This is a genomic window from Nocardioides sp., assembly GCF_044226765.1.
Taxonomy (GTDB): domain Bacteria; phylum Actinomycetota; class Actinomycetes; order Propionibacteriales; family Nocardioidaceae; genus Nocardioides.
Genome location: NZ_JBGAGJ010000002.1, coordinates 115344 through 169172 on the forward strand (window position 1 = coordinate 115344; position 53829 = coordinate 169172).

The following is a 53829-nucleotide window of genomic DNA, read 5'->3' on the forward strand; positions in this document are numbered from 1 at the left end:
GTGGCGGCGACGGGCTCGGCCCGATGACGACCACGACCCTGCTGGCGAACGCTCAGGTGATCACGGGTCTCGACGACGACCCGGTCCCCTCCGGCTCGGTGCTCGTGCAGGACGGGCTGGTGCGCGCCGTCGGGCCCGGGGTCGAGGCGCCGGGCGACGCGGTGGTCATCGACTGCACCGGCAAGACCGTCCTTCCCGGGCTGGTCGACTGCCACGAGCACCTCCTGGGTCGGAGCCGGTACGCCGAGGGGACCGGTGACGTCGACGAGCCGGACGCGACCTGGGCCGTGGTGGTCGCGCACCACGCCCGGCGCTGCCTGGACCAGGGCATCACCACGGTGCGGGTGCCGGGCTCGCGTCACGCCATCGACCTCGCCGTACGCCGTGCGGTGGACGAGGGCTTCCTGGTCGCACCCCGGATGATCTGCGCCGGGGAGGCGATCACGATGACCGGCGGCCACGGGACGGGCGCGGGTGTCGAGGCCGACGGTCCGGCCGAGTGCTCGAAGGCGGCTCGTGCCCAGCTGGCGAAGGGCGCGGACTTCATCAAGGTGATGGCGAGCGGCGGGGTGGGGACCGTCCGGGTCGGCGAGGACCCGACCCATCCCGAGCTGGACGTCGAGGAGATGGCGGCCGTCGTCGCGGTGGCGCGCGCCGCCCGGAAGTACGTGACGGCCCATGCCGACGGGGTGGAAGGCATCGAGAACGCGCTTCGTGCCGGGGTCACCTGCATCGAGCACGGGATCTACCTGACCGCCGAGCAGGCCGCCGACATGGCGGACCGCGACGTCCGCCTGGTCCCCACCCTCTCCACGATGGTCAACATCGCTCGCCGCGGACCGGAGTGGGGGCTCCCGCCCGAGTGGTCGCGCATCGCCGAGGGCATCCTCGAGGTCCACCGCGACTCCTTCCAGCACGCTCTCGACGCGGGGGTCGTGTTCGGCACCGGCACGGACGGCTACGGCGACATGGTCGACGAGATCATCGAGTTCACGACGTACGGCCTCTCGCCGATGCGCGCGTTGCAGGCGGCCACCCGGGACGCCGCCCGGATCGCCATGCCGGGCGCGGACTTCGGGGTCCTGGCGGTCGATCGTCCGGCCGACATCCTCGTGGTGAACGGCGACCCGCTCGCGGACCTGGCACATCTGCGGGAGGTGGCGCTGGTCATGACCGCTGGGCGCCTGGTGCGGGTGGGATGAGTTGCCAGCCGGCCCGCCGCCGTGCAGGAGGCCGGAACATCGCCTGGCCGGGGTTCGTCGGCTTGTTCTCGTTCGACGCCCCTAGGCCTGGCGTCGGTGTCGCTGTCACGATGCGGTGGTGGACGACGTGGCCGAGGAGGTGCGCCGGGGCCGACCGTTCCGTGCCGCGGGCGTCGGGAGCTTCGTGCGCGAAGGCGGCGCGGGCGATCCCGTCGTCCTGATGCACGGGTTGCCGTCGTCGTCCTTCCTCTACCGCAAGGTGATCGACCATCTGGCCGCGCACGGTCTGCGTGGTGTGGCCTTCGACCTGCCGGGCCTCGGGCTGGCCGAGCGGCCCGGGGACTTCGACTACACCTTCGCCGGGCTCGGCCGATGGGCGGCCGCGGCGCTCGATCAGCTCGGGCTGGACCGCTTCCACCTCGTCGTCCACGACGCGGGCGGGCCGGTGGGCTTCGAGATGGTGACGGGGCAGGCCGACCGGGTCCGCTCGCTGACGCTGCTCAACACGGTCGTCGCGATGGACAGTGTCGTTCCCGATGGAGGTCTACGCGCGCTACGCCTCGCGACGAGGCTGGCCGGCGCTGCCACCACCCGCACCGTTCCGCCGCGCTTTCCGCGCCATCGCCCTTGGTGACCCGTCGGCGATGAGCGATGCCGAGGTCGACGCCTACCGGGACCTCGTGCTCCGCGAGGACGCGGGGGCCGCGTACCTGCGGATCATGCAGAACCTGCGTCGCGGGGAGGCCGACTACGCCGCGGTCATCGACTCGCGGCGTACGCCGTACCCGGTGCAGGTGATCTGGGGGGCGCGAGACCCCGCGCTGCGCATGAACCGCTTCGGCTGGCGTGCCCGCGAGGCGACCGGGGTCGCGGTGGTGCAGACCGTGCCAGGCAAGCACTTCCCGCAGGAGGACTTCGCTCCCGAACTGGCCGGAGTCATCGCCGCCTTCGCAGCCGGGGCCGGCCGGTGACGGCTCAGGAGTAGCTGCCACCGGTCGAGGCGATGTACTGCTTCAGGTCGGAGAGGCAGGCACCGCCGAGGAACGCCTGGACGTTGCTGCAGTTGACCCCTTGGGGAGCGGCGCCGCCGATGCTCGCGGCGGTCGCGACGTACTTCTGGCCGGTGACGGTGGACCAGGTCGTGTCCTTCTGGTGGTCGTCGAAGTAGCACGGGACACCGGCACGGTCGGGCGTGGGCGTGAACCCGCCCTGGTACGACGGGGAGGTCCCCTTCATCCGCAGGAACAGGTTCGCCGTCGCCTCCGGCCCTGCCTCGCCGCCCTGCATGAGCACCCAGCCCTGCTGGCGGGCCAGGTCGAAGACCTGCTGACGCTGCTGGGCCGTGAGCGAGCGGGGCCAGATGACGATCGTCGAGCCGCCGTCGGCGTCGACCTGGAACTCGTCGTTGGCGATGCTGGCCGTGGCCGGCCGTCCGGGGGCGTAGGTCGAGACCGAGGCGCCGTACTGCGTCAGCGAGACGTAGGTCGCCTGCTCCTGGACGAACGTGCTGTCTGGTCCGAGGTTCTTCGTGTCGAACCAGTGCGGGACCTTCGGGATACGGATCAGACCGATGCGGTCGGGACTGATGGCTGCGCCGAGGTAGCCGGCGCAGCTGTCAGGCGGCGGAACGGAGGACACGTCGGCGCCCGGCAGGAGCGGCGGTCGGGTGAACTCGATGCGGTCGGGGTCGTACGGCGGGGCGTACTCCATGCCGGTCCCTTTCGATCCGGTGCTCCCCGGTCCCGGACCGAAGCGGGATCCGTCGGCGAGGGTGAGCACGCGGCCTGGCTTGGCCTGCGGGGTCGGCATCTCGCTGGGCGGCGCGGAGACGCCGGGCGGCGCGACCGTCAGCCGGGAGCAGTCGACGCCCTCGCCGGTGGTCAGGTCGACGGCGCGGACCACGGGGAAGGCCGTATCGGTCGGTCCAGCGGCCCCGCCCAGGTTGTAGCCGGGGAAGGCGTTGTAGACGCGGTTGGCGATGACGAAGGTCTTGCCGTTGCCGTCAGTGGGGCTGGGCATGATGTTGTCGGCCGGGACGTCGGCGAGGTCGCCCGGGAGACTCGAGGTGTCGGTGCCATTCGGCACGACCAGGAGCCGGAACGCCCGGTCGGGCGCCAGCACCTTGGTCCCGGCGGTGAAGGTGTTGACGCTGCCCTGCTCGGGGGTGATCGCGTTGCCCTCGATGGACGCGAAGGGCTTCGCGGCGTCGCCCAGGCCGGTGTAGACCATCCACTCCGTCCAGGCCGCGTAGGGCAGGTCACCGGTGACCTCGAACCCGATCGCCCGGTCGGTGACCAGCGGCAGGACGTAGGAGTAGGCCGCGTGCGGGTCGGGCTGGAGCGGGAACCGGAACGTCGTCAGCCACTCGTACACGTAGTCGCACGTCGAGCTGTCTGAGGTCGCCGTCGGGGATGTTCCGGCGGTCGGGCTCGTGGATGTGACCGACGTCGTCGGGGCGGCACCCGGTGCGTCGGTCTGGCTGTCGCACGCGCCCGTGACGAGGGCGATGCTCAGCGCTGCGGCTGCAACGAGGGGACGGCGGACGTGCAATGCCTGCTCCTGGGTCCGGGGGTGGCCGCAAGGTACCGCTGAGCGGGAGGGTCCGCCCGCGAAACCAGCGGCCCGGCCACCGACCTCGGGACTGGTCCTGACCACCGATCGGCCGGCTCCAGGGGGCGCCTGTGTCGCGACCACACCGCGCCACCTGGTGAAGACAACCTCTCGGCAGCAGGCGCTCCCAGCCGCCGCATGAGGTGCCCTGGCTCGCCTCACCGGGCAGTTCCGGAGTCGGATCAGCGTCGGAAGCCGCCCTCGGAGTTGAGCACCTGACCGGCCATCCATTCGCCGTCGTCGCTGACGAGCCAGGCGATCAAGCGTGCCGGATCGTCGGGTTCGCCGATCCGCTGTTGCGGGAACCGTTCGAGGACGGGCGCCGGCGCCTCATCGAGGTAGCCGGTGTTGACCGACCCGGGGTTGATCGTGTTCAGCAAGACGCCCTGATCGAGAAGGCGGTCGGCGACCGACCAGGTGGCTCCGGCCAGGGCGGCCTTGGAGACGGCGTAGGCAAGGTTGTCGGTCATAGGTCCAAGCGTCTGGCCGGAGGTCATCCAGATCACCCGGCCGCCCTTGCGTCCGTCGTGCTGGGCGGCGAAGGCTTTGGTGAGAAGCAGGGTTGCCCGTGTGTTCACAGCCCAGTGGCGGTCCAAGGAGGCAGCCGTCAGATCAGCGAGGCCGACAGCGTCCCCGCCGTGAGCGTGGTTGCAGACCAGGATGTCCAGGTGCCCCACCACGTCACTCACTCGAGGAATGAGTGCTTCGGCGGTCGCTGCATCGTTGAGGTCCTGTGATGACTGCGGTTCTCCCGGCCAACGGCAGCGACATGGGCCAGACCGTACCGGCGCACCCGGACATGTCCGCTGATCGGATGCGTCCGGCGAGGAGTCGCTTCCAGCTTCCGGGGTCAGATGGGACACACCCAGTAAGAGCGCGGCTCACACCTGTGCTTGCGAGGACAGGCGGCTATGACGCAGGCCCGGCGTGGGCGTTCAGCCAGGCAGCGATCTCTGAGACGTCGATCTCGCCGGCGGCGGCAGCGAGCATCAGCGTCTCAGCCGCGTCGACGGTGTAGGCCAGGTCCCGACCGTTGATCAAGAAGAAGACGCGGGTGGCGGACCAGGCCAGCCGCTTGTTGCCGTCCACGAGGGAGTGGTTGCGGACCAGGGAGTGGAGCAGCGCGGCTGCCTTCTCCGCGAAGCTCGGGTAGGCGTCGTCTCCGAAGACCGACATCATCGGCCGTGCGGCCGCGGCGGCGAGGAGGCCCAGATCGCGGACCGCGACGCGGTCCATGACACCGGCGGCGATCTCGAGCAGGTCCTCGACCGTGAGGTAGTCGATCCGCGCGGCGGTCACCTGCTCAGGCGGTCGAGGAGCTCGGCGTCCTCGGTACGCACTCGACCGATCGCTGCGGCCAGTCGGGCAGGTCGGTCGGACACGTACTGCGCGATCGCCGTTCGAGCGACCTCCTGCATCGAGCGACCCTCCTGCTCCGCTCTCGCGCGCAACGCGTCGCTCTCGGCGTCGGTGAGTCGAAGATTCATGGCCACCCAGTCAAGGTACCACTGTGGTACCGCTGTCCCTGGTTGCTGGGCAGTCGCCGTGGTTTTCGCGGCGGTAGGACGCACCTGCTGGAGCGATCGGCAACGCTTCCCGCTGCCGCACGGCCGACCGGGACCTAGCGGTCCTCGGCTCCGGGTCTGATGCCGCCACGAGGCCGGGACCGGACCGGTTCGGGCCGCGTCGAGCGCTTCGGCGTGTCGGTCAGGTGCGTGAACTGGTCGCCATGACGGAGATGAGCTCGTAGGTGGCGTGGCTCGCTGCGATCCCGGTGATCTCTGCGTGGTCGTAGGGCGGTGAGACCTCGACGATGTCGGCTCCCACGATGTCGGTCCCGGCGAGTCCTCGCAGGATGGCGAGCAGCTCTCGGCTCTGTAGGCCGCCTGCCTCGGGGGTGCCGGTGCCGGGGGCGAACGCCGGGTCGAGTACGTCGATGTCGATCGGGACGTAGACGGGGCGGTCCTGCACCCGGGCCCTGATCCGCTCGACGTCAACTCGTCGGGCATGGACTAGCCCGCTCCAGCACGTGCCGGGTGACCGGGCAGCAGCCCCACGGGGCCCCTGGTGCCTGTTACCCACCCCACGTGGGGCAACAAGGCCCCTGGGCCGTGCGTCCCAAAGGTCGTGGAGAAGCTGCGGTGGGTCGTCGTCGCATCCGTGGCATCGGTCGTCCTGGCCTCCGGGTGCGCAGGCGGCAGCGCTCCGACCCCGCCCTCTGCGCCGGCCAGGTCGACTGGGCCGTCGGTGGCAGCCGCCGACGACGGTGCGACGGCGAAGGTGCACCGGCCGCAGGACGTCATCGACTCCCCGCGGGCTCACGTCATCGTGTGGGGCATCGACAAGACCGGCGCACGGGTCGCGTTGTGGCAGCGCGGGTGGCCGGAGCGCCCTCGCCTGGCACTGGCCGTTCGTGACCGTGACGGCACGAACTGGGTCAGGTGGGCACCACCGGGTGCCGGCGTGCACCTGGGTGCGCAGCTGCGCCGCGGGTGGCTCGTCGAGGTGGGACGACTACGCCACCGTCGCGTTGAACGTCTCGACACCCATGCGCGGCTGCATCCGGTTCCCAGGTCGACCCGGACGGTCACGCCGGCGGCCGGTGACGTGCCGTTCGTTGGCGGAGGTGGCCGGGTGTCGGTGTACCGCGATGGGCGGCTGCTCGCGGTGCCGCGACTTCCGATGCGGTTGATCCAGTCGGCGTACGTCACGCCGACCGGTGCTCTTGTCGTGGTGGGCGGCAACAGCGACACCGTCCGTCGCTGGTGCCGCATGGCGGGCTGGGTGACCACCTGTGGTGGTTGGCCGGGTTCTGAGTACGCATCTCCGGTCGCTGGGCACGGCGACCACGTCGCGTTCGCACTGGCGCGCGTTCCCGACGGCGAGGTTGATGCGACGCCGCTGGCTGGCCTGGCTGTCTCGGACGACGGCGGGAACACCTGGCGGCCCGTCACCGTCCCGAACGGCCTGGTCGAGACGCTGAGCCTGGCCGTGACCCGCGACGGGACCGTGTACGCCACCACCGGAGGCGGCCCCACCATCCGGGTTCGTCCCGGCGCGGACCGTGCCTCGCTGGTGCGCTCGGCGACCCCGATCGTTCTCGATGCGGACGGACGGCAGCTGCACGCCCTGGACGCACCCGGCCGGCACTGGAACCGGGCTCGAGGAGTGGTGAGCAGCGACGGCGGCCGTCACTGGACTGTGGAGCCGCTTCCCGGGCGGTGACCGCGGCCCTCACCGGTACAGGCGGCCCGCAGTCACGACCGTGACGTTCGGCCGTGCCGTGGACCTGTCAGAACCTTGTGACCAGGAGGAACACCACGACCAGTGCCACCGCGACGGAGCCGAGAACCACTGCGATGACGCCACCGGCGGTGGCCAGTGCGGGCCGCCTGTCGCGAAGCGCGCGTGCAGCCAGCGCCACGATGGCGCCAGCGAAGGCCAGAACCACGAGGCTCGCGGCGATGAACCCTCCCGGATGGCCGAACTCGGTCGGCGGTTCGCCCAGCTGGCTGACGTGCAGAACCAGGGCGACCGCGACGCCGGCAATACCCAGGTAGAGCCCCACGATCGGGGTGCGGTCTGTTGAGACGCCCGCCATGATTCTACACCCCGCCTGGTCCGGCAGCCGGTGACGTTGTCGTCGGCTGGTCGCCGCGATACCCGGCCGCGAAGTTCTCGGCCAGCTTCACCAGCCACGGGAACAAGTACAGGCCCAGCACGAAGGCACCCACGATGACGCTGACGGTCAACGAGTTCGTCACGAGGAAGTGCTGCAGCAGCACCGACGCGACCCACAACACCAGGAGCGCCACCCAGCCGGGCGGCCGTACCCGCTCCGCCCATCGTGCTGCATGCACCAGCACTGCAGCGACGGCCTTCACGCTCGGCATCGTCCCACAGCCCTGGCGCTGGCTGGGACCTTCTTCGCACCCGTGGCCCCGATGTGGAAGGTCAAGCAGCAACAGCTGCTCACCGCAGGGGGTCCTACCAGTGAGGCCGAGCGATCGCGAGGCGGTCGGGCCGCGGCGTGATCGGGCCGGGTGGCACACGCCCGAGTCCGGAGCTCGCGTCCACTACGCTTCGGGTCCTCACCCCAGGGGACACCGAAAAGGCAAAACGGGCCCTCCAGGTGGCGCTGCAGGCCCTGCGAGCGGTTCTGCGTGATCGACCCGAGCTGCTGGATGAGCCGAATAGCGGCGCGCGCAGCAAGCGCATCATGCTAGGCGACTGATCACTAGTCGTCTGTCTGTCCTGCACCCTCATCGGCACGAGCACGCGCTGATGAGCGGATGCTCGGATCCGACAGCGGCTACTAAGAGACTTCACGCAGGATCGATGTCTGGCCAGACTCGGTCCAGATCCGGATCCTACTTGGTGAAGGTCCTCACTCGTCGCGACCGTAGGTCAGCGCACTCGTCCGGAACCAACCGCCCTCGGCGGCCCGCATTAGGTCCTCGACCGTCAACGCGATACCAGTGACTATCTCGGCCATCGCGAGGCCGACCGCGATCGGGTCGTGTTCGCCGTCGAACTCGTCGCCGTCGAGGTCGTCGTAGACGAGGTCGAACAGGTGCCGCAGCTCGGTGGGGAATGTGTCAGGGTCGTCGATGTAGGTGTACTCGTCGTCGTCGAAAACCAGCTCGCCGTCGATCGCGTACCCGAACCTGTTGTGACCCTGGATGTTCGACCGGACCACCGCCGCCACCCGCCCACCTTCGGACAGCGTGGCCAAGACCGTATTCGACGAGTCGGCGTACCCAGTACCCTCGAACGCGACCACGGCGCCGCCACCGACAGCAGCCAACGCGTACGCGGAGTAGTCGACGTCGTCGATGTAGCCCTCCTCGACGCTGTCGGCCAGGTCGACTCCGACGGTGGCGGCAACCTGCTCGGGGGTCGTGCCGGTGACGATCAGGTACGTCACGGACTCCCAGTCCAAGGGCGCCTGCTCAAGCAGGGCCAGGTAGTACTCGGGGGTCGCAGTCATGGGCGCAGCCTAGGGGCGTCAGAGGTCGCTGCGGTGCCGAACTCACGCGCTTACGCTCGGGGTGTGGCCGCACCGCAGGAGACGGCCGGGGTCCGCACGCGTGGGCAGGGAGGCAGTCGGCATCAGGACACCCGCCCACCGGCATGTGAGTGCGTTACGAGCCTCACCGACTGGCGGCGGGGTGGGCGACCCCTCACCGGGCGGTGATGAGCCGATTTCCGCGCACAGTCGGCCGTTGCAACACCCCACTTCACAGGCGCCGCCGTCGGACCGGCGGGAGGTCGGTGGGGGCGGGTTGACTGGGTCCATGGTTGATCTCGGGGTGCTGGAGGAGATGTCGGAGCATGAGCTCCTCGACGTCGCCGGGGATTGTGCGCAGACGGCGTGGCGGGCGGAGGTCGACCTGTTGCGGGTGGCCTACCAGTGGGCGGTGCTTCACGCGCCCGAGCGGCTGGACCCGGCCCGGAGCGTGCGGCCGGGCAGGGAGAAGGCGTGCCAGCTCGGTGGGCACGGGGTGCCGAGGGTGACCGAGTTCGCGGCGGCGGAGCTGGCGGTGCGGATCGGCAGGTCGCCCTACGCGGCGGCCCAGCTGATCGCCGACGCCCTCGACCTGTGCTACCGGCACCCGCAGCTGTGGGCGCGGGTGCAGGCGGGGGAGGTGCGAGCGTCCTACGCCCGCTATGTGACGACCAAGACCCGCGACCTGCAGCCGGACGAGGCGGCGTTCGTCGATGCCGGGGTCGCGGAGTCCGCGGACGGGCGGATCCCGTGGTCGCGCTTCGAGGCGCTGGTCGCCGGCAAGGTCGCCCAGGCCGCGCCGGGGCTGGCGCGGCAGAAGGAGGAGCGCGCCGCCCGAGCGACCTTCGCCAGGAAGCTGCGGCGCGTCCCGGGCGAGCAGGCGGCCGGGATGGCGTCGTTCCTCATCCGCGCCGACGCGGCGACCATCGAGGCGATCGACGCCGCGGTCACGGCCAGGGCGGTCCGGATCGCCCAGCGGTTCCCCGACGACCCCGACCTGCAGACCGACGACCAGCGTCGGGTGCGCGCGGTCACGCTGTTGATCACCGGTGACGATGACGGCGCCGACCTCGCCGACGTGTTGCCCGCGGTGCAGCTGATCGTGCACGCCTATGTCGGCAGCGACCGCGAGCCGGTCATGCGCGTCGAAGGGCACGGGCCCGTGACGGAGTCGTGGGTGCGCGACGTGCTCGGACCCCGCGTCCGGTTCACGATCCAGCCGGTCTTCGACCTGGCCGGCCAGGCGCCGGTCGACGCCTACGAGATCCCCGACCGACATCGCCAGGCCGTGCACCTGATGACGCCGGCCGACACCTTCCCCTACGCCTCCTGCACCTCACGACGGATGCAGGTCGACCACACCGTGCCCTACGACGAGGGCGGGGAGTCGGGCATCGGCAACTACGGCCCCATGGTCACCCGGCACCACCGGATCAAGACCCACGGCCACTTCGAGGTACGCCAACCCTTCCCGGGCATCTACGTGTGGCGCGACCCCCACGGCGGCTTCCACGTCGTCGACCACACCGGGACGCGGCGGCTCCCCGAGGCGGCGTGAGAGGGAGGGACTGAGGGAGCGCTACCCCGCGACCGCGGCGGTGACCCGCTCGATCATGTCCTTCTCGCGCTGGCTGACCAGCTCGGCGCCGAAGCCCATGAAGCCGCCCTCCTTGGCGGCCTCGGCCGCGGCCTGCGCCGAGGCGACCAGCCACGCCCCGAACGCGGTGGCCTCCTCGGGCGTCGCCTTCTCCCGCACGATCGCCTGCACCTCGCGCAGCTCGTCGAGCACCTGGTCGCCCGGCGGCCGGCCCGACTCGGGCTTGAAGCCCTTCAGCGGGTTGTCGTGCGCCTGGATCCGCGCCTGCACGTCGAGGGCCACCTCCGTGAGGAGCTGCTCCCGGGTCGGCGGGTTCGTGGCCGACTTCATCGTCGCCATCGTCTCCTTGCCGGCCTCGATCGGCCCGCCCGGGTCCGCCAGCGAGATCGCCATCCCCGCCACGAAGGGCGCGCGCGTGATGCGGGCCCACTCCTGCTCGTCGAAGTCACTCTTCGTCGTCACGATCCACCTCCGTCGCCAACCTACTCCGGGGCCACCTCCCGGGGTGGCGGGGTCATCCGATGACGGCGTCGAGCTCCACCTCGACCCGCCAGCGCGGGTCCAGCAGCGCGGCGACGACCACCATCGTGCTGGCCGGTCGGACGTCGCCGAACACCTCGCCGTGCACCGCGCCCACCGCGTCGGCATCGGCCGCGTCGACGAGCAGCTGCCGGGTCCGGACCACGTCGGCCGGCGTACCGCCGAGCTCCGCCAGCGCACCCAGCGCGATCTCCCAGCAGCGGCGCGCCTGGCCCGCGGGGTCGGGGTCCACCTCGCCGTCGGGCCAGACCGGGGCGGTGCCGCTGACCGCGACGACGTCTCCGACGCGGACCGCGCGGGAGAAGCCGATGGTGTCCTCGTACGGCGAGCCGCTGCGGGCATGACGTCGTTCCACGCCGGGAGGTTATCGGGGCGCGCGCTGTCGGCGCCGGACCGTAGGGTCGGGGACGTGGACCACGCAGCCGACCCAGACTCCATGATCTACGCCTCCGGGCTGCGCAAGTCGTTCGGCAGCTTCGAGGCGGTCCGCGGCATCGACGTGGACGTCCGCCGCGGCGAGTCCTTCGGCTTCCTCGGCCCGAACGGCGCCGGCAAGTCGAGCACCATGCGGATGGTCGCCGCCGTGTCGCCGGTCTCCGGCGGGACGCTGCGCATCCTCGGCATGGACCCCGCGACCGACGGGCCGAAGATCCGCGCGCGGATCGGCGTGTGCCCGCAGGAGGACACCCTCGACACCGAGATCACCGTGCGGGAGAACCTCTTCGTCTACGGCCGCTACTTCGGCCTGCCGCGCAAGGAGGTCCGCGAGCGCGTCGACGAGCTGCTCGAGTTCGTGCAGCTCACCGAGCGGGCCGGCGCCATGGTCGAGGACCTCTCCGGCGGCATGAAGCGCCGGCTGACCATCGCGCGCAGCCTGATCAGCCGGCCCGACGTGCTGCTGCTCGACGAGCCGACCACCGGGCTCGACCCGCAGGCGCGCCACGTGGTGTGGGACCGGCTCTTCCGGCTCAAGCAGCGCGGCGTGACGATCGTGCTCACCACCCACTACATGGACGAGGCCGAGCAGCTGACCGACCGGCTCGTGGTGATGGACAAGGGCCTGATCGTCGCCGAGGGGTCCCCGCTGGACCTGATCGCCGAGCACTCCACCCGCGAGGTCGCCGAGCTGCGCTTCGGCGTCGCGGGGGAGGGCGACAGCCACGAGGCGCTGGCCGGCAAGGTCGAGGACCTCGCCGACCGGGTCGAGGTGCTGCCCGACCGGCTGCTGCTCTACACCGAGGACGGCGACGAGACCGTCGCCAAGGTCCACGAGCGCGGCCTGCGGCCGGCGGCGACGCTCGTGCGCCGCTCGACCCTGGAGGACGTGTTCCTCCGCCTCACCGGCCGGACGCTGGTGGACTGATGACCGACAGCACCGCACCCGACCACGTCTTCTCCGGGGCCGCGCGCCTGACGGACTACTGGGCGACCGTCTACCGCCGGACCTGGAAGGGCTCGGCGATCACCTCGTTCGTCAACCCGCTCTTCTACGTCCTGGCGATGGGCGTCCTGCTCGGCGACTACGTCTCCGCCGGGTCCGACCAGCTGGACGGTGCGCCGACGTACCTCGCGTTCATCGCGCCCGGCCTGCTCGCGGCGCAGTCGATGCAGACGGTGTTCGGCGAGACCACCTATCCGGTGATGGGCATGATCAAGTGGCAGAAGACCTACTTCGGGATGACGTCGACGCCGCTGTCGGTGCGCGAGGTGATCCTCGGCCAGCTCGGGTTCGTGCTCTTCCGGGTCGGGCTCACCTGCGGGGTCTTCACGCTGGTGATGGCGCCGTTCGGCGTCTACGCGACCTGGTGGGGCGCCGTGCTCGCCTTCCTCGTGCAGTTCCTGGTCGGTCTCGCCTTCGCGACGCCGCTCTTCGCGTTCTCGGCGGGCCTGAAGTCGGAGGCGCCGTTCGCGCTGGTGTTCCGGCTCGGGATGATCCCGCTCTTCCTCTTCTCCGGCGCGTTCTTCCCGATCACCAACCTCGACCCGTGGATGGAGACCCTCGCGCGGGTCACGCCGCTGTGGCACGGGGTCGACCTGACCCGGATGCTCACCCTCGACACCATCGACCCCGGCCTCGCACTCGTGCACGTCGTCTACCTGACGACGCTCGCGGTGGTCGGCTGGTTCTGGGCGGTCCGCCGGCTCGGGCGAAGGTTGAGCGTCTGATGTCGGTCACCGCGACCAGCGCGCTGCGCAGCGCCGCCCGCCCGCTCGGGGCGAGCGAGGCCACCGGGCTCCTCGTCTACCGCAACTACCTGGCCTACCGCCGCGCCTGGTACATCTTCCTCAGCGGCTTCCTCGAGCCGGTCTTCTACCTCTTCTCGATCGGCGTCGGCGTCGGCCAGCTGGTCACCGGGTTCGAGTTCAACGGCCAGGACATCCCGTACGCCGAGTTCGTCGCGCCCGGGATGCTCGCGGCCTCGGCCATGAACGGCTCCCTGCTCGACTCGACGTTCAACTTCTTCTTCAAGCTGAAGTACAATAAGCTCTTCGACCAGATGCTGGCCACGCCGCTGACCACGATGGACATCGCCCGCGGCGAGCTGAGCTGGTCGCTGCTGCGCGGCGGCACCTACTCCGCGGCGTTCCTGCTCGTGATGGTCGCGATGGACCTGGTCAGCTCGTGGTGGGCGGTGCTGGCCGTCCCGGCCGCGCTGCTCATCGGGCTCGCGTTCGGTGGCATCTGCATGGCGCTGACGACCTGGATGCGCTCGTGGCAGGACTTCGAGTGGATCACGCTCGCGACCATCCCGATGTTCCTCTTCTCCGCGACCTTCTTCCCGGTCGAGGCGTACCCCACCGCGATCCGGTGGGTGGTCGAGGTGACGCCGCTCTACCGTGGGGTCGTGCTCTGCCGCGAGCTGACGACCGGCGCCCTGACCTGGGCCGCGCTGGTCAGCGTCGTCTACCTGGCCGTGATGGGCCTGGTCGGGCTGGCGATCGTGCGGCGCCGCCTGGAGAAGCTGCTGCTGGCATGAGCGCCCACGCGATGCCGCGACCCAACCCGTTCATGCGGGTGCTCTTCGCCGTGCTGCTCGTCCGGCCGCGGGTCGAGGTCACCGACGAGGCGCTGGTGGTCACCCTCGGCTGGGGCTTCTCGGCGACGGTGCCGCGCAGCTCGGTCGTCGACGTCGTCGACGAGCCCGGCCGCCGCCTCAGCATCGGCGCGCACGGCTGGCGCGGCCGCTGGCTGGTCAACACCGCCGGTGCGCCGCTGGTGAGCGTGACCCTCGACCCGGTCGCGCGCGGCCGCACGCTCGGGTTCCCGGTGACGGTGCGCGAGCTGGTGCTGAGCGTCGCCGACCGCGACGCCTTCCGCGCCGACCTGCTGCGCACGGACGCTCCCGGCTAGAGCCGCAGCTCCCACAGCTCGGTGTCGATCCACCGGTCGAACTTGCGGCCGACCTCGTGCAGCGTCCCGACGTGCTCGAAGCCGTGCGCCGCGTGCAGGGCCCGGCTGCCCGGGTTCGGCACCGCGATCACCGCGACCACCAGGTGCATCCCGTCGGCGCGCAGCCGGGGGAGCAGGTCGGCGTACAGCGCCCGGCCGACGCCGGTGCCCCGGGCGTCCCGTCCGACGTAGACCGACGCCTCCCGGGTGCCGCCGTAGGCCCCGCGCGGGCGGTAGTCGCCTGAGAAGGCGTAGCCGACGACCGCGCCGTCGCGCTCCGCGACCCGGAGGTGGTCGCCCGGTCGGGTGAGCGCGAGCCGCGGGCGCCAGTGCTCGATCCCCGGCGGGTCGGTCGCGAACGTCGAGGTCCCGTGGAGGACCTGCTCGTCGTAGATGGCGGCGAGGGCCGCGAGGTCGGCTTCGCGGACGTCCCGGACGAGCACCATGTGCCCATCCTGTCGGACCGGCCCTGTAGACATGGCTGCGTGAGCGAGATCGTGCCCGACACCAAGGACTGGACCTGGGTGCTCGACCGCCCGTGCCCCGACTGCGGCTTCGACGCGGCGGCCGTCACCGTCGACCGGCTGGCCGAGGTGGTCCGCGACAACGCGACCACCTGGGAGGCCGTGCTGACCCTGGCCGACGCGGGGGAGCGGCCCGCGACCGACACCTGGTCGCCGCTGGAGTACGCCTGCCACATCCGCGACGTGCACCGGGTCTTCGACGGGCGGCTCGCGCTGATGCTCGCCGAAAACGAGCCGCGGTTCCCCAACTGGGACCAGGACGAGACCGCGCTCGAGGGTCGCTACGGCGAGCAGGATCCCGGCGTCGTCTCGGCCGAGCTGCTCGAGGCGGCCGAGGCCATCGCCGAGCGCTACGAGTCGGTGCCGCCGGACGCGTGGGACCGGCGCGGGCTGCGCAGCAACGGCAGCGTCTTCACCGTCGCCAGCCTGGGCCGCTATCACCTCCACGACGTGGTCCACCACGCCTGGGACGTGCGCGCGGCCGCCGCGCGCGCCACCGTCGAGGCGTACGACGCCTCCGCGGCCGCCTACCGCGACGGCACCCGGGCGGTCTCGGAGGAGGACCTGGCGGCCGTCGCCGCCTTCGCCGCCGACCTCGGACCCGGCGCGCGGGTGCTGGAGGTCGGGTCGGCGGGCGGCCGCGACGCGGGGCTGCTCGAGGACGCCGGGCTCAGCGTGCGCCGCACCGACGTGTCGCCGGGCTTCGTGGCGCTGATGCGCGCCGACGGCCAGGACGCCGACCTGCTCGACCCGCTCACCGACGACCTCGACGACCCGGCGCGCCCCGGCACGCCGTACGACGGCGTGTGGGCCAGCGCCAGCCTGCTCCACGTCGACCGCCACGACCTGCCCACGGTGCTCGCCCGGCTCGCCGGCGCCACCCGGCCCGGCGGCCTGCTGCGGCTGTGGCTCAAGGAGGGCGACGGCGCCGCCTGGTCCCGCCATGGGCACGTGGCCGGCGTCCGCCGGTTCACGTTCTGGCGGCCCGAGCCGCTCGCCGAGGTGCTCGCCGACGCCGGCTGGGAGGTCATCGACCTGCGCCACGTCGACAGCACCGTCTCCGCCGAGCCCTGGCTCGACGTCACCGCGCGGCGGCCCGCGTGAGGCACACCGAGTTCTGGGTCCGGATGGACGACGCGCTCGGGGCGTCCTACGCCCGCTCGTGGGCCGACATGTTCGTGATCGGCGACCTCGGCGGTCGCACCGTCAACGAGGCGCTGGCCGCCGGCGTCCCGCCGAAGCAGGTGTGGGCCGCGGTCTGGCGGGTGCTCGAGCTGCCGACCAGCAAGCAGTGACGCCAGCCGGGCACCTGGCAGTCTTCTCGCATGACGACCGCCGGCACCGCTGCTGACGTCGCCGTGATCGGCGGCACCGGGTTCTACTCCTTCCTCGACGACGCCGAGGAGGTCAGCGTCCCCACGCCGTACGGCGACCCGTCGGCGCCGGTCGCCGTGGGGTCGGTCGCGGGCCGCCGGGTGGCGTTCCTGCCGCGGCACGGGCGCCGCCACGAGCACCCGCCGCACGCGATCCCCTACCGCGCCAACCTCTGGGCGCTGCGGTCGCTGGGGGTGCGCCAGGTGCTGGCGCCGTGCGCCGTCGGCGGGCTCAGCGACGCGGTGGCGCCCGGCGACCTCGTGGTGCCCGACCAGCTGGTCGACCGGACCTGGCGGCGGGTGCCGTCCTTCGTCGAGGAGGGCGCGGTGCACCTGCCGTTCGCCGACCCCTACTGCCCGGGGGTGTCGCAGGCGCTGGCCGGCGCGGCGCCCGACGTGCAGCGCGGGGGAGCGATGGTCGTCATCGAGGGCCCTCGGTTCTCCACCCGCGCCGAGTCGCGGCTGCACGCCGCCGGCGGCGCGACGCTGATCAACATGACCGGGGCGCCCGAGGCGGCACTCGCCCGTGAGCTGCGGATGTGCTACGCCACGATCGCGCTGGTCACCGACATGGACGCCGGCGCCGAGCACGGCGAGGGCGTGGGCCAGGAGGAGATCTTCGCGCTCTTCCGGGCCAACCTCGAGCGGCTGACCGGGCTGCTCACCGCCGCGGTCTCGGCGCTCCCGGACCCCGACTGCTGCACCTGCTCGACGTGGGCCGACGGCATCGAGCTGACCTACGAGGTCCCCGGATGAGGGTCCTGGTCACCGGCGCCGCCGGGTTCATCGGCGGCGCCGTGGTGCGCACCCTCGAGGACGCCGGCCACGAGGTCGTGCTCGTCGACGTGATGCTGCCGGCCGCGCACGGCGCGACCGACGCGCCGCCGGGCGTCCACCGCCTCGACGTGCGCGACGCCGAGCGGTGGGGCGACCTGCTCGCCGGGATCGACGTCGTGTGCCACCAGGCCGCGATGGTCGGGGCCGGGGTCACGGTCGGCGACCTGCCGGCGTACGCGGGCCACAACGACCTGGGCACCGCCGCCCTGCTCGCCGCGATGCACCGCGCGGGCGTGGCCCGGCTGGTCCTCGCGTCGTCGATGGTCGTCTACGGCGAGGGCCGCTACACCTGTCCCGTGCATGGGGACCAGGTGCCGCCGCCGCGCCGTCGCGAGGCGCTCGAGGCCGGCGACGTCGAGGCGCACTGCCCACGGTGCGGTGCCGTGCTCGCCTGGGCGCTGGTCGACGAGGACGCCCGGCTGGCGCCGCGGTCGTCGTACGCCGCCAGCAAGGTCGCCCAGGAGCACTACACCGCCGCGTGGGTCCGCCAGGCGGGCGCGGCCGCGGTGGCGCTGCGCTACCACAACGTCTACGGCCCCGGGATGCCGCGGGACACGCCCTACTCCGGCGTGGCGGCGATGTTCCGCTCCTCGCTCGAGCGCGGCGAGCGACCGCAGGTCTTCGAGGACGGCGGCCAGGTGCGCGACTTCGTGCACGTCGACGACGTGGCGCGCGCCAACCTGCTCGCCCTGGAGTCGGTGGCGGCCGGTCCGGCGGAGCGGTACGACGCCTTCAACGTGTGCTCCGGCGAGCCGGTGACCATCCTGGACGTGGCCCGGCTCGTGGCCGGCGGCACCGGCACCGATCTCGAGCCCGAGGTCACCGGCGGCTACCGGCTCGGCGACGTCCGGCACGTGGTCGCCTCGCCCGAGCGGGCGCGGGCCGAGCTCGGGTTCGCGGCGCAGGTGCGGCCCGCCGAGGGTCTGCGCGCCTTCGCCACCGCGCCGCTGCGGGCCTGATCCCGCCCGGCCTACCAGGAGGTGTAGAGCAGCTGCTGGACCAGCAGCGCCCAGACCACCTGCACCAGCAGGCCCCAGCGCCGCCAGCGCTCCGGCAGCAGCGCGGTCGTCAGCAGCAGCCACGAGACGAACGGCAGCCAGATCCGCTCGACCTCCGCGCGGCTCATCTGGGACAGGTCGGCGAGCACGATGCAGGCCGCGGCCGACCCGGCCAGCCACAGCACGACCCGGTCGGAGCCGCGGCGCAGCATCGCCACGGCGGCGCCGAGGAGCGGGCCCGCGCAGACGACCAGGGCCGCGAGGTTCGCCCAGGTCCAGTAGGCGCCGGGGCGGTCGGCGGCGATGCCGTCCCAGTAGCGCTCGCGCAGCACCGGGAACGCCTCCCACCACGCGAACCCGCCCGCGGCGAAGGCCAGCACCACGGCGAGCGCGGTCAGGGCGGCGATCGGCAGCGGCCACCAGGACCGGGCCAGGACGAGCACCGCGAGCGCGACCAGGCCGAGCAGCGGCAGGCCGTAGGACGACATCACGGTCCAGCCCAGCAGCAGCCCCGCCAGCACCGACCACGCCACGAGCCGGGCGCCCCGGCTGGTCGCAGCGAGCGCGAGGCAGGCCAGCCCCCACGCGGCGACCGCCGCGAAGACGGCATCGGCCGAGACGGCGAGGAACACCGCGGCCGGGGTGAGCACCAGGAACGGCGCCGCCCGCCGGGCCGCGTCCTCCGCGCCCAGCGCCCGCACCGTCACCAGCACCGCGAGGGCGATGCTCGCGGCGACCACCGTCACCACGACGCCGGCGACGACCGCGTTGCCGAGCCCGAGCCGCACCAGCAGCACGAAGAAGAGCAGCGCGCCGGGCGGGTGGCCGGCCGGATGGGTCGGCCAGGCGTGCGCGCTGTCGAGGGGGATGCGGTCGACGTACGCCTGCAGCAGCGCGTGGACGTCGGTGACATCTCGGGCGGCGGGCAGGTACTCGTAGTCGCTGCCGATCGCGCGGGACAGCCCGTCCGGTCCGTCGACCAGGGCCAGCGACAGCAGCCAGGCCAGCCCGACGGCGTACGACGTCGCCAGCAGCCGCCCCCACGAGAGTCGTTCGGCCAGCCGGGGCCCGTACCACCAGCCCAGCAGGCCGAGCAGCACCGCGGGCACGGTGCCCGGTCTGAGCAGCTTGGGGTCCCACCACCCGTGCAGCGGTGGCACCTCGTGGGGGACCACGCTGCGCGGGGCCCGCGACCACACCTCCCAACCCGTCAGCGGCGGCACGGCGAACGCGAGGGCGACAAGCACGAGCGCCACGGTGAGCCCGACCCAGGGCGCGCGGGCTCGCGTCGACGACATGCCCCGACCCTAGGGCGCGGGTGCGCACCCACCGGTCCCCGAGCGGTCGCCGACGGCATCCGTCACCAGCCCGTAAGGCTTCGCGTGGTTTGTCGGGGGTCGCTCCTGCCTACTGTCGGGCCATGGGCCCCGTCTGCGACCTCGTGCTGCCGTGTCGCGACGAGGCCGCCGCGCTGTCCGGGCTGCTGCCGCGGGTCCCCGAGGCGTTCTCGGTGATCGTCGTCGACAACGGCTCGCGCGACGCCACCGCGGAGGTGGCCCGCCGGCTCGGCGCCCGGGTGGTCGCCGAGCAGCGGCCCGGGTACGGCGCCGCGGTGCACGCCGGCCTCGTGGCCGCGGAGCGCGACCTGGTCGCCTTCATGGACGGCGACGGCTCGTTCGACCCCGAGGAGCTGTTGCCGCTGGTCGAGGAGGTCCGCGCCGGGCGCGCCGACCTCGCGGTCGGTCGCCGGCGCCCGGTCTCCCGCGGCACCTGGCCCTGGCACGCCCGCGCCGGCAACGCACTGGTCGTGTGGTGGCTGCGCCGCCGGATCGGGATGGCCGCCCACGACATCGCGGCCGTGCGGGTCTGCCGGCGCGCGGACCTCCTGGCGCTCGACGTGCGCGACCGGCGGTTCGGCTACCCCGTCGAGCTCCTGCAGCGCGCGACCGACGCCGGGTGGCGGGTGGTCGAGCGCGACGTCGGCTACCACCCCCGCGCGGCCGGCACCCGGTCGAAGGTGTCGGGGTCCGTCGTCGGCACGGTCCGCACCGCACGCGACTTCTGGCGGGTGCTGGCGTGAGCGCCACCGATCAGGCCCGGGTGCTCGTGGTGGCCAAGGCCCCGGTGGCCGGCCGGGTGAAGACCCGGCTCGGTGCGACCGTCGGCGACGCGACCGCCGCCGACCTCGCCGCGGCGGCGCTGCTCGACACCATCGCGGCCTGCCGGGAGGCGTTCCCTCCCGAGCACTGCCTGCTCGCCCTGGCCGGCGACCTCGCCGACGCCGTGCGCGGTGACGAGATCATCCACGCGCTCGACGGGTGGGGCATCGCCCGTCAGCGCGGCGGCACGTTCGCCGAGCGGCTCGTCAACGCCCACCTCGACGTGCCGCCCGGGGGGCCCGTCGTCCAGGTCGGCATGGACACGCCCCAGGTCAGCGGCGAGCTGCTCCACGAGGCGGCCGCCGGCCTCGACGGGCACGACGCGGTGCTCGGCCCGGCCGACGACGGCGGCTGGTGGGTGCTCGGTCTGCGGCGCCCCGCGGGGGCGACCGCCCTGCATGACGTCGCGATGTCCACCGAGAGCACGTACGCCGACACCCGTGCCGCCCTCGCGCGGGCCGGCCTCGACGTGGGGTCGACGACGGTCCTGCGTGACGTCGATGACGCCGACGACGCCGACGTGGTGGCCGCGCAGGCGCCGGCCGGTGAGTTCGCCCGCGCCTGGCGGCAGGTGCGGCCGTGAGCCCGGTAGTGCTCGACCTCGACCATTGGGACCGGCCGGAGGACGAGCACGACCTCGCGCTGCTCGACCTGTGCCTCGGCCCCACCCTCGACGTCGGCTGCGGGCCCGGCCGGCTCGCGGCCGCCCTTGCCCGACGCGGCCAGGTCGTCCTCGGCATCGACGTGCTCGCGCACGCGGTCGGCACCGCCGTACGCCGTGGTGCGTCCGCGCTGTGCCGGGACGTCTTCGACACGCTGCCCGCCGAGGGCCGGTGGGGGACGGCGCTGCTGGCCGACGGCAACGTGGGCATCGGCGGTGACCCCGTGGCGCTGCTGCGCCGGCTGGCCGAGGTGCTCGCGCCCGACGGCCGGGTCGTGGCCGAGGTGGCCCCGCCGGGCACCCCGCTCGACTGCGGCTGGGCGACCGTGCGCACCGAGGTCGAGACGTCGGCGCCGTTCCGCTGGTCCGTGGTCGGCGTCGACGACATCGACCGGCTCGCGAGCGACGCCGGGTTCCGCGTCGACGACGTACGCCGTCTCGGCAGTCGCTGGGGCGCGGTGCTGGAGGCGGCATGAGGCTCCCCACCGAGGACGACTTCCCCTCCCGGCTGCGCAGCGCGGCGGTGACCGCGCGCGTCGGGCTGTGGCTCGGCGTGTGCTTCGCCGTCTGCTTCGTCACCGGGCTGGTCAGCCACTACGCCCAGGCGCCCGACCACCCGGTCCCGTTCCCGGCGAGCCCGGTGTGGGGCTACCGGGTCACCCAGGGCCTGCACGTCGTGACCGGGACGGCGGCGGTGCCGCTGCTGCTGGTGAAGCTCTGGACCGTCTACCCCCGGCTGTTCCGCCGGCCTGAGCGCGGCTGGCGCCCGCTGGTGCTCGACCTGCTCGAGCGGGGGTCCGTCCTCATCCTCGTTGCCGCGGCGGTCTTCCAGCTCGCATCCGGCCTGGCGAACTCGGCGCAGTGGTACCCCTGGTCGTTCTCGTTCCGCACCACCCACTACGCCGTCGCCTGGGTGGCGATCGGGTCGGTCCTCCTGCACGTCGCCGTGAAGCTCCCGGTGATCCGCGCGGCACTGGGCGCCGACGTCGACGACCCGGCGCTCGACCGGCCCGCCGCGACCCGGCCGGGGGTGCTGACCCGGCGCGGACTCCTGCGCACCACGTGGCTGGCCGCCGGCGTCGCCGTGCTCGCCACGGCCGGCAGCACCGTGCCCCTGCTGCGGCGGGTCTCGGTGCTGGCCGTCCGGTCCGGCGACGGCCCCCAGGACGTCCCGGTCAACAAGTCCGCGTCGGCCGCCCGGGTCACCGCGAGCGCGACCAGCGGCGCCTACCGGCTGGTGGTCGCCAACGGCGACCGGAGCATCGAGCTCAGCCGGTCCGACCTCCTCGCGATGCCGCAGTCCACCCACGACCTGCCGATCGCGTGCGTCGAGGGCTGGAGCGCGAACGGCACCTGGACCGGGGTCCCGGTGCGCCACCTGCTCGACCAGGTCGGCGCGCCCCGGGGCAGCGACGTGCTGGTGACGTCGCTGCAGGAGTCCGGCCCGTTCACGACGACGGTGCTCCACGCGAGCTTCGCCGACGACGACCGCACCCTGCTCGCCCTGGCGCTCGGCGGCGAGCCACTGTCGCTCGACCACGGCTTCCCGGCCCGGGTGATCGCCCCCGACCGTCCCGGGGTGCTGCAGACCAAGTGGGTCGCCCGGATCGAGGTGCGGACGTGAGGTGGGTTCTCGGAGCGGCCGGTGTCCTCCTGGTCCTGTACGGCGGCTGGCTGCTCGTCAGCCGCGAGGACGACCTGCTCGGGGTCGCGGTGTGGCTCGCCGCCGGGGTGCTGCTCCACGACGCCGTGCTCGCGGGCGTCACCATCGTCCTGGGCGCGCTCGCGGTCCGGCTCGCGCCCGAGCCGGCGCGGGCACCGCTGGTCGTCGGGCTCGTCGTCCTCGGCACGGCCACGCTGCTCGCCGTACCGGTGCTCGGGCGCTTCGGGGCACGGGCGGACAACCCGACCCTCCTCGACCGCGACTACACGGCCGGCTGGCTGGTCCTCGCCGCGCTCACGGCGGTCGCCGTCGTGGGGGCCGCCCTCGTACGCTCTCGGCGGAGGTGACGATGGCGCGCGTGCTCGTGGTCGACGACGACCGCACCGTCCGGGAGGTGGTGGTGTCCTACCTGCGCGCCCACGACCACGACGTGGTGGAGGCGGCCGACGGCGAGGCGGCGCTGCGCGCCATGCACGAGCGGCCGGCCGACCTCGTGGTGCTCGACCTGATGCTGCCCGGCATCGACGGCATCGAGGTGTGCCGCCGGCTGCGGGCCAGCGGCGACGTGCCGGTCGTGATGCTCACCGCGCTCGGGGAGGAGACCGACCGGGTGGTGGGGCTCGAGGTCGGTGCGGACGACTACGTCACCAAGCCCTTCAGCCCGCGGGAGCTGGCGCTGCGCGTCGACTCGGTGCTGCGCCGCACCCACGTGCCGGCCGCCCCGCGTCGGCTGGTCGACGGCGACCTGGTCGTCGACGAGGCCGCCCACACGGCGTACCGGTCCGGCGCGCCGCTGGCGCTGACCGGCCGCGAGTTCGACCTCCTGCGGTTCCTGCTCGCCCACCCCGGCACGGCGTACTCCCGCGACGAGCTGCTGCGCCAGGTCTGGGGCTGGTCGATCGGGGACCACTCGACCGTCACGGTGCACGTGCGGCGGCTGCGGGAGAAGGTGGAGCCCGACCCGCGGCGGCCGGCACGGCTGGTGACGGTCTGGGGCGTCGGCTACCGGTGGGAGGCCGCGGATGACGCGTGACCAGCAGCAGATCGTGCTCGTGGCCGCGGGGTGCGCGGCCTGCGTGGGCCTGGTCGGGCTCGGGGCGGCGTGGCTGCTGCGGCACCGGTCGATCCGCTGGCAGCTCGGCCTGATCGTCCTGGTGTCGATCGGGTCGGTCCTCGCCGGCGTGGTCGCGGTCTCGCGGCTGATGTTCATCTCCGCCCACGACTGGGCCGTCGTCAGCCTGGTGGCGGGCGTGTCGGCGGTGGTGGCGCTGGTGGTCGCGCTCGCGCTGGGCGCGGCGATCTCGCGCTGGTCCGAGGCGCTGCGCCGCAGCGCGCGGACCCTGGACTCGCACGGGTCGTACGTCGCCGACCCCCGCGGCCCCAGCGAGCTGCAGGCGCTCTCGGAGGAGCTGGCGCGCACCAGCGCGCGGCTGGAGGAGTCGCGGCTGCGCGAGGCCCGGCTCGAGGAGTCGCGCCGCGAGCTGGTCTCCTGGGTCTCGCACGACCTGCGCACCCCGCTGGCCGGGATGCGGGCGATGACCGAGGCGCTGGAGGACGGCATCGCCACCGACCCCGACCGCTACCACCGCCAGATCCGCGCGGAGGTCGACCGGATGGTGCGGATGGTCGACGACCTCTTCGAGCTCTCCCGGATCCACGCCGGGGTGCTGCAGATCAGCCCGCAGCCGCTGGCGCTGGGCGACCTCGTGAGCGAGGCGATCGCCGGTGCCGACCCGGTGGCGCGGGCACGCAGCGTGCGGCTCGGCGGCAGCGTCGACGACGGCGTCGAGGTGACCGCCGACCCTGCGGGCCTGTCGCGGGTGATGACGAACCTGATCATGAACGCGATCCGGCACACCCCGGCCGACGGGACCGTCGAGATCCGCGGCCGCCAGGTCCCCGAGGGCGTCGAGCTGAGCGTGCGCGACCAGTGCGGCGGGCTGAGCGTCGAGGAGATGGACCGGGTCTTCGACGTCGCCTGGCGCGGGGGAGCGGCGCGCACCCCGGTGGCCGGCGGCGCCGACGGTCACGCACCCGGTGGCGCCGGCCTCGGCCTGGCGATCGTCAAGGGCATCGTGGAGGCGCACCACGGGGTGGTCGAGGTGGAGAACGTCGACCTCGACGGTGGCCTGGACGGTGGCCTGGACGGTGACCGGGTGCCGGCCGGCTGCCGGTTCCGGGTGCTGCTGCCGGCCTGACCGGCTCGGCGCGACCGGGGTCGACACGCCCGCGCGCCGCTCCCGAACATCTGTTCGATCGTGGGCTACTTTGTGTCCACAGGCACGACGTGGGACGAGGTCGTCCACAGCGGTCGACGGTGCTGATCAGGCGCTGTCGGTGGCTCGTCCTAACGTCGCCGATGTGCCTGGACCACGACGACAGACAAGGAAGCAGACCATGGCTGGTGGAGGAGACCGCGACAAGGCGTTGGACGCCGCGCTCGCGAACATCGAGCGGCAGTTCGGCAAGGGCTCCGTGATGCGCCTGGGCGACGAGACCCGCGCCCCCCTCGAGGTGATCCCGACCGGGTCGATCGCCCTGGACGTCGCGCTGGGCCTCGGTGGCCTGCCGCGCGGTCGCGTCGTGGAGATCTACGGGCCGGAGTCCTCCGGCAAGACCACGGTCGCCCTGCACGCGGTGGCCAGCGCCCAGCGGGCCGGCGGCATCGTGGCGTTCATCGACGCCGAGCACGCGCTCGACCCGGAGTACGCCAAGAACCTCGGCGTCGACACCGACGCGCTCCTGGTGTCCCAGCCGGACTCCGGCGAGCAGGCGCTGGAGATCGCCGACATGCTGGTGCGCTCCGGCGCGCTGGACCTGATCGTCATCGACTCGGTGGCCGCGCTCGTGCCCCGCGCCGAGATCGAGGGGGAGATGGGCGACAGCCACGTCGGCCTGCAGGCGCGGCTGATGAGCCAGGCGCTGCGCAAGATGACCGGTGCGCTCAACAACTCCGGGACCACCGCGATCTTCATCAACCAGCTGCGCGAGAAGATCGGCGTGATGTTCGGCTCGCCCGAGACCACGACGGGTGGCCGGGCGCTGAAGTTCTACTCCTCGGTCCGCCTCGACGTGCGCCGCATCGAGACGCTCAAGGACGGCACCGACATGGTCGGCAACCGGACCCGGGTCAAGGTCGTGAAGAACAAGGTCGCCCCGCCGTTCAAGCAGGCCGAGTTCGACATCATGTACGGCAAGGGCATCAGCCGCGAGGGCGGCCTGATCGACGTCGGCGTCGAGGCCGGCCTGGTCCGCAAGGCCGGCGCTTGGTACACCTACGAGGGCGACCAGCTCGGCCAGGGCAAGGAGAACGCCCGGGCGTTCCTGCGCGACAACCCCGACCTCGCCAACGAGCTGGAGAAGAAGATCCTCGAGAAGCTCGGCGTCGGCCCGACCGTCGACAACGAGGTCGCGCTGCCCGACGAGCCGATCGGCGTCGACTCGTTCTGAGCCCGTGACTCTCGACGAGGATCGGCCCGCGCCGGACTGGCTCGGCGACGTCTCGGACGGCGTGGACGCGTGGACCAGGCGCGCGTCCACGCCGCCGCCCCCCGACGACCCGGTCGCCCAGGGCCCGGACGCCGACCCCGAGTCGGTGGCCCGCACGATCCTGCTCGACCAGCTCACCGGGCGGGCGCGCAGCCGGCAGGAGCTCAGCGACAAGCTGGCCGCCAAGCATGTGCCGGCCGACGTGGCGACCCGACTGCTCGACCGGTTCGAGGAGGTGGGGCTGGTCGACGACGAGGCGTTCGCCCGGGCCTGGATCTCCGGGCGTCAGGGCGGCCGCGGGCTGGCCCGGCGGGCGATCGCCCAGGAGCTGCGCCGCAAGGGCGTGCCCGACGAGGTCGCCCGTACGGCGCTCGACGAGATCGACCCCGCCGACGAGGAGGCGGCCGCCCGCGCCCTGGTCCGCAAGAAGCTGCGCAGCCTGGCCCGGGTCGACGACACCACCGCCACCCGCCGGTTGGTCGGCATGCTCGCCCGCAAGGGATACGGCTCGGGGCTCGCGTTCGCGGTTGTCAGGGACGAGCTGGCCTCGGCTGGGCGAGAATGCCCCGGTGACGACTGACCGGGAGATCCTGACCTACGAGATGTTCGGCACCGCGGTGCGCGACCTGGCCCAGCAGGTGGTCGACAGCGGCTACCGCCCCGACCTGGTGCTGTCGGTGGCCCGCGGCGGGCTCGGTCTCGGCATGGGGCTGGGCTACGCCCTGGACGTCAAGAACCTCTCGGCGGTCAACGTCGAGTTCTACACCGGCGTCGACGAGCGCCTGGAGATGCCGATCATGCTGCCCCCAACCCCGGCGGCGGTGGAGCTGGCCGGGCTGAAGGTGCTGATCGCCGACGACGTCGCGGACACCGGCAAGACCCTGGAGATCGTGCGGGACTTCTGCGCCGGCCACGTCGCCGAGGCCCGCACCGCGGTGATCTACGAGAAGCCGGGCACCGTCGTGCTCCCCGACTACGTGTGGCGGCGCACCGACCGGTGGATCGACTTCCCGTGGTCCGCCGAGCCGCCGCTGGTGAGCCGGGGCGCCTGATGCGGCGATGACCCAGCCATGAACCAGCTGCGGCTGGTCGTCCACGACCGCGGGCGCGAGCTGGCCGGCGTCGTGCACGAGGGCGAGTCCTGGGCCGCCGCGGCCCGGCGTACCGTCGCGAGCCTCCACGTCGACCCGGTGCCGGTCGACCTGTCGGGCGAGGTCAAGGAGTTCGTCGTCGACCACGACCTCGTCGTCGGGGTCCGCGCGATGGGCCGCGGCGACCTTCCCGACGTGACCCGGTGGCGGCAGAGCGACCACCTGCACCGCTGGTGGGCCGCGGACGGCGAGCCCACCACCGAGCGCGTGGCCGCCCAGTACGGCCCCAGCATCGACGGGATGACGCCGACCCGGATGTGGGTGGCCGAGGTCAACGGACGCTCCGTCGGGTTCCTCCAGGACTACCGGATCGGTGACTACCCCGAGTACGCCGTGCTCGGGCCGGACCCGGCGGCGATCGGGGTCGACTACGCGCTGAGCGAGGAGTGGAGCGGACGCGGGCTCGGCGTGCGGGTGCTGTGGGCGTGGATGGCCCGGGCCCGGCGCCGGTTCCCCGACGCGACCGCCTTCTTCGCGGCACCCGACCACCGCAACGCCGCGTCGCTGCGGGTGCTCGCGAAGGCCGGGTTCACCCCGGGGCTCTGGTTCGACGAGCCGCAGGAGGACGGATCGGTCGACACCGTGGTCGGCTGCACCCTCGACGTGCGCCGCGTCCTGGGCTGAGGTCCTGGGCTGAGGTCCTGCCATGATGTCGCGGTGACCGCCCACCCGCTGCGCCTCCCGTCCGGACCCGTCGACCTCGACCAGATCCCCAGCGGGGCCACGCCCGGCTTCGACGGCGGCAAGAAGAAGGCGAAGGCCGCACTGTTCGCGATGGGCGACGACCTGGCCGACCTGCAGGAGCGGCTGTTCGCCGAGGGCCGGACGACCGGCTCGCACCGCCGGGTGCTGCTGGTGCTCCAGGGCATGGACACCTCGGGCAAGGGCGGGGTCCTCAAGCACACCGTCGGCCTGGTCGACCCGCAGGGCGTCCGGATCACCTCGTTCAAGGCACCCACCGAGGAGGAGCTGGCCCACGACTTCCTGTGGCGGATCCGCAAGGGCGTGCCGCAGCCCGGGTACGTCGGGGTGTTCGACCGCTCGCACTACGAGGACGTGCTCATCGGGCGGGTCAACGGTCTTGCTGACGCCGCGGAGCTCGAGCGCCGCTACGACGCCATCAACGAGTTCGAGCAGGAGCTCGTCGACGACGGCTGCGTGGTCCTCAAGTGCATGCTCCACATCTCCAAGGACACCCAGAAGGACCGGCTGCTGCGGCGGCTGGACCGCCCCGACAAGCACTGGAAGTACAACCCGGGCGACCTCAGCGCCCGCGCGAAGTGGGACGCCTACCGCGAGGCGTACGCGATCGCGCTGGAGCGCACCCACACCGACCACGCCCCGTGGTACGTCGTCCCCAGCGACCACAAGTGGTTCCGCAACCTGGCGATCGGGCAGCTGCTCCTGGCCGCGCTGCGCGGCATGGACCTGCACTGGCCGCCGGCGGACTTCGACGTCGACGCCGAGCGGGCCGCGCTGCTCGCGGAGGACGACGGGTCGTGATCGCGTCGGTGGCGGTCACCCGCTACGTCACGCCGCTGCGCGAGGGCGGCAGCCTTCCCGGCATCGTCGAGGGCGACGACCTGGGCACGTACGTGTGCAAGTTCCGCGGGGCCGGGCAGGGGGTGCGGGTGCTCGTGGCCGAGGTGGTGGTCGGCGAGCTGGCGCGGCGGATCGGCCTGCGCACGCCGCAGCTGGTCGCCCTCGAGCTCGACCCCGAGATCGCCCGCTACGAGGCGGACGAGGAGGTCCAGGACCTGCTCAACGCCAGCACCGGCCTCAACCTGGGCGTGGACTTCCTCCCGGGCGCGTTCGGGTTCGACGGGGAGCTCACAGCGGGCGAGGGGGTGGCCGAGCGGGTGCTGTGGCTGGACGCCTTCACCGCGAACGTGGACCGTTCCTGGCGCAACCCCAACCTGCTGTTCTGGCACGGCGACCTGTGGGTCATCGACCACGGCGCGTGCCTCTACTTCCACCACGCCTGGCCGGGCGGGGCGCTGTCACGGGAGGGCGGACCCGGCCGGTTCGCGGCCCAGCCCTGGTCGGCCGACGACCACGTCTTCGCGGCGTCCGTCGACGCCCTCGGCCCCGTCGACGAGGAGCTCCGCGCGGTGCTGGACCACGAGGTGTTCGCCGACGTGCTGGCGCAGGTGCCGGACGCCTGGCTCGAGCCGGTGCCCGGTGCGGAGACCCCGGACGCGCTGCGGGCGGCGTACGTCGACTTCCTCGACGCGCGGCTCGGCAGCCGGCAGTGGCTGCCGCTCGACCCGGCGGGGGTCGCCCGGTGAACGGCCCGGTGACTCCGCTGGCCTACCAGTACGTCGTGCTGCGCTGCGTGCCCCGCGTGGACCGCGAGGAGTTCGTGAACGTCGGGGTGGTGCTCTACTGCCAGGCATCGGACTTCCTGGACGTCGCGTGGCGCGTCGACCGGGACCGGCTGGCCGCCTTCGACCCCCGGCTGGACCTGGACCAGGTCTGCGAGGCGCTGGGGTTCGTCGAGGGCGTGTGTGCCGGCGACGAGCGCGGCGGCGCGGCCGGCCAGGAGCCGCTCGGGCAGCGGTTCGGGTTCCTCAAGGCGCCGCGCAGCACCGTGATCCAGCCCGGCCCGGTGCACGGCGGCGTCACCCGCGACCCGGCCCGCCAGCTCGAGCACCTGCTGGAGAAGCTGGTCGGCTGACCCGGCTCCCAGCTAGGGCGCCACCAGCCCGTGCTCGTGGGCGAACACCACGATCTGCACGCGGTCACGCAGGCCGAGCTTGCGCAGGATCGCCCCGACATGGGTCTTGACGGTCGACTCGCTGGCGAAGACCCGGCCGGCGATCTCGGTGTTCGACAGGCCCCGGGCCACGGCGTCGAACACCTCGCGCTCCTTCTCGGTCAGCGTCTGGTACGCCGGCGGCGCGGGCGTACGCGCCCGGAACTGGCCCTCCAGCAGCGTCGCGAGGTCGGCGGGGGCGAGCACCGCGTTGCCCGCGTGCACGGTCCGGATGGCGTCGCGCAGCATCACCGGGGTGGTGCCCTTGAGCAGGAACCCGCTGGCGCCGTAGCGGATCGCGGTGGCGGCCCGGTCGTCGAGGTTGAAGGTGGTCAGCACGATGACGCGCACCGGCTTCTCCCGCCGGGCGGCGCGGTCGGGCGAGAAGATCTGCCGGGTCGCCTCGACCCCGTCCATCTCGGGCATCCGGACGTCCATCAGCACGACGTCGGGAGCGAGGTCGTCGACCAGCCGGACCGCCTCGGCCCCGTCGGCGGCGTCCCCGACGACGACCATGCCCTCCTGGGCGTCGACGATGACCCGCACGCCCTCGCGGAAGAGGTCCTGGTCGTCGACGAGCAGGACCCGGATCGGCTCGGGACCCGTCATCGCGGTCGCACCGGCACCCACGCGGTCGCGGTGAACGTCGGCGGCTCGGCGCGGCGGCGCACGTCGAGGCGACCGCCCACCGCCTCGAGGCGGCGACGCATGCCGTCCAGCCCCTGACCGCCGGGCTCGGGCGGCTCGGTCATCAGCGCGATCGGCCGGGTCTCGTCCGACGTCGCGTCCGCTCCCGGGTCGATCGCGTTCTGCACCTCGATCCGCAGGTCGCCCTCCCAGTGCCGCTCGACCAGCACCGGCAGGTCGCGCCGGCCGTGCTTGATCGCGTTGGTCAGCATCTCCTGGAGCACCCGGAACGCGACGACCTCCAGCTCCGGTGGCATCGGCTGCGGCGACCCGACCTCGGTCGAGCGGATCTCCTGGCCGCTGGCGCGGGCTCCTTCGACCAGGCTCTCGAGGTCGACCTCGTGGGTCCGGGCCGACGCGTCGCCCGTCGAGCTGAGCACCTGGCGGACGTCGTCGAGCGAGGACCGGGCCGAGGTCGCGATGTTGGACATCGTGCGCTTGAGGCCCTGGGTGTCCACGTCGTCGAGATACTGGGCCGACTCCGCCTGCGCGAGGATCACCGCCAGGGAGTGCCCGACGACGTCGTGGACGTCCCGGGCGAGCTGGGCCTGCTGCTCGCGCAGCCGGGCGATCTCCTCCGCCTGGTCGCGCGCGGCCTCGGCGGTCACCTGCGACTCCTGTGACCGCCGGGCCCGGTCGGAGAAGCGCAGCGCGAGGCCGGCGAGCCAGGGCACGCCGAGCACCGTCACCCCGAGCAGAGCCGCCGTCACCTGCCAGCTGTCGCTGAGCCGCGACGACTCGATCACCAGCGTCCGGAAGCCGACCTGGTCGAGGGCGGCGTAGTAGATGTCGGTGTCGATGTAGAGCACCCCGACGAGCGCGGCCACGGGGATCGACAGGGCGCTGGCCCAGACCGTCGCGGTCGACCCCCACCGCGCGACCCCGAACGCGACGGCCCCGACGGCGACCTCGACCAGGAGCAGCTGGGTGCCGGTCATCACCTGCGCGACGCCGAGCACCCACACCAGGCCGAAGGCGCCGGCGGGCAGGTGCCGGCACAGCGCGGCGGCGACGGCGACGGCGACCGTCACGACCACGGCCGCCGGCCGCGGGTCGTCGCCGTAGTAGTGGGGCAGGTTCGCCACCTCGAGCAGGCCGACCAGGAGCACGAGCAGGCCGACGCCGACGTCCGGCACCCAGGCGCGCCAGCCGGTCATCCGGGGCTCCTGTCGTGGTCGGTGGGCGGTCGGTGGGGAATCGGTGGAGGGTCCAGCGGCAAGCGAACCACACTCAGCGGTGCGCGCCGCGCACGAGCTCGTCGAGCAGGTCAGGGTAGGCCAGGCCCGCGGCGGCGAACATCCGAGGGACCTGCGAGTGCTCGGTCAGGCCGGGGATCGTGTTGACCTCGTTGAGCACCGGCCCGGCGTCGGTGAGGAAGAAGTCGACCCGCGCGACGCCCGAACAGCCGAGGGCGCCGTACGCCGCCAGCGCGGCGTCCTCGAGCGCCTTGGCGTCGACCTCGTCGAGCCGGGCGGGGACCCGGAGGTCCGCGTGCCCGCCGTACTTGGTGTGGAGGTCGAAGACCCCGTCGACCACGACCTCGAGCGGCGGCGACGCCACCACGCGGCCGTCGGCGCGCCGCAGCACCGCGACGTCGATCTCGCGCCCGGTGACCACGTCCTCGACCAGCGCCCGGCGGTCCAGCGCCAGCGCGGCGTCGAGAGCGGGGCGGAGGTCGTCCGGGCGCTCGACCAGCGTGACGCCGTGGCTGGAGCCGGCGGCGACCGGCTTGACGACGACGGGGTGCGTCCAGTGCTCGTGGGCAGCCGTGGCCGTGTCGACGAGGTGCCCGGGCGCGGTGGCGAGCCCGATGGCGCCGGCGACGAGCTTGGTGACCCACTTGTCCATCGCGACGGCCCCGGCGGTGACGCCGGAGCCGACGTAGGGCAGGCCCGCGAGCTCGCACAGCGCCGCCACGGTGCCGTCCTCGCCGTGCGGTCCGTGCACGACCGGGAAGACCACGTCGCAGCCGCGCAGCACCTGGGCCGCACCGCTGAGCCCGATCGGGCGCATCCCACGGTCGTGCCAGGTGCCGTCGCGACCGATGGTGAGCGGCACCACGTCGTAGGTGGTCGGGTCGAGGCCCGACGCCACCGACGCGGCCGAGGCGAGCGAGACGTCGTGCTCGCAGCTGCGGCCGCCGCCCACGACGGCGACCCGGGTGCGCGCGGTCACGACAGGCTCCGCAGGTGGGGGACCGCCGTCGTGCGCCGGGCGAGCCGGGCGCCGAGGCCGGTGACGACCTCGTGCTCGATGGTGCCGGCCCACCGGGCCCAGTGCGCGACGGTCGGCTCGCCCCGGTCGCCGGGGCCGAAGAGGGTCACGGTCTCGCCGGCCTCGACCGCGCTCTCGCCGAGGTCGACGACGAGCTGGTCCATCGAGATGGTGCCCACGACCGGCCGCCGCACGCCACGCACCAGCACCTCGGCCCGGTCGCTGGCGAGCCGCGGCAGCCCGTCGGCGTACCCGAGCGGCACCAGGCCGAGCCGGGTCGCCGAGCGGGTGCGGTGCTCGTGGCCGTAGCCGACCGGCGTGCCGCCGCGCACCCGCCGCACCCCGACCAGGGGAGCGGTCAGCGTCATCGCCGGCCGCAGCGCGGTGGTGCGGGAGGGGTCGATGCCGACGAGGCCGGCTCCGACGCGGCTCAGGGTGTGGTGGGTCCGGGGGTCGGTCAGCGTGGCGGCCGTGGCCGCGAGGTGCCGGTCGCGGGGTCGTAGACCGGCCGCGCGGGCGGTCTCCAGCGCCCAGGCGAAGCGGGTGCGCGCCAGCGCGTTGCAGCCGTCGCCGGGGTCGTCGGCGCAGCCGAGGTGACCCATCACGCCCACGACCTCGACCTCGCCGCGCAGCTCGGCACGGCGGGCCGCCCGGCACAGGGCCGCCCACGCCGAGGGCTCGGCCCCGTCGCGCGCCATTCCGGCGTCGACGTGCAGGTGCACTCGCGCTCGGCCCGGCACGGCCGCGATCGCCGCCAGGTGCTGGGCGCTGGGCACCGCGAGGTCGACACCGCGGGCGACGGCCGTCGCGAAGTCGGCGTCGACGGGGTTCAGCCAGCTGAGCAGCGGTGCGCCGAGACCGGCGTCGCGCAGCGGCCACGCCTCCTCCAGCGAGGTCACGCCGAGCCGGGTGGCGCCGTGCGCCAGCGCGGTGCGGGCGACGTCCAGCGCACCGTGCCCGAAGCCGTCGGCCTTGACCACCGCCATCAGCTCGCCGCCGGCCCGGCCGGCGAGCAGCCGGGTGTTGTCGGCGACGGAGCGCAGGTCCACCTCGAGCAGCGGGTGGGCGGCGCCGTGGTCGCGGGCGGCGACGGCCAGCCCGCTCACGCCGCCACCTCCTGGCGGACCGGGCCGTAGATCGCGTGGCGGGCGCCGGTGACCAGCGCCCAGTAGCGGTCGCCGTGGCTCCAGTGCCACCACTCGGTCGGGTAGTTCACCAGCCCCTGGGAGCGGAGGACGCCGGCCAGCACGCGCCGGTGCGCCCGCGCGTCGGCGCCGATCCCGGCTGCCGCGAACCAGCAGCGACCGTCGCTCTGCTCCGGGGTGGCGTCGATCGCCGTGCCGAGGTCGAGCTCGTCGCCGCAGACGTCGACGAGGGTCAGGTCGACCGCCGCGCCGCCCACGTGCGGTGCGACGTCGAGGGGTGCGACGAACCGGCTGGTCAGCCGCTCCAGGTCGGTGTCGTCGATGCCGGGGTGCAGGGCGCGCAGCTCGGCGGCGTACGACGCGATGATCGCCTGCTGCTGCGCGAGCGGCCGGTGCCCCTCGACGACCCGCAGCCGCACCCCGCGCGGGAGCAGGCGGTCGGCCGCGACCAGGCGGTCGGCGAGGTCGGCTCGGACCGTCGCACCGGCGGGGGAGAGGTCGTCGGGGAGCCGCACCAGCGGCGCCCCGCACTCGACCACGGGCACGGCCCGCACCCGCGGGTCCGAGAGGAGGATCGTCATGCCGGTGACGCTAGGGACCGACCCGCCTCCCGCACCTCCACCTCAGGTGCCGGTCGCCTGTCCCCAGGTGCCGACCGGCTCGTCCCGAGCCGCGGGCCTTCCTGGTGCGGTGTTGTGGTCGCTTCCACCGCCGTATACGTCTGCGAATGCGTCCACAGCACCGCAGGGGTGAGCCAGCGTGAGCGAGCGACTACGTCTCGACGTGCCGCCGTCGCCAGGAACGCATGCCCAGAGATCCCACACTCCACAGCAGCTCCCCGGCCAGGACCGCCGCCGCGAGGCGCAGCCCGAGGTCTGGACTACCGAGGGCCGTGGCCACGACGAAGGCCACCAGCGCCAGCCCAGCCACCTGCAACCCGCGGATGGGCCTCCGCGTGCTGGTCTCCATCGTGCCTCCCTGCGGTCGCCGAGCCGATGTCACGAGTATCGGGCATCGTCGCGCCGCATCCGGGCAAGAAGGGAACACCCGGTCAGACGCGCGCCTCAGACGGGGACCAGCTCGACGGCACCCACGGCGTAGCGGGCCAGGATCGCGCGAGCGAGCTCCGGGTGGGCGCCCAACGGCTCGGACACCGCCACCGCGCCGGCCTCCAGCGCCAGCTCCGCCGCCCGGTCGGGCAGCAGGCCCGGGGCGAGGAAGAGCGAGGCGACGGCGATGTGCCGCTTGCCCTGCGCGCGGAACGCCCGGACCGCCTCACCGGTCGCCGGCGGCGCCGACGACGCGAACGCGGCGGTGACCGGCAGCCGGTGCCGCGAGCCCCAGACCCGGGCCAGGCGCGCCACGGCCTGGTTGGCGAGCGGGTCGCTGGAGCCGGCGGCGGCCAGCACCAGGGCGTCGAGCTCGCGCACCCGGCCGGCGCGCAGCGACTCGCGCATCCGCACGTCGAGCACCTCGAGGAACTGGGTCTCGAGACCGAGGATCCGGGTCGCGCGGATGCCGAGGCCCTCGTGGCGGGCCTGGGCCTCGGCGATCGCGCTGGGGACGTCGACCTTGGCGTGGTAGGCCTCGGTGAGCAGGAGCGGCACGACGACGATCTCGTCGTGGCCGGCCTTCACGAGCCGGTCGACGACCGTCGTGAACGACGGCTTGGCCAGCTCGAGGAAGGCCTGCTCGATCCGGAGGTCGGGGCGCATCGCCCGGACCTCGTCGACGAGGGCCTTGATCGTGGCGGCGGACCGAGGGTCACGGCTTCCGTGAGCCAGGGCCACCAGGGCAGGAGCAGCCATCACACTGCCTCCTTCGTGCTACGAAGTGGTGCGGAGGAGCGGGCACCGGCGGCGCTGCCGGTGCCGCGGGTGCGGGTCGTGAGCGCGCTCACGAGTGGATCCCGCACTCGGTCTTGTTGGTGCCGGCCCAGCGGCCGCTGCGCGGGTCCTCGCCGGGAGCCACGCGGCGCGTGCAGGGCCAGCAACCGATGGAGGGGTAGCCGTCGTAGACCAGGGGGTTGACGAGCACGCCGTGGTCGGCGATGTAGCGCTCGACCTGCTCGTCGGACCACCGGGCCAGCGGCGAGACCTTGACCTTGCCCTTCTTGGCGTCCCAGCCGATGACCGGCGCGATCACCCGGTGGTGGGTCTCGGCGCGGCGCAGGCCGGTCGCCCAGGCGTCGTACGACGCCAGGGAGTCGGCCAGCGGCTGGACCTTGCGCAGCTTGCAGCACAGGTCGGGGTCGGTCTTGTAGAGGTCCTTGCCGTAGGTCGCGTCCTGCTCCGCGACTGACTGCACGGGCGTGATCGTGAGCAGGTTGACCGGGAGGGTCGCCTGGACGGCGTCGCGGGTGCCGATCGTCTCGACGAAGTGGTAGCCGGTGTCGAGGAAGACCACGTCGACGCCCGGTGCGACCTTCGAGGCGATGTCGGCGAGCACCGCGTCGCCCATCGAGGAGGTGACGCAGAAGCGGGCGCCGAAGGTGGCCACGGCCCACTCGATGATGTCCTCGGCCGGCGCGAGCTCGAGCTCGGCGCCCCAGTGGGACACCAGCTCGCGCAGCTCCTCCGGGGAGCGGCCGTCGGTCGCGGTGCCGCGGTTGTTGCGCGCGGTGATGGTGGTCGCTGCGGTCATGACGTGGCTCCCGAAGGTCGGACGAGGCCGAGCATCCTCAGTGAGAACGAGCGCAGGCAGCCGCGGCAGTCCCAGGTGCCGTGCGGCGAGGTCACCTCGCCGGTCTCCGAGACGACCTCGTGCGGGCGCAGGTCGGTCTCGCCGCAGAACGGGCAGTGGAAGGGGATCGCGCGCTCGCTCACGAGACCGCTCCTTCCAGCACCTGGTCGCCGCGCAGCAGGTCCTCGTCGGCCCGCGCCACCCACTCGGTGAACGTCTCGCCCTCGGTGCGGTCGGCCAGGTAGTTGGTCACGACGGCGGTGACGTAGTCGTCGAGGCCGGCGCTGGTCACCTTGTGGGCGCGCAGCTTGCGGCCGAAGTTGGCCTGCAGGCCGGTGGCGCCGCCGAGGTGCACCTGGAAGCCCTCGACCTGCCGGCCCTCGTGCATGACCAGCTGGCCCTTGAGCCCGATGTCGGCGACCTGGGTGCGCGCGCAGGCGTTGGGGCAGCCGTTGACGTTGACCGTGATGGCCGCATCGAGGTCGGGGAACCGCCTCTCGAGCTCGGCGACCAGGTCGCGGGCGCGGTTCTTGGTGTCGACGATGGCGAGCTTGCAGAACTCGATGCCGGTGCAGGCCATCGTGTTGCGCCGCCAGCCCGACGGCCGTCCCGACAGGCCGATGGCGTCCAGGTCGTCGAGCAGCGCGTCGACGACGGCCGGCTCGACGCCGATCAGCACGATCTTCTGGTACGGCGTCAGCCGGGCGCCCTGCACGCCGTGGCGCTCCATCAGGTCGGCGAGCGCCACCAGGACCGTGCCCGAGACGCGGCCGGCGGTCGGGGCGACCCCGACGTACACCTTGCCGTCCTTCTGCTCGTGGACGCCGATGTGGTCGCGGTGCCCCACCGGCGACTCCGGCGAGGGGTTGGAGACCAGCGGGCGGCCGAGGTACTCGTTCTCGACGACCTCGCGGAACTTCTCGATGCCCCAGTCCGCGACGAGGAACTTCAGCCGCGCCCTCGAGCGGAGCCGGCGGTAGCCGTAGTCGCGGAACACCGAGGCGACCGCCTCCCACGCGTCGGGGACCTCCTCGAGGGGGATCCAGACGCCCATCCGCTGCGCGAGCATCGGGTTGGTGGAGAGCCCGCCGCCGACCCACAGGTCGAACCCGGGGCCGTGCTCGGGGTGCACGGTGCCGACGAAGGAGACGTCGTTGGTCTCGGGGGAGACGTCGTGCGAGGGGTGGCCGGTCAGCGCGGTCTTGAACTTGCGCGGGAAGTTCGAGAACTCCGGGTTGCCGATGTAGCGGCGGTAGATCTCGTCGAGTGCCGAGGAGCCGTCGATGATCTCGTCCTTGGCGACGCCCGCGACCGGCGAGCCGAGGAACGGGCGCGGCGAGTCGCCGCACGCCTCCAGGCTGGAGAGACCGTTGTCGTCGAGGCGCTGCCAGATCGCGGGCACGTCCTCGATCCGGATCCAGTGGTACTGGATGTTCTCGCGGTCGGTGACGTCTGCGGTGTCGCGGGCGAAGTCGGTGCCGATGGTGCCGAGGGCCCGGACGGTCGCGGGGGAGAGAAGCTTGCCGTCGGAGCGCACCCGGAGCATGAAGTAGCGGTCGTCGAGCTCCTCCTCCTCGAGCACCGCGGTCCTACCGCCGTCGATCCCCGGCTTGCGCTGGGTGTAGAGGCCCATCCAGCGGAACCGGCCGCGCAGGTCGGCCGGGTCGATGGAGTCGAAGCCGCGCCGGGAGTAGACGTGGAGGATCCGGTCGCGGACGTTGAGCGGGTCGTCGTCCTTCTTAGACTGCTCGTTCTTGTTCAGCGGCTCGGTGAAGCCGAGCGCCCACTGACCCTCGCCGCGCTTGGGGCGGGGGATCTCGGTGCGCTCGGCGCGCTTGGCGGTGAAGCGGGGGTCGGACATGGGGGTGTGGTCCTCGGCGGGAGGGGCGCCTCCTCGACCGGCGACGCTGCCGGGAGGTCGGGGCCCGAGCGGAGTGGTCTGGCTCGGTTCGTCAGGAGGGCCGACACATCATGCTGCGCGTGCGTCCGAGGTCCACGTGGCGTCGAGCCACGAGGTACGCATGGGTCGCAGCGGAGATCATGTCAAGCAGTCTCAGGGAGCGGACGGCCGTTCCACAAACGCCAATCTCGTGATGTGAGATAGACTGCCAGGATGTGAGACACACACCTCATCGCCCGCGGGGGAGCGGGGCTCCGGCCGGCGCGGCACTAGGCTGCAGCGCATGAGCGACCGGATCGATTCCCTCACCAGCAGCGCGTACCAGCAGGCCCTCGAGGTGATCGCCTCGGTCGAGCCGCGGATCGCCGACGCCACCCGCCAGGAGCTCGCCGACCAGCGCGGGTCGCTGAAGCTGATCGCCAGCGAGAACTACGCCTCGCCCGCCGTGCTGCTGACCATGGGCACCTGGTTCAGCGACAAGTACGCCGAGGGCACCGTCGGTCACCGCTTCTACGCCGGCTGCCAGAACGTCGACACCGTCGAGGCGCTGGCGGCCGAGCACGCCCGCGAGCTGTTCGGGGCGGCCTACGCCTACGCCCAGCCGCACTCGGGCATCGACGCCAACCTCGTCGCCTACTGGGCGATCCTCGCGCACCGGGTCGAGACCCCGGGCCTGGCGCGGCTCGGCGCGAAGAACGTCAACGAGCTGACGGAGCAGGACTGGGAGTCGCTGCGCCAGGAGCTGGGCAACCAGCGGCTGCTCGGCATGTCGCTGGACGCCGGCGGCCACCTCACCCACGGCTTCCGCCCCAACATCTCGGGCAAGATGTTCCACCAGCAGCAGTACGGCACGGACCCGGAGACCGGGCTGCTGGACTACGACGCCCTCGCGGCGAAGGCCCGCGAGTTCAAGCCGCTGATCCTGGTGGCCGGCTACTCGGCGTACCCGCGGCGGGTGGACTTCGCGAAGATGCGCGAGATCGCCGACGAGGTCGGCGCGACGCTGATGGTCGACATGGCCCACTTCGCCGGGCTGGTGGCCGGCAAGGTGTTCACCGGGAACGAGGACCCGGTCCCGCACGCCCATGTCGTCACCACCACGACCCACAAGTCGCTGCGCGGTCCGCGCGGCGGCCTCGTGCTGGCCACCGAGGAGTACGCACCCGAGGTCGACCGCGGCTGCCCGATGGTGCTCGGCGGACCCCTCTCGCACGTGATGGCGGCCAAGGCGGTCGCCCTCGCCGAGGCCCGGCAGCCCTCGTTCCAGGCCTACGCCCAGCAGGTCGCCGACAACGCGAAGTCGCTCGCGGACGGCTTCCTCTCCCGCGGCGCCACGCTGGTGACCGGCGGCACCGACAACCACCTGGTGCTGCTCGACGTCTCGTCGTTCGGCCTGACCGGGCGGCAGGCGGAGTCCGCGCTGCTCGACGCCGGCGTGGTCACCAACCGCAACTCGGTGCCGCGCGACCCGAACGGTGCCTGGTACACCTCCGGCATCCGGCTCGGCACCCCGGCGCTCACGACCCGCGGCTTCGGTCACGACGAGTTCGACCGGGTCGCGGAGCTGATCGTGCACGTCCTGCAGAACACCGAGGCGGGCACGACGAAGGACGGCCGCGCGTCGAAGGCGTCGTACGTGCTCGGGGACGGGGTGGCGGACAAGGTCCGCGACGCCTCGGCCGAGATGCTCGACAAGCACCCGCTCTACCCGGGCATCGACCTGTCCTGAGGCCGGCTCACCGCTCGTGGCGCTGCCGGTTCATCAAGGGATGCAGACGAACCGACACTTCCCTCGGTGTGCCCGCCGTAGGAAGTGCAGGTTCACCGACAGACCATGGTGAAACTGCGACCGCAGCGGTGAGCAGGGCCCGCGGCCGGCGGGGACGGCTGCCGCCCGGATGGCCGTCAGACGCCGGGCGTCGCGCGATCCACGATCGCCCGCAGGCCACCGCCCTCGAGGGCGTCGACGGTGCCGTCGTACGACGTGCCGAGGCGCGAGGCGCAGAAGACGTCGGCGACCTCGGCGGGGGCGTGGCGCACGAGCAGAGAGCCCTGGAGGACCGCGGCCATCCGGCCGGCGAGTCGCCGGGCCGAGACCTCGAGGCGGTCCGGCTCGCCGATGAGCGAGCCGGTCGGGCACGTCCGCCGCTCCGAGGGCCTCGCGCCCACCCATCGACGCACCGTACGACGGTTCATGGTCGGTGTGGCCGGGTACGCACCGACCATGGCTGAGACTCGGGAAGCCCGCACTACCCCACGCAACCGCACGCACTGGCTCTACGCGGCGGTGGTGCTCGCCGTGGCCTTGGGCGTCGCGGTGGGCCTGCTCTTCCCGGACTTCGCGGTGCGGCTCAAGCCGCTGGGAGACGGGTTCGTCGGCCTGATCACGATGATGATCCAGCCGGTCATCTTCTGCACGATCGTGCTCGGCGTCGGGTCGGTCGCCAGCGCCGCCCGGGTCGGCAAGGTGGGCCTGCTGGCGATCGGCTACTTCCTGGTGATGTCGACCTTCGCGCTCGCGATCGGGCTCGTGGTCGGCAACCTGCTGCACCCCGGGGAGGGGCTGCAGCTGACCGACGAGGTCACCGCCGCGGGCGCCGCCCAGGCTGAGGAGGGCCACGGCAGCACCACCGACTTCCTGCTCGGGATCATCCCCGACTCGCTCTTCTCCTCGCTGACCTCCGGCGACGTGCTGCAGACGTTGCTCGTCGCGCTGCTGATCGGCTTCGCCCTGCAGCAGATGGGCTCGGCGGGCCGGCCGATCCTCACGGTCGTGGAGTACGCCCAGCGGCTGGTCTTCCGCGTCCTGGCGATGATCATGTGGGCCGCGCCGGTGGGCGCCTTCGGCGCGATCGCGGCCGTGGTCGGCGAGACCGGCTTCGACGCGCTGACCAGCCTGGCCATGCTGATGGCGGGGTTCTACCTGACCTGCGTGCTGTTCGTCTTCGTCGTGCTCGGCCTGGTGCTGCGCACGGTCGCCGGCGTCAACATCCTCTCGCTGTTCCGCTACCTCGGCCGCGAGTTCCTGCTGATCCTGGCCACCTCGTCCTCGGAGTCGGCGCTGCCGCGGCTGATCGCCAAGATGGAGCACGCGGGCGTGGAGCGGACGACGGTCGGGATCGTGGTGCCGACCGGCTACTCCTTCAACCTCGACGGCACGGCCATCTACCTGACCATGGCGACGCTGTTCATCGCCGATGCCATGGGCGACCCGCTGAGCATCGGGGAGCAGATCTCGCTGCTGGTGTTCATGATCATCGCCTCCAAGGGTGCGGCCGGGGTCACCGGTGCCGGGCTCGCCACCCTCGCCGGCGGCCTGCAGTCCCACCGCCCCGACCTGGTCGGGGGCGTCGGCCTCATCGTCGGCATCGACCGCTTCATGTCCGAGGCCCGCGCGCTCACCAACTTCGCCGGCAACTCGGTCGCCACCGTGCTCATCGGCACCTGGACCGGCGGGGTCGACCGCGACCGGCTCGACCGGGTCCTCGCCGGCGAGCTGCCCTTCGACGAGCAGACGATGCTCGACGACGAGCCGGCCGACGAGCCCACAACCCCGGCCCCCGAGCCGGTCCCCGCCCGCCCCTGACGGCGGTCCGGGTACCACCGCCGCCCCGGCAGGGGCGCCCGGCTCACAGCACCGGCGTCGCGCGCTCCACGATCGCCCGCAGGTCGCCGCCGTCGAGGGCGCCGAAGGTGCCGTCGTACGACGAGCCGAGGCGTGAGGCGCAGAAGACGTCGGCGACCTCGGCGGGGGCGTGCCGCACCAGCAGGGAGCCCTGCAGGACCGCGGCCATCCGGCCGGCGAGCCGGCGGGCGCTGACCTCGAGGCGCTCCGGCTCGCCCATCAGCGAGCCGAGCAGCGCGAGCGTGTCGTCGATCGCGCGGTCCAGGCGGGCGTCGCCGCCACGCGCCCGGCCCACCTCGGTGATCCAGGCGTCGAGCACCTCGGGCTCGCGCCCGAGCGCCCGCAGCACGTCGAGGGCGTTGACGTTGCCCGAGCCCTCCCACACCGAGTTCAGCGGCGCCTCGCGGTAGAGCAGCGGCAGCCCCGACTCCTCGACGTAGCCGTTGCCACCCAGGCACTCCAGCGCCTCGGCGACGACGGCCGGGGTGCGCTTGCAGACCCAGAACTTCGACAACGGGAGCGCGATCCGGCGCAGCGCGGCCTCGTGCGGGTCGTCGACACCGTCGACCGCCGCGGCCAGTCGCATGGCCAGCGCGGTGGCCGCCTCGGTCTCGACGGCCAGGTCGGCGAGCACGTTCTGCATCAGTGGCTTCTCGGCCAGCAGCGACCCGAACGCCGTGCGGTGCGCGGCGTGCCAGGTCGCCTCGTTCACCGCTCGCCGCATCAGCGACGTCGAGCCGAGCACGCAGTCCAGCCGGGTCGCGGCGACCATCTCGATGATGGTCCGCACGCCGCGGCCCTCGTCACCGAGGCGCTGGGCGACGGTGCCGTCGAGCTCGAGCTCCGAGGACGCGTTGGACCGGTTGCCCAGCTTGTCCTTGAGCCGGACGACGTCGAGCTGGTTGCGGGTCCCGTCGGGCAGCACCCGGGCGACCACGAAGCAGGTCAGCCCGCCGGGCGCCTGCGCCAGCACGAGGAAGACGTCGTTCATGGGCGCCGAGGTGAACCACTTGTGCCCGTGCAGGGTGTACTCCCCGTCCACGGCGGTCGGACGCGCCTGCGTCACGTTGAGGCGCACGTCGGAGCCGCCCTGCTTCTCCGTCATCCCCATCCCGGCGAGCGCGCCGCGCTTGGCGGACACCGGCCGCACGCCGGGGTCGTAGGCCGTCGACGCCAGCAGCGGCGTCCACTCCTTGGCGATCGCCTCGTCGGCCCGCAGCGCGGGGACGGCGGCGTAGGTCATCGAGATCGGGCAGCCGTGGCCGGGCTCGGTGTGCGACCAGGCCATGAACCCGGCCGCGCGCCGCACGTGGGCGTACGGCGACCCCGCCTCCTGCTGCTCCCACGGCCGGGCCGCGAGCCCGTGCCCGACGGCCCGCTCCATCAGCCAGTGGTACGACGGGTGGAACCGCACCTCGTCGAGGCGGTTGCCGAACCGGTCGACCGTCACGACCTCGGGGCCGTAGCGGTTGGCGAGCAGCCCGTGCTCGCGCGCCTCAGGCGTCCCGGCCTCGGCCCCGACCGCGGCGAGGTCCTCGACCACCTCCGCGGACGCGTAGTGGGTGACCGCCTCGACGAGCGCCCGGTCGGCCGTGACGGTGTTGTGACCTTCCAGCGGCGGCACCTGGTTCGTGGCTACCCGGATCTCGGTACGCATGTGACTACGTTAGGTCCATGACCGGGGTCGAGGGCGTGGACAGCCGCGACTCCCCGCTCGTGGCCCGGCTCCACCGGCTGCGCGAGACGGTCTGGCGCCTCGTGGTCACCACGGTGCGGTCGTGCCTGCAGTACCGCGTCACGGGCCTCGCCGCCGAGGCGGCGTTCTTCGCCGTCCTGTCCGTGCCGCCGCTGATCTTCGCGCTCGCGGGCTCGATCGGGTTCGTCACCGCGCAGTTCACCCCCGCCCAGGTCGGCGACGTGCGCGCGGCGATCATCGACCTCTCCGAGCGAGCGCTCACCGAGAACGCCGTCAGCCGGATCATCACGCCGACCATCGACGACGTGCTCCACGGTGGGCGGTTCGACGTGATCTCGCTCGGCTTCGTGCTCGCCCTGTGGTCGGGCTCGCGGGCGCTGCACGTCTTCATCGACACCATCACGATCATGCACGGCCTCGGCGGGCACCGGGGGATCGTCAAGACGCGGGCGCTGTCGTTCGCGCTCTACCTCCTCGCGATGGTGACCGGCGTCCTGTGCCTGCCGCTGGTCGTCGCCGGCCCGGACCTGGTCGCTCAGTGGCTGCCGGAGCGGCTGGACTTCCTCATCGGGTTCTACTGGCCGGTCGTCGTCGCCCTCTGCATCTGCTTCCTCGCCACGCTCTACCACGTGTCGGTCCCGGTCCGGACCAACTGGAGCTTCAACCTGCCCGGCGCGACGTTCTCGCTCTTCTGCTGGATCGTCGGCTCCTACCTGCTGCGGACCTTCCTCACCGCCACCGCCGCGGACTCCAAGTCGATCTACGGGCCGCTCGCCGCGCCGATCGCGGTGCTGCTCTGGCTCTACCTGGTCTCCGTGGCGGTGCTCGTCGGTGCCGCGGTCAACGCGGCGTTCGACGAGGTCTTCCCGCAGAAGGCGACGGCGCGGGCCCGGCACGAGCTGGTCCAGCGGCTGCGCCGGCTCGCGACGCGTGAGGGCGTCGAGCAGCGGGGCGACGCCGCGGAGGGCCCCGTCGAGGGATAGATTGCGGCCCGTGCCGGACGACTCCAGCGACCTCACGCAGGGCCGGGCCAGGGGTGGCGTCGCGCTCCCCGACTCGACCCGGTCGCCGTGGTGGCGCCTGGGCGTCCGGCTGCTGCTGGCGGTCGGGATCTTCGTGGTCACCGTCCTCATCGTGTACGTCGACCGCGGTGCCTACCGCGACGCGAACGACCCGCCGTTCTTCGGCGTCAACCTGGTCGACGCCGTCTACTACGCGACCGTCACGCTCAGCACCACCGGCTACGGCGACATCGCACCGGTCTCGGCGCACGCCCGGCTGGTCAACGCCTTCGTCGTCACCCCGCTGCGCATCGCGTTCCTGGTGCTGCTGATCGGGACCACCCTCGAGGTGCTCGCCTCGCAGGGCCGCGAGATGTACCGAGTCGCCCGCTGGAGGAAGAAGATGACGCAGCACGTCGTCGTGATCGGCTACGGCACCAAGGGCCGGGCGGCCGTCGACACCCTGGTCAACAACGGCCACGACCGCGAGGCGATCGTGGTCGTCGACCCGGGCGGCGCCGCCCTGCAGGAGGCGCACGCCGACGGCCTCGCGGTCGTCACGGGGGACGCCACCCGCCAGGACGTGCTGCGCCGGGCGGGGGTCGGCAACGCCAGCCAGGTCATCATCACCACCGACCGCGACGACTCCAACGTGCTGGCGACGCTCACCGTGCGCCAGCTCAACCCCGAGGTGTGGATCGTCGCCTCGGCCCGCGAGCAGGAGAACGTCGCGCTGATGCGCCAGTCCGGCGCCGACTCGGTCATCACGTCCTCCGATGCCGTCGGCCGGCTCCTCGGCCTGTCGTCGCTCTCGCCGACCCTGGGCCAGGTGATGGAGGACCTGCTGACCTACGGCGAGGGCCTCGAGGTGGCCGAGCGGGAGCTCCTGGTCTCGGAGGTCGGCCGGCCACCGCAGTCGCTGCCCGACCAGGTCATCGCCGTCGTGCGCGACGAGAAGGTCTACCGCTACTTCGACCCCGTGGTGACCCTGCTCGCCCGCGGCGACCGGCTGATCGTCGTACGCCCCGCCAAGGAGCTGCCGTGGGCGCCGCGGCCGGGCACCCACGACGAGGAGCTCGCCGCGGAGGAGTGACCCCCGCCGGGCCGGCCCGCGACACCCCGAGGGGCGTTTCGCCGCTGTTGCCGGCCCCTCACCCCTTTGGGGGTCTAGCCTGCAGTCACCAGGTGGGGGCCTAGGGGGAGTGGCGATGCCGGGAGACCGGAAGGCGACGCACGCGATCGTGGGTCCTGGCGTGACCGTGGGGTGCGCCGCGCTCATCGTCGTGCTCGCGCTCGGGATCCACCGGGCCGACGCGGTCGGGCCGGGCTACGCCAGCGCGATGCCGATCGGCGGCCTGGCGGTGCTGTGGTTCCTCGTGCGCGGCGCCCGGGTGCTGAGCCCGGAGACGGTCGTGCTGGCCGCGGCGGTGTTCGTCGGCGACCTGGTGCTGGGCTCCGAGCCGGCGCTGGCCGCGGTGATGTCCCTGGCGGTCGTGGTGCAGACGCTGCTCACCGTGGTGCTGCTGCGCCGCTGGTGCCCCGGGCTCTGGGGCTGCGGCGGTGACCGGCCCCTGGACCGCCCTCGGGTGCTGGCCCGCTTCGGGGCGGCCCTGGTCCTGGGCATGGCCGTCGGCGCGGCGCTGGCCACCCTCGGCTGGGTCTCGGTCACCGGCGAGCACGTGCAGCTCGGTGGGGTCCTGTGGTTCGGCCGCACCCTGTGCAGCTCGCTGCTCGTCGTCACCCTGGGGCTGCTGGTCGGCGAGCGGCTGACCTCGGCACGGCCGCGGCCACCGCTGCTGAGCGGGGCCCGCTGGTACGAGCTGGTCGCGGCGATCGCCTTCACGCTCGGGATGTACGTGCTCGCGTTCTGGTTCGAGCAGCTCCCGCTGGCGTTCCCGCTGCTGGCGGCCACCGTCTGGTTCGGGCTGCGGTTCTCCACGCTGCTCAGCGCCGCGCACTCCATGGTGACCGGCGTCGTGACGCTCGGCCTGACGATGGCCGACATCGGGCCGTTCGCCGCGACGGAGCGGGAGGACCTGGGCTACCTCCTTGCCGGGTTCTACGTCGCCACGCTGGTCGTCACCGGCCTCGGCATCTCCACCGGTCGCGACGAGCGTGAGGCGCTCGCCGCCGAGCTGCGGCGCACCCAGGAGGAGGCGGAGTACCAGGCGAGCGTCCGGCAGGCCGTCATCGGCTCGATGAACGAGGGTCTGTTCGTGCTCGACGACAGCGGCGAGGTGCTGCTGCACAACCCGGCCGCGGCCGAGATCTTCGGGCTGTCGGAGGACGACCTGACCCGGGAGGTGCTGGCATCGCGCTCGGACCGCTGGGCCGACGGCACGCCGATGCCGCCCGAGGAGCGCCCGTCGGTGCGGGCCCTGCTCGGCGAGGTGGTGCGGGACGTCGAGATCCTGGTCAGCGCGGACGGCGTCCCCGACCGGGTGATGTCGGTCTCGGCCATGCCACTGCCGCGGGACGCCGCCCGGCGCCGCGCCCGCGCGCTGGTGCTCTTCCGCGACGCGACCGCCGAGCACGCCCGCCGCGAGGAGCTCGCCGCGTTCGCTGGCGTCGTGGCGCACGACCTGCGCAACCCGCTGGCGGCGATCGACGGCTGGACGGAGATGATCGCCGACGAGCTCGACGCCGGCGCCCTGGACGCCCAGCTCGCGCGCGAGTTCGTCTCCCGGGTGCGGTCGTCGTCGCGCCGGATGCGGGAGCTCATCCGCGACCTCCTCGCCCACGCCACCAGCCGGGCCCGAGACCTCGACGTCAGCCGGGTCGACGTCACCACGCTGGTCCGTGAGATCGCGGCCGCCCGGCACGCCGAGAAGCAGGTGACCTGCGAGCCGGTGCCCCCGGTCCTCGCCGACCCGGTGCTGATCCGCCAGGTGCTCGACAACCTGGTCGGCAACGCGCTCAAGTACGTCGCCCCGGGGACCGAGCCCCGGATCGTGGTCCGCGGCTGCGCCCACCCGCCCGGCTTCGTCACCATCCTCGTCGTCGACAACGGCATCGGGATCCCCGAGGGCGAGGAGGAGCAGATCTTCGACGAGTTCCACCGCGCCCACTACCGCGACTACGAGGGCAGCGGCCTGGGCCTGTCGATCGTGCGCAGGATCGTCACCCGCCATGACGGCACGGTGACCGCCCGACGCAACCCCGACGGTCCGGGGTCGACCTTCGAGGTCGTGCTGCCGGCCTACGACGGCTGAGCCGGGGGCCGACGCCGCCCGCACGGCGCGGACTCGCGGGTGGTCGGTCCGCTGACGTCATCCGGGTTGGTCGCTCTGGCGGCCGGGTCGTATGACGTCCCGCCCCGCCGTCCGCGCGCCCGGGTCGTTCACCCCGCGGGGTGAACCGCTGTCCGGGGAGCGTCGCCGATCCTGTGGAACGTGGCGCGCCCGTCGGTCCGGTCACGGGGGTCTGGGCGGACGGGCCCGCCACGCCAACGCCACGCGGCCCCGGTCGCCACCCCGGTCGCCACCCCGGTCGTCAGTTCAGGTCGAAGACCTCGTCCAGCCCGGTGAGCGCGCACAGCCGGCGGAACGGCGGGCTGGTCGCGACGAAGTCCATCGAGCCGTCGTTCTCGGCGAGCTGGTGCCGCGTCCGGGCGAAGACGCCGAGCGCGGACGCGTCGCAGAAGGTGACCCCGCCGAGGTCGACGAGCACCCGCAGGCAGCCCGCATTCATCGCATCGAGCAGGCGCTGCGAGACCTCACGGGCGGTGAAGATGTCCAGCTCACCGTTCGCGGTCACGACGGCGGTGGGCGGGTCGAGGGTCATGGTCATCGAGAAGTCCATGGGGGTGTCCCTGGTTCGCATCGGGCATGAAACCGGGAACGGCGGCGCGGGGCGCGGAGCTCGAGAAGCTCTCGGTCACCTCGACCCTACTCCGGGGTGCGCGGCGGGCCCACACCCTTCGGGGTGCCGGGGAGCGGGCAGGGGAGGGAGCAGGACGACCGGGCAGGGGCTCTGGTGCAGGACGGTGCGGGCGGTGCGGCCCAGCCGGGTGCCGCCGCGCCGGTCCGCGGGGTTGCGGCCCAGGACGAGCACCCGGGAGCAGGCCGCCGCCTCCAGCAGCGCCGCACCTGCCCGCTGGTGCGCCGCGTGAACGCTGCGCAGCGGGCCCGCGCCGCACACGTCGAGGGCGGACTGGAGCAGGACGGTGGCGGCGGCCGGGTCCTCCACGCCCACCGTCACCGGGCGCTCGTCGTCGCTGCGCGAGGTCCAGCCGGGCGGAACGCACGCGACGGGCGGGTCGGCCCAGGTCGTGGGCAGGACGCCGTCGGGGTCGGTCAGGGCTCGGACGAGGTGGAGCAGGTCGCGCCGGCGGACCACGACCAGGCGCGCGTCGGCGCTCGCGTCCAGCACCGCGCGGACCGGTGTCCCGGTCACCAGCCGGCCCTCGCCCGGCACGCCGCCGACCCGGTCCAGCACGCGCTCCAGCACGCCCTCGTCGTACGCGACGACCCGCAGCGGACACCCCTGCCGGCGCGCCTCGTCGAGCGCGAAGGAGAGCGCGGCCGACACGTCGTCGTCGAGCGCGGCCAGGACGACCGGCGACCGGGGCTGGGCTTGCGTGCGCTCCACTGCGTCCTCCCTACGGCGACCTGCCCGGTACCCCGTCGGCGTGCGGGGACACCGGCGGCGCCGTCACGTGTCCTCCGCCTCGGTGTTGAACTGGTGGGTCTCCGCCGTCTCGGTGCTCGCGAGCACCGAGACCAGGTCGTGGCGGCTGACGATGCCGACCACCACGCCGTTGTCGACGACCGGCAGGCTGGGCAGGGCGTTGTTGACGAGCAGGTCCGCCGCCACCGGCAGCTCGACGTCGGGGAGCACCGCGACCGGGTGGAAGCTCATCACGTCACGCACGGACGCGGGGTGCGGACCGCCGGCGGACGGGTGCAGCTCGCGCTCCCACGGGTTGCGCGGCACGGCGTCGCGCACCACGTCGGTCTCGGTGACCATGCCCAGCACGTGCCCGTGGTCGTCGACCACGGGCAACGCGGTCACCCCGTGGCGGTCGAGCAGCCGGGCGGCCGTCGCCAGGTCGTCGGTCGCGGCCACGGTCACCACCGGGGCCGTCATCACGTCACGCACGCGCAGCACGGGGAGCCTCCTCACGAGTCCGGAGCACGAACCAGAGTGCGACGCCGGCCAGGCCGGCGACCACGAGCCCGGCGACCAGCAGGGCGGACGCGAGGCGGTGCAGGACCGGCAGCTCGGCACCGAGGGTGACGTCGGCGACGACCGGCCGGGTGCCGTCGGCGGTCGTCACGACCAGCGCCCAGGAGCCCGGCTCGGGGTCCCAGGTGATCGTGCGCGCGCCCGTCCCGCCGGCCGAGGCCACCCAGATCCCGGCCCGGTCGGGCCGGGTCGGGAGCGCGCCGCCGACGGCGTACGACGGGGTGGCGGACCCGCCGTCGCCGAACGGCTCGGTGACCGTCGACTGCGCCACCCCCTGCAGGAAGGCGTCGACGTCCCCGGCGCGGGCGATGCCGACGAACAGGCCGGTCGAGTCCTGCGGGTCGACGGTCACGCGGACCGTGCCGATCATCCCGCGTGGGACATCGAGTCCCAGCAGGCCCCGGTCGAGCACGACGTCCTCGGTCCGGACGGCGTAGCCCGGTGAGCTCCACCGCGTCGTCGAGCCGCTGACGAAGCCCGCGTCGTCGCGCATGGTGGCGTCCGCGAGCCGCACCACGCCCGCGGTGAGGGCCGAGCCCACCCCGGCCGCGAGGAGCACCGTCGCGGCGACGGCCGCCACCACCCGGCCCACGCCCCAGCGTCGCGACCCCGTGGGCGGCGGCTCGGGCGGGGAGGGTGCGGACGGGGCGAGGGTGACCGTCACGGGGGACCACGACCTTTCTCGGTCCAGCGTCCCTCCGGTGCGCGGCGTCCTGGGAGTGCCCAACGTCCCGGCGCCGGGGGCCTTCGGCCCGCGCCGGCCCGGTCAGTCGCGGGCCAGGACCGCCCGGGCCGCCTCCCACCGGGCCACCGGGACGCGGAAGGGGGAGCAGGACACGTAGTCGATCCCGGCCTCGGCGAAGAACCGGATCGACTCCGGGTCGCCGCCGTGCTCGCCACAGACACCGACGTGCAGCCCCGGCTTGGTCTCCCGGCCCAGCCGCGACCCGATCTCGACGAGCTTGCCCACGCCGTCGACGTCGATCGACTCGAACGGCGAGACGGGGAAGACGCCGCGGTCGCGGTAGGCCGGCAGGAAGGCCGCCTCCACGTCGTCGCGGGAGAAGCCCCAGACCGTCTGGGTCAGGTCGTTGGTGCCGAAGGAGAAGAAGTCGGCGGTCGCGGCGATGCGGTCGGCGAGCAGCGCCGCCCGGGGAAGCTCGATCATCGTGCCGATCGGGATATGCAGGTCGAGGCCGCGGTCGGCCGACACCTCGCCGATCACCTTCTCGAGCTCCCCGCGCACCAGCGTCAGCTCACGCTCGTGGACGACCAGCGGCACCATGATCTCCGGGCGCGGGTCGCCGCCGGCCTCGATCCGGTCCGCCATGGCGGACGCGATCGCCCGGGCCTGCATGTGGAACAGGCCGGGGATGACGATGCCCAGGCGGACCCCGCGCAGCCCCAGCATCGGGTTGTGCTCGTGCAGGCGGCGCACGTGCTCGAGCAGCACGTGGTCGCGGCGATCCTCCTCGTGCCGCTCGTCCTCGAGCGCGACCCGGACCTCGAGGTCGGTGAGGTCCGGCAGGAACTCGTGGAGGGGCGGGTCGATCAGCCGCACCGTGACCGGCAGCCCGTCCATGGCCTCGAGGATCTCCCCGAAGTCCTGGCGCTGGAGCGGCTCCAGCTTCTCCAGGGCCTCCTGGCGCTCGGCCTCGTCGTCGGCGACGATCAGCCGCTCGATGAGGTGCCGACGCTCGCCGAGGAACATGTGCTCGGTCCGGCACAGCCCGATGCCCTCGGCGCCGAACCGCCGCGCCCGCCGGGCGTCCTCGGGGGTGTCGGCGTTCGCGCGGACGCCGAGCCGTCGGATGCCGTCGGCGTGGCCGAGGAGCCGCGCGACCGAGACGGCGACCGGGTCGTCCACCTCCTCGCCCTCCAGCCGCCGGACCACGTCGGGGTCGCTGACCGGCACGGCGCCGAGGAAGACCTCTCCGGTGGTGCCGTCGATGGAGATCATGTCGCCCTCCTCGACGACCGGTCCGCCGCGCACCTGGAACCGCCGGTTGACGAGGTCGATCTCGATCGCCTCGGCGCCGCACACGCACGTGCGACCCATGCCGCGCGCGACGACCGCCGCGTGGGACGTCTTGCCGCCGCGGCTGGTGAGCACCCCCTGCGCGGCGAGCATGCCGGCGAGGTCGTCGGGGTTGGTCTCCTTGCGGACCAGGATCACGGCCTCGCCGCGCTCGGCCCAGGCGACCGCGGTCTCGGTGTCGAGGACCGCCCGGCCGACGGCGGCACCGGGCGACGCGTTCATGCCGGTCGCGACCGGGTGCCGGTCCGGGTCGGGGGCGAAGCGCGGGAACATCAGGGCGATCAGCTGGTGCCCGCTGACGCGCAGCAGGGCGTCGTCGCGGTCGATGTAGTCCTCCGCCACCATCTCGCAGGCGATGCGGACCGCCGCCTCCGCGGTCCGCTTCCCGACCCGCGTCTGCAGCATCCAGAGCCTGCCCTCCTCGATGGTGAACTCGATGTCGCACATGTCGAGGTAGTGGCGCTCGAGCTGCTCCATGATCGCGAGGAGCGAGTCGTAGGACGCCCGGTCCAGCCGGGCCAGCTCGGCCAGCGGGATGGTGTTGCGGATGCCCGCGACCACGTCCTCGCCCTGGGCGTTGGGCAGGTAGTCGCCGTACACCCCGGGCTCGCCGGTCGCCGGGTCCCGGGTGAAGCAGACCCCGGAGCCGGACGTCTCGCCGCGGTTGCCGAACACCATGGCCTGCACGTTGACGGCGGTGCCGAGGTCGTCGGGGATCCGCTCCTGGCGGCGGTAGAGCGCAGCACGGGGCGTGTTCCAGGACTCGAAGACCGAGCGGATCGCACGACGCAGCTGCTCGCGCGGGTCCTGCGGGAAGTCCGCGCCGGTGTGCTCGCGGATGATGACCTTGAAGTCCTCGACGAGCCCGCGCAGGTCCTCGGCCGTCAGCTCGGCGTCCGAGGCCACGCCGCGTGCGGCCTTCAGCTCGTCCAGCCGGTCGCCGAACGCCTCGCTGTCCACCCCGAGGACGGTGCTGCCGAACATCTGCAGGAGCCGGCGGTAGGAGTCGGTGGCGAACCGCTCGTCGCCGTTGCGGGTGGCGAGCCCTACGACGGACTCGTCGTTCAGCCCGACGTTGAGCACCGTCTCCATCATCCCCGGCATCGAGAACTTGGCACCGGAGCGCACCGACACCAGCAGCGGGTCGGCGGCGTCGCCGAGACGGCGCCCCATCCGCGCCTCGAGCGCCCGCAGCTGGGCGTCGACCTCCTCCTCGAGCCCGTCGGGCTCCGTGCCGGCCGCGAGGAACGCGCGGCAGGCGTCGGTGGAGATGGTGAAGCCGGGGGGCACCGGCAGGCCGAGGTTGGTCATCTCGGCGAGGTTGGCCCCCTTCCCGCCCAGGAGATCCTTCTGGTCCTTGTTCCCCTGCGTGAAGTCGTAGACGTAGGCCATGAGGTGAGCCTGCACCCGTGGGCCGGTCCAGGGCGAGGGTCGCGGGGCCGACGATGACCGGGGACCCCACGAATGGGGCCGATGGTCCCTGTGCTCGCGCGAGCGTGCGGCGGACGGTGGGAGCGACCCCAGGGAGGCTGTCATGGACACCACGCCCGGCGCCGTCGTCGTCGCGGTCGGCGGCCACGGGACGGACGCCGCCATCGAGTTCGGCGCGGGCGAGGCGCTGCGCCGGCACCGCACCCTGCACCTCGTGCACGCGGTCGACCCGCACGACCCGCAGGCTGCCGTCGACGGGAGCGAC

The 53829-nt window shown here is 73.2% G+C and carries 63 protein-coding genes (2 of these 63 running past the window's edge); 34 read left to right on the forward strand and 29 right to left on the reverse strand.

What is annotated here, in order from left to right:
- The 4 genes from ACILRH_RS05315 to ACILRH_RS05330 form a co-directional block, all read left to right on the forward strand.
- Positions 1 to 27, forward strand: the 3' portion of a protein-coding gene (locus tag ACILRH_RS05315; RefSeq protein ID WP_395691365.1) for a hydantoinase B/oxoprolinase family protein. It extends 1584 nt beyond the left edge of the window; the window shows 27 of its 1611 coding nt (coding positions 1585-1611); its start codon lies off the left edge, out of view; it ends in the stop codon at positions 25 to 27.
- Entirely contained in the window at positions 24 to 1202 is a 1179-nt protein-coding gene (locus ACILRH_RS05320; RefSeq protein WP_395691367.1) for an amidohydrolase family protein, read from the forward strand. Before ACILRH_RS05315 ends, ACILRH_RS05320 begins: the two co-directional genes overlap by 4 nt.
- A 118-nt stretch (positions 1203 to 1320) precedes the next feature.
- Positions 1321 to 1836: an alpha/beta fold hydrolase gene (locus ACILRH_RS05325; RefSeq protein WP_395691368.1), complete on the forward strand. Its 516-nt coding sequence runs from the start codon at positions 1321 to 1323 to the stop codon at positions 1834 to 1836.
- A 10-nt stretch (positions 1837 to 1846) separates the two neighbouring features.
- Complete coding sequence (locus ACILRH_RS05330) at positions 1847 to 2173, forward strand: alpha/beta fold hydrolase (protein WP_395691370.1); 327 nt, start codon at positions 1847 to 1849, stop codon at positions 2171 to 2173.
- A 4-nt stretch (positions 2174 to 2177) separates the two neighbouring features.
- On the opposite strand, the gene ACILRH_RS05335 is transcribed toward ACILRH_RS05330, so the two are convergent.
- The 5 genes from ACILRH_RS05335 to ACILRH_RS05355 all read right to left on the reverse strand — a co-directional run bounded on the left by ACILRH_RS05335 (position 2178) and on the right by ACILRH_RS05355 (position 6281).
- On the reverse strand, positions 2178 to 3575 hold the full coding sequence (locus ACILRH_RS05335) for a hypothetical protein (RefSeq protein WP_395691371.1): 1398 nt from the start codon (positions 3573 to 3575) through the stop codon (positions 2178 to 2180).
- Between the two features lie 419 nt (positions 3576 to 3994).
- Positions 3995 to 4675, reverse strand: coding sequence for an SDR family oxidoreductase (locus tag ACILRH_RS05340; RefSeq protein ID WP_395691373.1), 681 nt, complete (start codon positions 4673 to 4675; stop codon positions 3995 to 3997).
- 46 nt (positions 4676 to 4721) lie between these two features.
- The gene (locus tag ACILRH_RS05345; protein WP_395691375.1) at positions 4722 to 5111 is read right to left on the reverse strand and encodes a type II toxin-antitoxin system death-on-curing family toxin; all 390 of its coding nucleotides are present in this window, start codon (positions 5109 to 5111) and stop codon (positions 4722 to 4724) included.
- On the reverse strand, positions 5108 to 5299 hold the full coding sequence (locus ACILRH_RS05350; protein ID WP_395691376.1) for a DNA-binding protein: 192 nt from the start codon (positions 5297 to 5299) through the stop codon (positions 5108 to 5110). Before ACILRH_RS05350 ends, ACILRH_RS05345 begins: the two co-directional genes overlap by 4 nt.
- 220 nt (positions 5300 to 5519) lie before the next feature.
- Complete coding sequence (locus ACILRH_RS05355) at positions 5520 to 6281, reverse strand: arginase family protein (protein WP_395691378.1); 762 nt, start codon at positions 6279 to 6281, stop codon at positions 5520 to 5522.
- Between ACILRH_RS05355 and ACILRH_RS05360 the strand changes: the two genes are divergently transcribed.
- Entirely contained in the window at positions 6276 to 7037 is a 762-nt protein-coding gene (locus tag ACILRH_RS05360; protein WP_395691380.1) for a WD40/YVTN/BNR-like repeat-containing protein, read from the forward strand. The genes ACILRH_RS05355 and ACILRH_RS05360 overlap by 6 nt on opposite strands.
- Before the next feature lie 67 nt (positions 7038 to 7104).
- On the opposite strand, the gene ACILRH_RS05365 is transcribed toward ACILRH_RS05360, so the two are convergent.
- From ACILRH_RS05365 to ACILRH_RS05375, 3 genes are all read right to left on the reverse strand, one after another.
- Entirely contained in the window at positions 7105 to 7413 is a 309-nt protein-coding gene (locus tag ACILRH_RS05365; RefSeq protein WP_395691381.1) for a hypothetical protein, read from the reverse strand.
- Positions 7414 to 7417: 4 nt separating this feature from the next.
- The gene (locus ACILRH_RS05370) at positions 7418 to 7696 is read right to left on the reverse strand and encodes a hypothetical protein (RefSeq protein ID WP_395691382.1); all 279 of its coding nucleotides are present in this window, start codon (positions 7694 to 7696) and stop codon (positions 7418 to 7420) included.
- A 503-nt stretch (positions 7697 to 8199) separates the two neighbouring features.
- Positions 8200 to 8802: a DUF6461 domain-containing protein gene (locus tag ACILRH_RS05375; protein WP_395691383.1), complete on the reverse strand. Its 603-nt coding sequence runs from the start codon at positions 8800 to 8802 to the stop codon at positions 8200 to 8202.
- Between the two features lie 307 nt (positions 8803 to 9109).
- On the opposite strand from ACILRH_RS05375, the gene ACILRH_RS05380 reads away from it, so the two are divergent.
- Positions 9110 to 10378, forward strand: coding sequence for a hypothetical protein (locus ACILRH_RS05380; RefSeq protein ID WP_395691385.1), 1269 nt, complete (start codon positions 9110 to 9112; stop codon positions 10376 to 10378).
- Positions 10379 to 10399: 21 nt separating this feature from the next.
- On the opposite strand, the gene ACILRH_RS05385 is transcribed toward ACILRH_RS05380, so the two are convergent.
- Together ACILRH_RS05385 and ACILRH_RS05390 are read right to left on the reverse strand one after the other, a co-directional pair.
- Positions 10400 to 10879 (reverse strand): hypothetical protein, encoded by a 480-nt coding sequence (locus tag ACILRH_RS05385; protein ID WP_395691386.1) that lies wholly within the window; start codon positions 10877 to 10879, stop codon positions 10400 to 10402.
- 52 nt (positions 10880 to 10931) lie between these two features.
- Positions 10932 to 11312: a RidA family protein gene (locus ACILRH_RS05390; RefSeq protein WP_395691388.1), complete on the reverse strand. Its 381-nt coding sequence runs from the start codon at positions 11310 to 11312 to the stop codon at positions 10932 to 10934.
- A gap of 81 nt (positions 11313 to 11393) precedes the next feature.
- On the opposite strand from ACILRH_RS05390, the gene ACILRH_RS05395 reads away from it, so the two are divergent.
- The 4 genes from ACILRH_RS05395 to ACILRH_RS05410 are packed head-to-tail and all read left to right on the forward strand — an operon-like array spanning position 11394 to position 14309.
- Entirely contained in the window at positions 11394 to 12320 is a 927-nt protein-coding gene (locus ACILRH_RS05395) for an ABC transporter ATP-binding protein (RefSeq protein ID WP_395692073.1), read from the forward strand.
- Positions 12320 to 13123, forward strand: coding sequence for an ABC transporter permease (locus ACILRH_RS05400; RefSeq protein ID WP_395691389.1), 804 nt, complete (start codon positions 12320 to 12322; stop codon positions 13121 to 13123). Before ACILRH_RS05395 ends, ACILRH_RS05400 begins: the two co-directional genes overlap by 1 nt.
- Positions 13123 to 13935: an ABC transporter permease gene (locus tag ACILRH_RS05405; protein ID WP_395691391.1), complete on the forward strand. Its 813-nt coding sequence runs from the start codon at positions 13123 to 13125 to the stop codon at positions 13933 to 13935. The genes ACILRH_RS05400 and ACILRH_RS05405 overlap by 1 nt, the downstream gene beginning before the upstream one ends.
- Positions 13932 to 14309: a hypothetical protein gene (locus tag ACILRH_RS05410; protein ID WP_395691393.1), complete on the forward strand. Its 378-nt coding sequence runs from the start codon at positions 13932 to 13934 to the stop codon at positions 14307 to 14309. The genes ACILRH_RS05405 and ACILRH_RS05410 overlap by 4 nt, the downstream gene beginning before the upstream one ends.
- On the opposite strand, the gene ACILRH_RS05415 is transcribed toward ACILRH_RS05410, so the two are convergent.
- On the reverse strand, positions 14306 to 14794 hold the full coding sequence (locus tag ACILRH_RS05415) for a GNAT family N-acetyltransferase (RefSeq protein ID WP_395691395.1): 489 nt from the start codon (positions 14792 to 14794) through the stop codon (positions 14306 to 14308). The genes ACILRH_RS05410 and ACILRH_RS05415 overlap by 4 nt on opposite strands.
- A gap of 39 nt (positions 14795 to 14833) precedes the next feature.
- Between ACILRH_RS05415 and ACILRH_RS05420 the strand changes: the two genes are divergently transcribed.
- From ACILRH_RS05420 to ACILRH_RS05435, 4 genes are read left to right on the forward strand one after another with little or no spacing between them, the layout of a single operon-like run.
- Positions 14834 to 15976 carry a methyltransferase domain-containing protein gene (locus ACILRH_RS05420; protein WP_395691396.1) on the forward strand — a complete coding sequence of 381 codons (1143 nt, stop codon included), beginning with the start codon at positions 14834 to 14836 and terminating at the stop codon, positions 15974 to 15976.
- Positions 15973 to 16167 carry a DUF3046 domain-containing protein gene (locus ACILRH_RS05425; RefSeq protein WP_395691398.1) on the forward strand — a complete coding sequence of 65 codons (195 nt, stop codon included), beginning with the start codon at positions 15973 to 15975 and terminating at the stop codon, positions 16165 to 16167. Before ACILRH_RS05420 ends, ACILRH_RS05425 begins: the two co-directional genes overlap by 4 nt.
- A 30-nt stretch (positions 16168 to 16197) precedes the next feature.
- Positions 16198 to 17001 (forward strand): S-methyl-5'-thioadenosine phosphorylase, encoded by an 804-nt coding sequence (locus ACILRH_RS05430; RefSeq protein ID WP_395691399.1) that lies wholly within the window; start codon positions 16198 to 16200, stop codon positions 16999 to 17001.
- Positions 16998 to 18041, forward strand: coding sequence for an NAD-dependent epimerase/dehydratase family protein (locus ACILRH_RS05435; RefSeq protein ID WP_395691401.1), 1044 nt, complete (start codon positions 16998 to 17000; stop codon positions 18039 to 18041). Before ACILRH_RS05430 ends, ACILRH_RS05435 begins: the two co-directional genes overlap by 4 nt.
- An 11-nt stretch (positions 18042 to 18052) precedes the next feature.
- Here the strand turns inward: ACILRH_RS05435 and ACILRH_RS05440 are convergent, their stop codons facing one another.
- The gene (locus ACILRH_RS05440; protein WP_395691402.1) at positions 18053 to 19378 is read right to left on the reverse strand and encodes a hypothetical protein; all 1326 of its coding nucleotides are present in this window, start codon (positions 19376 to 19378) and stop codon (positions 18053 to 18055) included.
- Between the two features lie 122 nt (positions 19379 to 19500).
- Here ACILRH_RS05440 and ACILRH_RS05445 point away from each other — a divergent pair, with 122 nt between their 5' ends.
- The 14 genes from ACILRH_RS05445 (at position 19501) to ACILRH_RS05510 (ending at position 29880) form a co-directional block, all read left to right on the forward strand.
- Positions 19501 to 20160: a glycosyltransferase family 2 protein gene (locus ACILRH_RS05445; protein ID WP_395691403.1), complete on the forward strand. Its 660-nt coding sequence runs from the start codon at positions 19501 to 19503 to the stop codon at positions 20158 to 20160.
- A complete protein-coding gene (locus ACILRH_RS05450; RefSeq protein WP_395691404.1) occupies positions 20157 to 20822 on the forward strand; it encodes a DUF2064 domain-containing protein in 666 nt (221 codons plus the stop codon). The genes ACILRH_RS05445 and ACILRH_RS05450 overlap by 4 nt, the downstream gene beginning before the upstream one ends.
- A complete protein-coding gene (locus ACILRH_RS05455; protein ID WP_395691406.1) occupies positions 20819 to 21376 on the forward strand; it encodes a class I SAM-dependent methyltransferase in 558 nt (185 codons plus the stop codon). The genes ACILRH_RS05450 and ACILRH_RS05455 overlap by 4 nt, the downstream gene beginning before the upstream one ends.
- The gene (locus tag ACILRH_RS05460) at positions 21373 to 22524 is read left to right on the forward strand and encodes a molybdopterin-dependent oxidoreductase (protein ID WP_395691407.1); all 1152 of its coding nucleotides are present in this window, start codon (positions 21373 to 21375) and stop codon (positions 22522 to 22524) included. The genes ACILRH_RS05455 and ACILRH_RS05460 overlap by 4 nt, the downstream gene beginning before the upstream one ends.
- Positions 22521 to 22910: a hypothetical protein gene (locus ACILRH_RS05465; protein WP_395691409.1), complete on the forward strand. Its 390-nt coding sequence runs from the start codon at positions 22521 to 22523 to the stop codon at positions 22908 to 22910. The genes ACILRH_RS05460 and ACILRH_RS05465 overlap by 4 nt, the downstream gene beginning before the upstream one ends.
- A 2-nt stretch (positions 22911 to 22912) precedes the next feature.
- Positions 22913 to 23596 (forward strand): response regulator transcription factor, encoded by a 684-nt coding sequence (locus ACILRH_RS05470; RefSeq protein ID WP_395692075.1) that lies wholly within the window; start codon positions 22913 to 22915, stop codon positions 23594 to 23596.
- Positions 23586 to 24761 carry a sensor histidine kinase gene (locus ACILRH_RS05475; RefSeq protein ID WP_395691411.1) on the forward strand — a complete coding sequence of 392 codons (1176 nt, stop codon included), beginning with the start codon at positions 23586 to 23588 and terminating at the stop codon, positions 24759 to 24761. Before ACILRH_RS05470 ends, ACILRH_RS05475 begins: the two co-directional genes overlap by 11 nt.
- A gap of 199 nt (positions 24762 to 24960) precedes the next feature.
- A complete protein-coding gene (gene recA / locus ACILRH_RS05480; RefSeq protein WP_395691413.1) occupies positions 24961 to 26013 on the forward strand; it encodes a recombinase RecA in 1053 nt (350 codons plus the stop codon).
- Between the two features lie 4 nt (positions 26014 to 26017).
- A complete protein-coding gene (locus ACILRH_RS05485) occupies positions 26018 to 26632 on the forward strand; it encodes a regulatory protein RecX (RefSeq protein ID WP_395691415.1) in 615 nt (204 codons plus the stop codon).
- Between the two features lie 22 nt (positions 26633 to 26654).
- Positions 26655 to 27104 carry a phosphoribosyltransferase gene (locus tag ACILRH_RS05490; protein WP_395692076.1) on the forward strand — a complete coding sequence of 150 codons (450 nt, stop codon included), beginning with the start codon at positions 26655 to 26657 and terminating at the stop codon, positions 27102 to 27104.
- Between the two features lie 18 nt (positions 27105 to 27122).
- Positions 27123 to 27827: a GNAT family N-acetyltransferase gene (locus tag ACILRH_RS05495; protein ID WP_395691417.1), complete on the forward strand. Its 705-nt coding sequence runs from the start codon at positions 27123 to 27125 to the stop codon at positions 27825 to 27827.
- 33 nt (positions 27828 to 27860) lie between these two features.
- Entirely contained in the window at positions 27861 to 28706 is an 846-nt protein-coding gene (locus tag ACILRH_RS05500; protein WP_395691419.1) for a PPK2 family polyphosphate kinase, read from the forward strand.
- On the forward strand, positions 28703 to 29491 hold the full coding sequence (locus tag ACILRH_RS05505; protein WP_395691421.1) for a HipA family kinase: 789 nt from the start codon (positions 28703 to 28705) through the stop codon (positions 29489 to 29491). Before ACILRH_RS05500 ends, ACILRH_RS05505 begins: the two co-directional genes overlap by 4 nt.
- Positions 29488 to 29880: a DUF3037 domain-containing protein gene (locus ACILRH_RS05510; protein WP_395691423.1), complete on the forward strand. Its 393-nt coding sequence runs from the start codon at positions 29488 to 29490 to the stop codon at positions 29878 to 29880. The genes ACILRH_RS05505 and ACILRH_RS05510 overlap by 4 nt, the downstream gene beginning before the upstream one ends.
- A 12-nt stretch (positions 29881 to 29892) precedes the next feature.
- Here ACILRH_RS05510 and ACILRH_RS05515 read toward each other — a convergent pair whose 3' ends face one another.
- From ACILRH_RS05515 to ACILRH_RS05560, 10 genes are all read right to left on the reverse strand, one after another.
- A complete protein-coding gene (locus ACILRH_RS05515; RefSeq protein WP_395691424.1) occupies positions 29893 to 30567 on the reverse strand; it encodes a response regulator in 675 nt (224 codons plus the stop codon).
- Positions 30564 to 31802 carry a sensor histidine kinase gene (locus ACILRH_RS05520; protein WP_395691425.1) on the reverse strand — a complete coding sequence of 413 codons (1239 nt, stop codon included), beginning with the start codon at positions 31800 to 31802 and terminating at the stop codon, positions 30564 to 30566. The genes ACILRH_RS05515 and ACILRH_RS05520 overlap by 4 nt, the downstream gene beginning before the upstream one ends.
- Before the next feature lie 73 nt (positions 31803 to 31875).
- Complete coding sequence (locus ACILRH_RS05525; RefSeq protein WP_395691426.1) at positions 31876 to 32820, reverse strand: D-alanine--D-alanine ligase; 945 nt, start codon at positions 32818 to 32820, stop codon at positions 31876 to 31878.
- Positions 32817 to 33965, reverse strand: a complete 1149-nt coding sequence (alr, locus tag ACILRH_RS05530; protein ID WP_395691427.1) for an alanine racemase — start codon at positions 33963 to 33965, stop codon at positions 32817 to 32819. The genes ACILRH_RS05525 and alr overlap by 4 nt, the downstream gene beginning before the upstream one ends.
- Positions 33962 to 34585: a M15 family metallopeptidase gene (locus ACILRH_RS05535; RefSeq protein WP_395691428.1), complete on the reverse strand. Its 624-nt coding sequence runs from the start codon at positions 34583 to 34585 to the stop codon at positions 33962 to 33964. Before ACILRH_RS05535 ends, alr begins: the two co-directional genes overlap by 4 nt.
- Positions 34586 to 34775: 190 nt before the next feature.
- Positions 34776 to 34973, reverse strand: a complete 198-nt coding sequence (locus tag ACILRH_RS05540; protein WP_395691429.1) for a hypothetical protein — start codon at positions 34971 to 34973, stop codon at positions 34776 to 34778.
- 95 nt (positions 34974 to 35068) lie between these two features.
- Positions 35069 to 35812, reverse strand: a complete 744-nt coding sequence (locus tag ACILRH_RS05545; RefSeq protein WP_395691431.1) for a sirohydrochlorin chelatase — start codon at positions 35810 to 35812, stop codon at positions 35069 to 35071.
- An 88-nt stretch (positions 35813 to 35900) separates the two neighbouring features.
- Entirely contained in the window at positions 35901 to 36647 is a 747-nt protein-coding gene (locus tag ACILRH_RS05550) for a phosphoadenylyl-sulfate reductase (RefSeq protein WP_395691433.1), read from the reverse strand.
- Positions 36644 to 36829, reverse strand: a complete 186-nt coding sequence (locus tag ACILRH_RS05555) for a hypothetical protein (RefSeq protein ID WP_395691434.1) — start codon at positions 36827 to 36829, stop codon at positions 36644 to 36646. The genes ACILRH_RS05550 and ACILRH_RS05555 overlap by 4 nt, the downstream gene beginning before the upstream one ends.
- Entirely contained in the window at positions 36826 to 38547 is a 1722-nt protein-coding gene (locus ACILRH_RS05560) for a nitrite/sulfite reductase (RefSeq protein ID WP_395691435.1), read from the reverse strand. The genes ACILRH_RS05555 and ACILRH_RS05560 overlap by 4 nt, the downstream gene beginning before the upstream one ends.
- Before the next feature lie 322 nt (positions 38548 to 38869).
- Between ACILRH_RS05560 and ACILRH_RS05565 the strand changes: the two genes are divergently transcribed.
- Positions 38870 to 40315 (forward strand): glycine hydroxymethyltransferase, encoded by a 1446-nt coding sequence (locus ACILRH_RS05565; protein WP_395691436.1) that lies wholly within the window; start codon positions 38870 to 38872, stop codon positions 40313 to 40315.
- A gap of 176 nt (positions 40316 to 40491) precedes the next feature.
- Here ACILRH_RS05565 and ACILRH_RS05570 read toward each other — a convergent pair whose 3' ends face one another.
- Complete coding sequence (locus ACILRH_RS05570; protein WP_395691438.1) at positions 40492 to 40755, reverse strand: hypothetical protein; 264 nt, start codon at positions 40753 to 40755, stop codon at positions 40492 to 40494.
- Positions 40756 to 40810: 55 nt separating this feature from the next.
- On the opposite strand from ACILRH_RS05570, the gene ACILRH_RS05575 reads away from it, so the two are divergent.
- Positions 40811 to 42172 carry a cation:dicarboxylate symporter family transporter gene (locus tag ACILRH_RS05575; protein WP_395691440.1) on the forward strand — a complete coding sequence of 454 codons (1362 nt, stop codon included), beginning with the start codon at positions 40811 to 40813 and terminating at the stop codon, positions 42170 to 42172.
- 43 nt (positions 42173 to 42215) lie between these two features.
- Here ACILRH_RS05575 and ACILRH_RS05580 read toward each other — a convergent pair whose 3' ends face one another.
- Positions 42216 to 43868 carry an acyl-CoA dehydrogenase family protein gene (locus ACILRH_RS05580; RefSeq protein ID WP_395691441.1) on the reverse strand — a complete coding sequence of 551 codons (1653 nt, stop codon included), beginning with the start codon at positions 43866 to 43868 and terminating at the stop codon, positions 42216 to 42218.
- A 17-nt stretch (positions 43869 to 43885) separates the two neighbouring features.
- Between ACILRH_RS05580 and ACILRH_RS05585 the strand changes: the two genes are divergently transcribed.
- From ACILRH_RS05585 to ACILRH_RS05595, 3 genes are all read left to right on the forward strand, one after another.
- Positions 43886 to 44890: a YihY/virulence factor BrkB family protein gene (locus ACILRH_RS05585; RefSeq protein WP_395691443.1), complete on the forward strand. Its 1005-nt coding sequence runs from the start codon at positions 43886 to 43888 to the stop codon at positions 44888 to 44890.
- A gap of 10 nt (positions 44891 to 44900) precedes the next feature.
- Entirely contained in the window at positions 44901 to 46001 is a 1101-nt protein-coding gene (locus tag ACILRH_RS05590; protein ID WP_395691445.1) for a potassium channel family protein, read from the forward strand.
- Between the two features lie 115 nt (positions 46002 to 46116).
- The gene (locus ACILRH_RS05595; RefSeq protein ID WP_395691447.1) at positions 46117 to 48120 is read left to right on the forward strand and encodes an ATP-binding protein; all 2004 of its coding nucleotides are present in this window, start codon (positions 46117 to 46119) and stop codon (positions 48118 to 48120) included.
- A 280-nt stretch (positions 48121 to 48400) separates the two neighbouring features.
- Here the strand turns inward: ACILRH_RS05595 and ACILRH_RS05600 are convergent, their stop codons facing one another.
- From ACILRH_RS05600 to ppdK, 5 genes are all read right to left on the reverse strand, one after another.
- Positions 48401 to 48709, reverse strand: a complete 309-nt coding sequence (locus ACILRH_RS05600; RefSeq protein WP_395691449.1) for an STAS domain-containing protein — start codon at positions 48707 to 48709, stop codon at positions 48401 to 48403.
- Positions 48710 to 48784: 75 nt separating this feature from the next.
- Positions 48785 to 49498, reverse strand: a complete 714-nt coding sequence (locus ACILRH_RS05605; RefSeq protein ID WP_395691451.1) for a hypothetical protein — start codon at positions 49496 to 49498, stop codon at positions 48785 to 48787.
- A 63-nt stretch (positions 49499 to 49561) separates the two neighbouring features.
- The gene (locus ACILRH_RS05610) at positions 49562 to 50017 is read right to left on the reverse strand and encodes an HPP family protein (RefSeq protein ID WP_395691453.1); all 456 of its coding nucleotides are present in this window, start codon (positions 50015 to 50017) and stop codon (positions 49562 to 49564) included.
- Positions 50001 to 50759 carry a hypothetical protein gene (locus ACILRH_RS05615; protein WP_395691455.1) on the reverse strand — a complete coding sequence of 253 codons (759 nt, stop codon included), beginning with the start codon at positions 50757 to 50759 and terminating at the stop codon, positions 50001 to 50003. The genes ACILRH_RS05610 and ACILRH_RS05615 overlap by 17 nt, the downstream gene beginning before the upstream one ends.
- Positions 50760 to 50861: 102 nt before the next feature.
- Positions 50862 to 53525: a pyruvate, phosphate dikinase gene (ppdK, locus tag ACILRH_RS05620; RefSeq protein ID WP_395691456.1), complete on the reverse strand. Its 2664-nt coding sequence runs from the start codon at positions 53523 to 53525 to the stop codon at positions 50862 to 50864.
- A 142-nt stretch (positions 53526 to 53667) separates the two neighbouring features.
- Here ppdK and ACILRH_RS05625 point away from each other — a divergent pair, with 142 nt between their 5' ends.
- Positions 53668 to 53829, forward strand: the beginning of a protein-coding gene (locus ACILRH_RS05625; protein ID WP_395691458.1) for a universal stress protein. Its footprint extends 711 nt past the window's final position; 162 of the gene's 873 nt are visible here — the first part of the coding sequence; it begins with the start codon at positions 53668 to 53670; its stop codon lies beyond the right edge, outside the window.

What these genes read in the sequence shown, in the direction of transcription:
- ACILRH_RS05320 (WP_395691367.1), top strand. Translation starts at nt 24, where the DNA reads ATGACGACCACGACCCTGCTGGCGAACGCTCAGGTGATCACGGGTCTC.
- ACILRH_RS05330 (WP_395691370.1), top strand. Translation starts at nt 1,847, where the DNA reads ATGAGCGATGCCGAGGTCGACGCCTACCGGGACCTCGTGCTCCGCGAG.
- ACILRH_RS05350 (WP_395691376.1), bottom strand. Translation starts at nt 5,299, where the DNA reads ATGAATCTTCGACTCACCGACGCCGAGAGCGACGCGTTGCGCGCGAGA.
- ACILRH_RS05365 (WP_395691381.1), bottom strand. Translation starts at nt 7,413, where the DNA reads ATGGCGGGCGTCTCAACAGACCGCACCCCGATCGTGGGGCTCTACCTG.
- ACILRH_RS05375 (WP_395691383.1), bottom strand. Translation starts at nt 8,802, where the DNA reads ATGACTGCGACCCCCGAGTACTACCTGGCCCTGCTTGAGCAGGCGCCC.
- ACILRH_RS05380 (WP_395691385.1), top strand. Translation starts at nt 9,110, where the DNA reads ATGGTTGATCTCGGGGTGCTGGAGGAGATGTCGGAGCATGAGCTCCTC.
- ACILRH_RS05395 (WP_395692073.1), top strand. Translation starts at nt 11,394, where the DNA reads ATGATCTACGCCTCCGGGCTGCGCAAGTCGTTCGGCAGCTTCGAGGCG.
- ACILRH_RS05400 (WP_395691389.1), top strand. Translation starts at nt 12,320, where the DNA reads ATGACCGACAGCACCGCACCCGACCACGTCTTCTCCGGGGCCGCGCGC.
- ACILRH_RS05405 (WP_395691391.1), top strand. Translation starts at nt 13,123, where the DNA reads ATGTCGGTCACCGCGACCAGCGCGCTGCGCAGCGCCGCCCGCCCGCTC.
- ACILRH_RS05410 (WP_395691393.1), top strand. Translation starts at nt 13,932, where the DNA reads ATGAGCGCCCACGCGATGCCGCGACCCAACCCGTTCATGCGGGTGCTC.
- ACILRH_RS05415 (WP_395691395.1), bottom strand. Translation starts at nt 14,794, where the DNA reads ATGGTGCTCGTCCGGGACGTCCGCGAAGCCGACCTCGCGGCCCTCGCC.
- ACILRH_RS05430 (WP_395691399.1), top strand. Translation starts at nt 16,198, where the DNA reads ATGACGACCGCCGGCACCGCTGCTGACGTCGCCGTGATCGGCGGCACC.
- ACILRH_RS05435 (WP_395691401.1), top strand. Translation starts at nt 16,998, where the DNA reads ATGAGGGTCCTGGTCACCGGCGCCGCCGGGTTCATCGGCGGCGCCGTG.
- ACILRH_RS05440 (WP_395691402.1), bottom strand. Translation starts at nt 19,378, where the DNA reads ATGTCGTCGACGCGAGCCCGCGCGCCCTGGGTCGGGCTCACCGTGGCG.
- ACILRH_RS05445 (WP_395691403.1), top strand. Translation starts at nt 19,501, where the DNA reads ATGGGCCCCGTCTGCGACCTCGTGCTGCCGTGTCGCGACGAGGCCGCC.
- ACILRH_RS05460 (WP_395691407.1), top strand. Translation starts at nt 21,373, where the DNA reads ATGAGGCTCCCCACCGAGGACGACTTCCCCTCCCGGCTGCGCAGCGCG.
- ACILRH_RS05470 (WP_395692075.1), top strand. Translation starts at nt 22,913, where the DNA reads ATGGCGCGCGTGCTCGTGGTCGACGACGACCGCACCGTCCGGGAGGTG.
- ACILRH_RS05475 (WP_395691411.1), top strand. Translation starts at nt 23,586, where the DNA reads ATGACGCGTGACCAGCAGCAGATCGTGCTCGTGGCCGCGGGGTGCGCG.
- recA (WP_395691413.1), top strand. Translation starts at nt 24,961, where the DNA reads ATGGCTGGTGGAGGAGACCGCGACAAGGCGTTGGACGCCGCGCTCGCG.
- ACILRH_RS05490 (WP_395692076.1), top strand. Translation starts at nt 26,655, where the DNA reads ATGTTCGGCACCGCGGTGCGCGACCTGGCCCAGCAGGTGGTCGACAGC.
- ACILRH_RS05495 (WP_395691417.1), top strand. Translation starts at nt 27,123, where the DNA reads ATGAACCAGCTGCGGCTGGTCGTCCACGACCGCGGGCGCGAGCTGGCC.
- ACILRH_RS05515 (WP_395691424.1), bottom strand. Translation starts at nt 30,567, where the DNA reads ATGACGGGTCCCGAGCCGATCCGGGTCCTGCTCGTCGACGACCAGGAC.
- ACILRH_RS05520 (WP_395691425.1), bottom strand. Translation starts at nt 31,802, where the DNA reads ATGACCGGCTGGCGCGCCTGGGTGCCGGACGTCGGCGTCGGCCTGCTC.
- ACILRH_RS05535 (WP_395691428.1), bottom strand. Translation starts at nt 34,585, where the DNA reads ATGACGATCCTCCTCTCGGACCCGCGGGTGCGGGCCGTGCCCGTGGTC.
- ACILRH_RS05540 (WP_395691429.1), bottom strand. Translation starts at nt 34,973, where the DNA reads ATGGAGACCAGCACGCGGAGGCCCATCCGCGGGTTGCAGGTGGCTGGG.
- ACILRH_RS05545 (WP_395691431.1), bottom strand. Translation starts at nt 35,812, where the DNA reads ATGGCTGCTCCTGCCCTGGTGGCCCTGGCTCACGGAAGCCGTGACCCT.
- ACILRH_RS05550 (WP_395691433.1), bottom strand. Translation starts at nt 36,647, where the DNA reads ATGACCGCAGCGACCACCATCACCGCGCGCAACAACCGCGGCACCGCG.
- ACILRH_RS05560 (WP_395691435.1), bottom strand. Translation starts at nt 38,547, where the DNA reads ATGTCCGACCCCCGCTTCACCGCCAAGCGCGCCGAGCGCACCGAGATC.
- ACILRH_RS05565 (WP_395691436.1), top strand. Translation starts at nt 38,870, where the DNA reads ATGAGCGACCGGATCGATTCCCTCACCAGCAGCGCGTACCAGCAGGCC.
- ACILRH_RS05575 (WP_395691440.1), top strand. Translation starts at nt 40,811, where the DNA reads ATGGCTGAGACTCGGGAAGCCCGCACTACCCCACGCAACCGCACGCAC.
- ACILRH_RS05580 (WP_395691441.1), bottom strand. Translation starts at nt 43,868, where the DNA reads ATGCGTACCGAGATCCGGGTAGCCACGAACCAGGTGCCGCCGCTGGAA.
- ACILRH_RS05585 (WP_395691443.1), top strand. Translation starts at nt 43,886, where the DNA reads ATGACCGGGGTCGAGGGCGTGGACAGCCGCGACTCCCCGCTCGTGGCC.
- ACILRH_RS05595 (WP_395691447.1), top strand. Translation starts at nt 46,117, where the DNA reads ATGCCGGGAGACCGGAAGGCGACGCACGCGATCGTGGGTCCTGGCGTG.
- ACILRH_RS05600 (WP_395691449.1), bottom strand. Translation starts at nt 48,709, where the DNA reads ATGGACTTCTCGATGACCATGACCCTCGACCCGCCCACCGCCGTCGTG.
- ppdK (WP_395691456.1), bottom strand. Translation starts at nt 53,525, where the DNA reads ATGGCCTACGTCTACGACTTCACGCAGGGGAACAAGGACCAGAAGGAT.